53 protein-coding genes and 1 pseudogene (2 of these 54 running past the window's edge) are annotated in these 56,805 nt (G+C 60.0%); 30 read left to right on the top strand and 24 right to left on the bottom strand.

Features of this window, described 5'->3' with window-relative positions:
* Positions 1-369, top strand: partial view of an SDR family NAD(P)-dependent oxidoreductase gene (locus GGD50_RS14780; RefSeq protein WP_183938099.1) — the end only. The gene continues 387 nt to the left of window position 1, outside the view; the window shows 369 of its 756 coding nt (coding positions 388-756); the start codon falls outside the window, past its left edge; its stop codon occupies positions 367-369.
* 77 nt (positions 370-446) lie between these two features.
* Here GGD50_RS14780 and GGD50_RS14775 read toward each other — a convergent pair whose 3' ends face one another.
* The 4 genes from GGD50_RS14775 to GGD50_RS14760 all read right to left on the bottom strand — a co-directional run bounded on the left by GGD50_RS14775 (position 447) and on the right by GGD50_RS14760 (position 3,749).
* Entirely contained in the window at positions 447-1,037 is a 591-nt protein-coding gene (locus GGD50_RS14775; protein ID WP_183938098.1) for an IMPACT family protein, read from the bottom strand.
* Between the two features lie 865 nt (positions 1,038-1,902).
* Positions 1,903-2,367 (bottom strand): nuclear transport factor 2 family protein, encoded by a 465-nt coding sequence (locus GGD50_RS14770; protein WP_183938097.1) that lies wholly within the window; start codon positions 2,365-2,367, stop codon positions 1,903-1,905.
* 220 nt (positions 2,368-2,587) lie between these two features.
* Entirely contained in the window at positions 2,588-3,058 is a 471-nt protein-coding gene (gene cynS, locus GGD50_RS14765; RefSeq protein WP_183938096.1) for a cyanase, read from the bottom strand.
* Positions 3,059-3,089: 31 nt separating this feature from the next.
* A complete protein-coding gene (locus GGD50_RS14760) occupies positions 3,090-3,749 on the bottom strand; it encodes a carbonic anhydrase (protein ID WP_183938095.1) in 660 nt (219 codons plus the stop codon).
* Between the two features lie 111 nt (positions 3,750-3,860).
* Here GGD50_RS14760 and cynR point away from each other — a divergent pair, with 111 nt between their 5' ends.
* Positions 3,861-4,757 (top strand): transcriptional regulator CynR, encoded by an 897-nt coding sequence (gene cynR, locus GGD50_RS14755; protein ID WP_183938094.1) that lies wholly within the window; start codon positions 3,861-3,863, stop codon positions 4,755-4,757.
* 232 nt (positions 4,758-4,989) lie between these two features.
* On the opposite strand, the gene GGD50_RS14750 is transcribed toward cynR, so the two are convergent.
* The gene (locus GGD50_RS14750) at positions 4,990-5,628 is read right to left on the bottom strand and encodes a hypothetical protein (RefSeq protein WP_183938301.1); all 639 of its coding nucleotides are present in this window, start codon (positions 5,626-5,628) and stop codon (positions 4,990-4,992) included.
* 84 nt (positions 5,629-5,712) lie between these two features.
* Here GGD50_RS14750 and GGD50_RS14745 point away from each other — a divergent pair, with 84 nt between their 5' ends.
* From GGD50_RS14745 to GGD50_RS14715, 7 genes and pseudogenes are all read left to right on the top strand, one after another.
* Positions 5,713-5,925 (top strand): hypothetical protein, encoded by a 213-nt coding sequence (locus GGD50_RS14745; protein WP_183938093.1) that lies wholly within the window; start codon positions 5,713-5,715, stop codon positions 5,923-5,925.
* The gene (locus tag GGD50_RS14740) at positions 5,922-6,137 is read left to right on the top strand and encodes a hypothetical protein (RefSeq protein WP_183938092.1); all 216 of its coding nucleotides are present in this window, start codon (positions 5,922-5,924) and stop codon (positions 6,135-6,137) included. Before GGD50_RS14745 ends, GGD50_RS14740 begins: the two co-directional genes overlap by 4 nt.
* 218 nt (positions 6,138-6,355) lie before the next feature.
* Positions 6,356-6,754, top strand: a complete 399-nt coding sequence (locus tag GGD50_RS14735; protein ID WP_183938091.1) for a hypothetical protein — start codon at positions 6,356-6,358, stop codon at positions 6,752-6,754.
* 3 nt (positions 6,755-6,757) lie between these two features.
* A complete protein-coding gene (locus GGD50_RS14730; protein ID WP_183938090.1) occupies positions 6,758-7,180 on the top strand; it encodes a hypothetical protein in 423 nt (140 codons plus the stop codon).
* A gap of 147 nt (positions 7,181-7,327) precedes the next feature.
* Positions 7,328-7,816, top strand: coding sequence for a ribonuclease H family protein (locus GGD50_RS14725; protein WP_183938089.1), 489 nt, complete (start codon positions 7,328-7,330; stop codon positions 7,814-7,816).
* Between the two features lie 318 nt (positions 7,817-8,134).
* A complete protein-coding gene (locus tag GGD50_RS14720) occupies positions 8,135-8,278 on the top strand; it encodes a hypothetical protein (RefSeq protein ID WP_183938313.1) in 144 nt (47 codons plus the stop codon).
* Positions 8,263-8,394: pseudogene (locus GGD50_RS14715) on the top strand (ABC transporter substrate-binding protein); the annotation flags it as partial. The gene GGD50_RS14720 and the pseudogene GGD50_RS14715, both read left to right, overlap by 16 nt.
* A 369-nt stretch (positions 8,395-8,763) precedes the next feature.
* Here GGD50_RS14715 and GGD50_RS14710 read toward each other — a convergent pair.
* Entirely contained in the window at positions 8,764-10,539 is a 1,776-nt protein-coding gene (locus tag GGD50_RS14710; RefSeq protein WP_246451202.1) for an adenylate/guanylate cyclase domain-containing protein, read from the bottom strand.
* A 282-nt stretch (positions 10,540-10,821) separates the two neighbouring features.
* Between GGD50_RS14710 and GGD50_RS14705 the strand changes: the two genes are divergently transcribed.
* Positions 10,822-11,730: an acetamidase/formamidase family protein gene (locus GGD50_RS14705; protein WP_183938088.1), complete on the top strand. Its 909-nt coding sequence runs from the start codon at positions 10,822-10,824 to the stop codon at positions 11,728-11,730.
* Positions 11,731-11,763: 33 nt separating this feature from the next.
* On the opposite strand, the gene GGD50_RS14700 is transcribed toward GGD50_RS14705, so the two are convergent.
* From GGD50_RS14700 to GGD50_RS14690, 3 genes are all read right to left on the bottom strand, one after another.
* The gene (locus tag GGD50_RS14700; RefSeq protein WP_183938087.1) at positions 11,764-13,506 is read right to left on the bottom strand and encodes a cation:proton antiporter domain-containing protein; all 1,743 of its coding nucleotides are present in this window, start codon (positions 13,504-13,506) and stop codon (positions 11,764-11,766) included.
* Positions 13,507-13,700: 194 nt separating this feature from the next.
* Positions 13,701-14,747 (bottom strand): NAD(P)-dependent alcohol dehydrogenase, encoded by a 1,047-nt coding sequence (locus GGD50_RS14695; RefSeq protein ID WP_183938086.1) that lies wholly within the window; start codon positions 14,745-14,747, stop codon positions 13,701-13,703.
* 443 nt (positions 14,748-15,190) lie between these two features.
* On the bottom strand, positions 15,191-16,654 hold the full coding sequence (locus tag GGD50_RS14690) for an MFS transporter (protein WP_210318847.1): 1,464 nt from the start codon (positions 16,652-16,654) through the stop codon (positions 15,191-15,193).
* A gap of 451 nt (positions 16,655-17,105) precedes the next feature.
* Between GGD50_RS14690 and GGD50_RS14685 the strand changes: the two genes are divergently transcribed.
* Complete coding sequence (locus GGD50_RS14685; RefSeq protein WP_183938085.1) at positions 17,106-17,903, top strand: FadR/GntR family transcriptional regulator; 798 nt, start codon at positions 17,106-17,108, stop codon at positions 17,901-17,903.
* 19 nt (positions 17,904-17,922) lie between these two features.
* Here GGD50_RS14685 and GGD50_RS14680 read toward each other — a convergent pair whose 3' ends face one another.
* Positions 17,923-19,419: an MDR family MFS transporter gene (locus GGD50_RS14680; RefSeq protein ID WP_183938084.1), complete on the bottom strand. Its 1,497-nt coding sequence runs from the start codon at positions 19,417-19,419 to the stop codon at positions 17,923-17,925.
* A gap of 361 nt (positions 19,420-19,780) precedes the next feature.
* Between GGD50_RS14680 and GGD50_RS14675 the strand changes: the two genes are divergently transcribed.
* From GGD50_RS14675 to GGD50_RS14660, 4 genes are all read left to right on the top strand, one after another.
* Positions 19,781-20,914, top strand: coding sequence for an ROK family transcriptional regulator (locus tag GGD50_RS14675; RefSeq protein WP_183938083.1), 1,134 nt, complete (start codon positions 19,781-19,783; stop codon positions 20,912-20,914).
* 8 nt (positions 20,915-20,922) lie between these two features.
* On the top strand, positions 20,923-22,368 hold the full coding sequence (locus GGD50_RS14670; RefSeq protein WP_183938082.1) for a M81 family metallopeptidase: 1,446 nt from the start codon (positions 20,923-20,925) through the stop codon (positions 22,366-22,368).
* Positions 22,369-22,466: 98 nt separating this feature from the next.
* Positions 22,467-23,018, top strand: coding sequence for a glutathione peroxidase (locus tag GGD50_RS14665; protein WP_183938081.1), 552 nt, complete (start codon positions 22,467-22,469; stop codon positions 23,016-23,018).
* A 182-nt stretch (positions 23,019-23,200) separates the two neighbouring features.
* The gene (locus GGD50_RS14660) at positions 23,201-24,262 is read left to right on the top strand and encodes a class I SAM-dependent methyltransferase (protein ID WP_183938080.1); all 1,062 of its coding nucleotides are present in this window, start codon (positions 23,201-23,203) and stop codon (positions 24,260-24,262) included.
* Positions 24,263-24,305: 43 nt separating this feature from the next.
* Here GGD50_RS14660 and GGD50_RS14655 read toward each other — a convergent pair whose 3' ends face one another.
* From GGD50_RS14655 to GGD50_RS14625, 7 genes are all read right to left on the bottom strand, one after another.
* Positions 24,306-25,391 (bottom strand): ABC transporter ATP-binding protein, encoded by a 1,086-nt coding sequence (locus GGD50_RS14655; protein ID WP_183938079.1) that lies wholly within the window; start codon positions 25,389-25,391, stop codon positions 24,306-24,308.
* Between the two features lie 3 nt (positions 25,392-25,394).
* Complete coding sequence (locus GGD50_RS14650) at positions 25,395-26,303, bottom strand: carbohydrate ABC transporter permease (RefSeq protein ID WP_183938078.1); 909 nt, start codon at positions 26,301-26,303, stop codon at positions 25,395-25,397.
* Positions 26,303-27,241: a carbohydrate ABC transporter permease gene (locus GGD50_RS14645; RefSeq protein WP_183938077.1), complete on the bottom strand. Its 939-nt coding sequence runs from the start codon at positions 27,239-27,241 to the stop codon at positions 26,303-26,305. The genes GGD50_RS14650 and GGD50_RS14645 overlap by 1 nt, the downstream gene beginning before the upstream one ends.
* Positions 27,242-27,314: 73 nt before the next feature.
* Entirely contained in the window at positions 27,315-28,562 is a 1,248-nt protein-coding gene (locus tag GGD50_RS14640; RefSeq protein WP_183938076.1) for an ABC transporter substrate-binding protein, read from the bottom strand.
* A 214-nt stretch (positions 28,563-28,776) separates the two neighbouring features.
* Complete coding sequence (locus GGD50_RS14635) at positions 28,777-29,898, bottom strand: Gfo/Idh/MocA family protein (RefSeq protein WP_183938075.1); 1,122 nt, start codon at positions 29,896-29,898, stop codon at positions 28,777-28,779.
* Between the two features lie 11 nt (positions 29,899-29,909).
* Positions 29,910-30,839, bottom strand: a complete 930-nt coding sequence (locus GGD50_RS14630) for a TIM barrel protein (RefSeq protein ID WP_183938074.1) — start codon at positions 30,837-30,839, stop codon at positions 29,910-29,912.
* Positions 30,840-31,084: 245 nt separating this feature from the next.
* Positions 31,085-32,146 (bottom strand): LacI family transcriptional regulator, encoded by a 1,062-nt coding sequence (locus tag GGD50_RS14625; protein ID WP_183938073.1) that lies wholly within the window; start codon positions 32,144-32,146, stop codon positions 31,085-31,087.
* 207 nt (positions 32,147-32,353) lie between these two features.
* On the opposite strand from GGD50_RS14625, the gene GGD50_RS14620 reads away from it, so the two are divergent.
* Positions 32,354-33,547, top strand: a complete 1,194-nt coding sequence (locus GGD50_RS14620) for a Gfo/Idh/MocA family protein (protein WP_183938072.1) — start codon at positions 32,354-32,356, stop codon at positions 33,545-33,547.
* Between the two features lie 472 nt (positions 33,548-34,019).
* Here GGD50_RS14620 and GGD50_RS14615 read toward each other — a convergent pair whose 3' ends face one another.
* The 3 genes from GGD50_RS14615 to GGD50_RS14605 all read right to left on the bottom strand — a co-directional run bounded on the left by GGD50_RS14615 (position 34,020) and on the right by GGD50_RS14605 (position 37,783).
* Positions 34,020-34,811: an HpcH/HpaI aldolase family protein gene (locus tag GGD50_RS14615; RefSeq protein ID WP_183938071.1), complete on the bottom strand. Its 792-nt coding sequence runs from the start codon at positions 34,809-34,811 to the stop codon at positions 34,020-34,022.
* Between the two features lie 239 nt (positions 34,812-35,050).
* Complete coding sequence (locus tag GGD50_RS14610; protein ID WP_183938070.1) at positions 35,051-36,634, bottom strand: DHA2 family efflux MFS transporter permease subunit; 1,584 nt, start codon at positions 36,632-36,634, stop codon at positions 35,051-35,053.
* 27 nt (positions 36,635-36,661) lie between these two features.
* Positions 36,662-37,783: an HlyD family secretion protein gene (locus tag GGD50_RS14605; RefSeq protein WP_183938298.1), complete on the bottom strand. Its 1,122-nt coding sequence runs from the start codon at positions 37,781-37,783 to the stop codon at positions 36,662-36,664.
* Between the two features lie 201 nt (positions 37,784-37,984).
* Here GGD50_RS14605 and GGD50_RS14600 point away from each other — a divergent pair, with 201 nt between their 5' ends.
* The 4 genes from GGD50_RS14600 (at position 37,985) to GGD50_RS14585 (ending at position 41,142) form a co-directional block, all read left to right on the top strand.
* Entirely contained in the window at positions 37,985-38,632 is a 648-nt protein-coding gene (locus GGD50_RS14600; protein WP_183938069.1) for a TetR/AcrR family transcriptional regulator, read from the top strand.
* Between the two features lie 78 nt (positions 38,633-38,710).
* Positions 38,711-40,300, top strand: coding sequence for a gamma-glutamyltransferase (ggt, locus tag GGD50_RS14595; RefSeq protein WP_183938068.1), 1,590 nt, complete (start codon positions 38,711-38,713; stop codon positions 40,298-40,300).
* A 150-nt stretch (positions 40,301-40,450) separates the two neighbouring features.
* Positions 40,451-40,696, top strand: coding sequence for a type II toxin-antitoxin system Phd/YefM family antitoxin (locus GGD50_RS14590; RefSeq protein WP_183938067.1), 246 nt, complete (start codon positions 40,451-40,453; stop codon positions 40,694-40,696).
* Positions 40,696-41,142 carry a type II toxin-antitoxin system VapC family toxin gene (locus GGD50_RS14585; RefSeq protein WP_183938066.1) on the top strand — a complete coding sequence of 149 codons (447 nt, stop codon included), beginning with the start codon at positions 40,696-40,698 and terminating at the stop codon, positions 41,140-41,142. The genes GGD50_RS14590 and GGD50_RS14585 overlap by 1 nt, the downstream gene beginning before the upstream one ends.
* A 4-nt stretch (positions 41,143-41,146) precedes the next feature.
* Here GGD50_RS14585 and rhaI read toward each other — a convergent pair whose 3' ends face one another.
* Together rhaI and GGD50_RS14575 are read right to left on the bottom strand one after the other, a co-directional pair.
* Positions 41,147-42,439: an L-rhamnose catabolism isomerase gene (rhaI, locus tag GGD50_RS14580; protein WP_183938065.1), complete on the bottom strand. Its 1,293-nt coding sequence runs from the start codon at positions 42,437-42,439 to the stop codon at positions 41,147-41,149.
* A 237-nt stretch (positions 42,440-42,676) separates the two neighbouring features.
* Positions 42,677-44,773, bottom strand: coding sequence for a bifunctional rhamnulose-1-phosphate aldolase/short-chain dehydrogenase (locus GGD50_RS14575; protein ID WP_183938064.1), 2,097 nt, complete (start codon positions 44,771-44,773; stop codon positions 42,677-42,679).
* 205 nt (positions 44,774-44,978) lie between these two features.
* Here GGD50_RS14575 and GGD50_RS14570 point away from each other — a divergent pair, with 205 nt between their 5' ends.
* The 7 genes from GGD50_RS14570 to GGD50_RS14540 all read left to right on the top strand — a co-directional run bounded on the left by GGD50_RS14570 (position 44,979) and on the right by GGD50_RS14540 (position 52,176).
* Positions 44,979-45,791, top strand: a complete 813-nt coding sequence (locus GGD50_RS14570) for a DeoR/GlpR family DNA-binding transcription regulator (RefSeq protein ID WP_183938063.1) — start codon at positions 44,979-44,981, stop codon at positions 45,789-45,791.
* Positions 45,792-45,845: 54 nt separating this feature from the next.
* On the top strand, positions 45,846-46,841 hold the full coding sequence (rhaS, locus tag GGD50_RS14565) for a rhamnose ABC transporter substrate-binding protein (protein WP_183938062.1): 996 nt from the start codon (positions 45,846-45,848) through the stop codon (positions 46,839-46,841).
* A gap of 72 nt (positions 46,842-46,913) precedes the next feature.
* Positions 46,914-48,449, top strand: coding sequence for a sugar ABC transporter ATP-binding protein (locus GGD50_RS14560; protein ID WP_183938061.1), 1,536 nt, complete (start codon positions 46,914-46,916; stop codon positions 48,447-48,449).
* A gap of 10 nt (positions 48,450-48,459) precedes the next feature.
* On the top strand, positions 48,460-49,464 hold the full coding sequence (locus GGD50_RS14555) for an ABC transporter permease (protein ID WP_183938060.1): 1,005 nt from the start codon (positions 48,460-48,462) through the stop codon (positions 49,462-49,464).
* Positions 49,461-50,474, top strand: a complete 1,014-nt coding sequence (locus GGD50_RS14550; RefSeq protein WP_183938059.1) for an ABC transporter permease — start codon at positions 49,461-49,463, stop codon at positions 50,472-50,474. The genes GGD50_RS14555 and GGD50_RS14550 overlap by 4 nt, the downstream gene beginning before the upstream one ends.
* A complete protein-coding gene (gene rhaM / locus GGD50_RS14545) occupies positions 50,471-50,797 on the top strand; it encodes an L-rhamnose mutarotase (protein WP_183938058.1) in 327 nt (108 codons plus the stop codon). The genes GGD50_RS14550 and rhaM overlap by 4 nt, the downstream gene beginning before the upstream one ends.
* The gene (locus GGD50_RS14540; protein WP_183938057.1) at positions 50,794-52,176 is read left to right on the top strand and encodes an FGGY-family carbohydrate kinase; all 1,383 of its coding nucleotides are present in this window, start codon (positions 50,794-50,796) and stop codon (positions 52,174-52,176) included. Before rhaM ends, GGD50_RS14540 begins: the two co-directional genes overlap by 4 nt.
* Positions 52,177-52,203: 27 nt before the next feature.
* Here GGD50_RS14540 and GGD50_RS14535 read toward each other — a convergent pair whose 3' ends face one another.
* Entirely contained in the window at positions 52,204-53,130 is a 927-nt protein-coding gene (locus tag GGD50_RS14535; RefSeq protein ID WP_183938056.1) for a LysR family transcriptional regulator, read from the bottom strand.
* 122 nt (positions 53,131-53,252) lie between these two features.
* Between GGD50_RS14535 and GGD50_RS14530 the strand changes: the two genes are divergently transcribed.
* The 3 genes from GGD50_RS14530 to GGD50_RS14520 all read left to right on the top strand — a co-directional run bounded on the left by GGD50_RS14530 (position 53,253) and on the right by GGD50_RS14520 (position 56,283).
* Positions 53,253-53,870 carry a glutathione S-transferase family protein gene (locus tag GGD50_RS14530; protein WP_183938297.1) on the top strand — a complete coding sequence of 206 codons (618 nt, stop codon included), beginning with the start codon at positions 53,253-53,255 and terminating at the stop codon, positions 53,868-53,870.
* 21 nt (positions 53,871-53,891) lie between these two features.
* Entirely contained in the window at positions 53,892-54,908 is a 1,017-nt protein-coding gene (locus GGD50_RS14525; protein ID WP_183938055.1) for a pyridoxamine 5'-phosphate oxidase family protein, read from the top strand.
* A 268-nt stretch (positions 54,909-55,176) separates the two neighbouring features.
* Positions 55,177-56,283 carry a branched-chain amino acid ABC transporter substrate-binding protein gene (locus GGD50_RS14520; protein ID WP_183938054.1) on the top strand — a complete coding sequence of 369 codons (1,107 nt, stop codon included), beginning with the start codon at positions 55,177-55,179 and terminating at the stop codon, positions 56,281-56,283.
* An 86-nt stretch (positions 56,284-56,369) separates the two neighbouring features.
* Here GGD50_RS14520 and GGD50_RS14515 read toward each other — a convergent pair whose 3' ends face one another.
* Positions 56,370-56,805: the 3' portion of a sugar phosphate isomerase/epimerase family protein gene (locus GGD50_RS14515; protein ID WP_183938053.1), read on the bottom strand. 389 nt of this gene lie beyond the right edge of the window; 436 of the gene's 825 nt are visible here — the last part of the coding sequence; its start codon lies off the right edge, out of view; its stop codon occupies positions 56,370-56,372.

Here is a 56,805-nt window from a genome sequence, read left to right as displayed (position 1 = left end):
GCCATGCTGTCGGGCGGCGGCGGCGCTATCGTCAACGTATCTTCCATTCTCGGTTCGGTTGCATTGCCCTTTGCATCGGCATACACGGCAGCCAAACATGGCGTTGTCGGACTGACGAAGGCTGCCGCAATCGAATATGCAAGAATGGGCATCCGAATCAATGCTGTCGGCCCTGGTTGGATCCAAACACCGCTTTTGTCAGAGCATTTGGAAGCAACGAGCAGCCGACGTATGGAAGCACTCCAGCCCATGGGCAGGCGCGGAAACCCTGAGGAAGTGGCAGCTCTCGTATGTTTTCTTCTGTCCGAACAGGCAAGCTTCATCACCGGGAGCTGCCATCTGGTGGACGGAGCTTACACAGCCCACTGAACAACACGGTCCCGCATAAGGTTAAAGCTGCATAAGGTGGAATCGGCACGCGCTTTCCTGGCCGGATTGGTGCCGGATCAATCATTCGTGCGAAGCGCCGAACGCCCATTGGTAAGGTCATTTATGAGTTGTGCGACGGTTTGGACAGCCTTTTGAGGCAACTGGATCGTCGCATCGCAGCCGTCGTCGCTGAAGTCTTGTTCGACAATACGAACCTGATCGAGGGAGGCGAGGCGTGCCTTGACCAGGGCCAAATCGCCAAACTGAATTTTCACCTGTGCGGCGATCATTGGAGTGAAAGCAGTTAACCTCGCTGCTCTCAGGCAGGCTGCGGCGGTACCGCCATATGCTCGCACGAGACCTCCCGTTCCGAGCAGTACGCCGCCGAACCACCTTGAAACGACCACAAGCACACAATCGACGGATTGGCCGTCGATTGCCGCCAATATCGGCTTCCCGGCCGTGCCGCTCGGCTCACCATCGTCCGAGAAACGATAGACTTGTCCGATGCGCCAAGCCCAACAATTGTGATTGGCGCCTGTCGCTGTAGCGATGATTTGAAGAGCGAGCTTCGCCGTCTCCTCACTATCGACAGGAATTGCAACCGCGCGAAACGTGCTCTTCTTGATGACCTGTTCGAAACTGCACTGTTCTTCAAGGCGAAACATCTTGATCCCACGCGATATAAGGTGCCGCGTTCGCTGCAAATCGCAGGAACCATGTGCAGCAACCGTAGTTTCTCCATAAATGATGGAGCCGAAAATGTATCGCGATTTAAACGGGTTCTATGAAAGAGGAGGGAGCCCTCGGGAGCCCCAGAAGAGGCCTCCGCGATTGACTGCAGGTCAGCAGAAATTGCTGATGTGGGCGCTTGGAATTGAGCTCCTGCTCCTATTCCTAGCACCAATTGGCGGCGTCTCTATTGTCAGCGCGTTACTGTACATCGCACGATAATGGTTGGCGCCAGGTCGCGCGCCCGGAGCCGATGGCTAGAAAGGGGCACGCTCGTCGTTCCCACCCGGCCCATGGCAGCGGGCTATCATGCTATCGCAGAGGGTCACCACCACTTTCAGCGCCGACTCACCTTTCCGATATGCTCCCAGCGAGGCAGCACCCGCATTGGCAAAAAAAGACTTCACCACCATCCACAATCGACCCCACGATCGTCCTATGAGGCTCAACCGCTGCTTTGGCAACATCGTAGTCATCGGAGGGCTCGGCGTACGAAGCCTGACTGGAAGACGTGACCAGCGGATCACGGGTCTCGCATTCCGGGAGGCACGATTCAAAAGTGTGCGTCGCAGTGTGCCGTTTCGAGGTTGCCTTTGGTCGGCTATACGGATCCGACAGCATTCCGCAAGGTCTTTGGCCGGTTGACGGGCGCGAGGCCAAACGTCTATCGCGGCGATGCGCGACTGTGACCGCAGCGGAATGTCATGCCCTGTGGTCATCGACGGGGGGCCAGCTTTCCTAACGACAGATCGCGCCAGTGCGGGCGGGCACTGACGCGATAGATCAGAACGGGTGTAGCGCTTAGAAGCCGAAATCGCTCAGCGACGGATAATCGTCCGGCCGCCGGCCGAGCGGCCAATGGAATTTGCGGTCCGGCTCAGCGATTGGCATCTCGTTGATGCTGGCGTGGCGATGCGACATCAGTCCGTCTTCGGCAAAAAGCCAGTTTTCGTTGCCGTAGGCGCGAAACCACTGCCCACCGTCGTCGCAATATTCGTAGGCATAGCGCACGGCGATGCGATTGTCCGTAAAGGCCCACAATTCCTTGATGAGCCGATATTCGTGTTCCTTGTTCCACTTGCGGGTCAGGAAGGCCTGAGCTTCTTCCCGATTGGTGGCGAATTCGACGCGGTTACGCCAGCGCGTATCGAGCGTGTAGGCCAGAGCGACCTTCGCCGCATCGCGCGTGTTCCAGCCATCTTCGGCCAAGCGGACCTTTTCGATGGCAGTCTCGCGGGTGAACGGGGGGAGAGGGGGACGTGTCATGGCTTTTCCTTTCGTGATTTGAGTGGTTTCGGCAAGCGCTGAGCCCGCAAGGGCCACAGCGGGGAGGGCGGCAATGAAAGTGCGGCGGTTCATACGAGTCTGCCTGTCAAACAATCGATCCGTACCGATTGGTACAGAAGGGGTGGGTTGGGGCGTATGGCTTCGAGAATTTGAAGGGTAGCCCAGACGCTCTAAGGCGCCGGGCTGCCTCATAGCGCGGTCAAAACGGCTTGGTCGGAAGGTACTTGCCGTCCAGCGTGATCACAGCGCGCGAACCGCCTTCCGGATCTTCAACCTTCTCGATGTTCAGCTTGAAGTTGATGGCGCTGATGATGCCATCGCCGAATTTTTCGTGGACCAGGGCCTTCAGCGTGGTCCCATAGACCTGCACGATTTCGTAGAAGCGGTAGATGGTCGGATCGGTCGGCAGACCGTTCCCGATGCTGCCGCGGACCGGAACTGTCTGCAGCAGGGCGATGGCGTCGTCGTCAAGGTCGAGTTTCTTGCCCACGGCTTTGGCGGCGTCCGCCGGAAGCGGGTGCTGGCCGAGCAGGGCGGCGGTGACGAAGGCCTCCGACAGACCGGTGCCCTTAGTGATCTGGGCGTAGGTCAGGTCTTTCTTGAGCTTTGATGCGAGGATGACTTCCGTCAGGTCCTGGCGAGTGGTCTCTGTGGCTTGTGACTGTAGCATTGGTATTCTCTCCTTGGTTGGGATGCAGGGTTCAGGCAACGCGCCTGGCTTGGTATTTGATGGCCTGGACGTCGGGATTGTCCGCAAGGGGAACGAAGGCGCCCCTGCTGCCATCGAAAGCTTCGATAAGGCCGCTCGCGATGTCGTAAATCCAGCCGTGCAGAGTCACGCGTCCCTCTTCGAGGGCCAACCGCACCGACGGGTGGGTCTGGATATTGGCGAGCTGCGCGATGACGTTCTCGCGCACCATAGATGCGACCTTGGAAGGCTGGTCCTGGTGCTGACGGGCTTCGTTCACGACCCGAGCGGAGTCTGCATAGCGCAACCAACTGGCCACGGCGGGCATGTGGTCGAGGCACTTGCACGTCGCGATGGCGGTCATCGCGCCGCAGTCGGAGTGGCCGCAGATCACGATGTCGGAGACCTGCAACGCCGCGACGGCGTATTCGACCGAGGCGGAAATGCCACCCGGCTCGGGGCCGTAGGACGGGACGATGTTGCCTGCGTTTCGGATGACGAAGAGGTCGCCCGGCTCGCGCTGGGTAACCAGTTCAGGCACCAGGCGGCTGTCCGAGCAGGAAATGAACAGAGCCCGCGGGTTCTGCTGATTTGCCAGATCCTTGAACAGCTTAACCCGTTCAGGAAAGGCCTCCCTCTGGAACTTCAGAAATCCGTCAATAATGTCTTTCATCGCTGCAATCTCCGTTTCTCGATCTGTTGAGATGAAGGCTAGGGAAGGCGTGGCATAATGTAAAAGTCTCGTTTATTATGAGGTGGATTAGATAATCTTATAGGTTTTGACATGCTCGCCCGACAGGTTCGTTATTTTCTCGCAGTGGCGGAGCATCAGAGCTTCACACGGGCCGCAGACGCCCTGCACGTCTCCCAGCCGGCGCTTTCGCAGCAAGTCAGGTTGATGGAGGAAAGCCTCGGCGTGCAATTGTTCGACCGATCGGGGCGTACGACCCGATTGACGGATTCCGGGGAGGTCTATCTGCAATACGTGCGCCGCGCATCGCAGGAGTTCCGGGAAGCCAAGCGCGCCATCCACGATGTGAACGACCTCAGCCGTGGTGCGCTGCGCGTTGCAGTGACACCGACCTTCACGACCTACCTGGTCGGACCCCTCGTTGAGGCGTTCTACAGTCGCTATCCGAATATCTCCCTCAACGTGCGGGAGATTTCCCAGGAGCATATGGAGGAATTGCTTCTCGCTGATGAGATCGATGTCGGGATCGCGTTTTCCGGCACCCTGACACCAGACCTCGATCTGTACCCCCTGTTGGTGGAAACCCTCGCGCTGGTCGTCAGAACCGGGCATCCTCTGGCAGGTGAAATGTCGATAGGGCTTGAGGCCCTGAGCACCGAGTCATTGGTGCTACTCAGCGCGGAGTTCGCCACGCGCGAACAGATCGATCGCTTCTGCCGTCAGCACAGCATTCAGCCGCATGTGCGGATAGAGGCCAACTCCATCAGCGCGGTGATTGAAATCGTCCGTAGGACGCGGCTCTCGACACTCCTGCCTGCAAAGATCGCGTTCGCACATCAGGATCTGGTCGCTATTGCACTCGATCCGGTGCGCTTGCAGCGCACGGCCGTTCTGATGCAGCGTAAAGATGCATACAGAAGCGCGGCGGCGCGGGTCTTTATCGAGCTTGCGAAGGAGGTAGCTTCTGAATTAGGCGGATCATTGATTTGATCTACTTATGCGGAATTGGGTAGCCACTGCACTACAGGCCAAAGCCAGTGCCGCAGCCGCGCGAACGCAGGTCGCAGCGGATCCCACCGGGCCATCGTCGACCAAGAGAACCCCAAGCTATCGGACGTAAGTGATGCGTCTCTAGCTGGCGTATCGGATCCGAATATGACTTTGTTGGCAAGACTGCGCTGATCGGGGGCGTGCCGCGGCAATCCGGAGAGAGACGCCAATCCTACCGAAGGAGGCCGTCGCGCCCGAACTCGTCCCATCCACTTAACCTGGTCGCGGCTTCCTCCGCGCGTTCAGTTTGTTCGGCTTTTTCCTTTTTCTTCAGCGAACGCGTCAGCTTCGCCTGATACGCGGCCCGCCTGCGATTTTCCGCTTTCGCCGCAGCGTCTTCCTCCCTCCATTCATCCACGGCGCCGCGATCGAGCAGATCCTCAACAACTCGGGGGTCGAATACGTGAAAGGTAATTCTCCTTGCGCGCCCTTGCAACCTGACCGTTCGCGTTCCGGCGCTGGGCAGGCGACCGTCGTCAAGCCAGCGCTTCCGCTCCGATGCGGTGATCGTCAGAATATCCTCGATCTCACGAGGAATGATCGGAAGGTCTGCGATGTCGTCGAGCGCACTGGAAACGGCCAATGCCGCTGCTCTGAATGCTGTCTTCGAAGTCTCTGGCATGACGAGGATGAGCCCGCCTGCCTGCATATCCAGCGACTTCCGGACCGGAGATGGTAGCCGGGAACGGATTTCCTGCAGGATTCCCTTCACTCTGACACCGGATCCGAGGGTCGCAACCACGGGAAGCGGCCACTCCCTGATCAGTTCGGGATCGTCGCTTTCCGTCTTTTTCGTCTTCATCTTAGGCATGTCGCAGCAGATGGTGTCGAAGGGGCCGAGCGTCAACGGAACTCCGGGTGATTTCCCACGTTCTCGCAGCGAGGAGGAACCCAGATGTCTGTGCCAAACGAGCCCATTGTGCCGCCGCCATCACCGCCGCCCGTCGACACGCCTCCGCGCGATCCCGACCGCGCACCCGGCGAGGAACCGCTTCCCGATCCCGAACCCGACCAGGGCGCCTCTCCAAGCGTGCGTGCTTCTGTCCATTGCCCGACCTGGGGCCTTCTTTGTCGGGGTGTTCGTCTTCAGCAGGAGGAGAGGCATTGACCACCAATTGGCGCGACGACTTGCGGCTTAAACTCGAAGATTTCGTCGACACGTTCGTAATCAATGGCGCCAAACAGGTCGACGTCTACAACGCTATTCAGAAGGAACTCGACTTCCTTAGAGCCGCGTACGACCGCGACCCTGATCCCACCGACGATCCCGGCGACGTGGTCGAGGAACCTTCAAACGACTGGCCCGCTTCCCAAGGCTGACCACGCCTTGGTTGCATAGGGTCAGCGCGCGTAGGCCCGGAGCTGTCGGTTTAGCGCAGGGGCCTGCGGGCGCGGTAGCGATTGGCGATGTTCACGGCAGGGCCGATTTGGTCGAGCAAACTCGTCGAGACTGACGGCCACCCCTCCTGTGTGGCCATCTTTCTTGACGAACGTGGCCACGCATCCCATGATCCTATTCAGCGAATGGAGATGAAGACATGGACGCGAGGATACTCAAGAAGGTGCAGGTGGCCCGCAACGCCAACAGGCAGGACATCACCGACGGCCTCGTGGAGACGATCATCCAGATCGGAGGCGATCCGCTGACCGTCAGGAAGGCGATGGACGAGCTGAGTGCGGTGCTTGGAAGGGCCCGCAGCGGCATTCCTCAGGTCATCGGCAACATGAAGAAGGCCGACGACATGGCGGTCGTGATCTCCGTCAAGGATCTCGCCGAACTCGTCACCGCCGCGCGGCAGCAGGAAACCTTCGGAGAAGCGCTCGACGCCATCGGTTTCAAGCCGTACTCCAGCGGCCGCATCATCGTCGGTCAGGGCCGCAAGCGCGAGCGCCTGCAGCGCAGCGACAATGCGTCTGGCGCGAAGATGGCCCTCTGACGCATGTTCTTGCTCTCAACGCAGGCGCTGATGGACATCATCTGCGAAAACCCGGACGTGACCGGATGGATCCGCCCGGTTCCGGCGCAGAACATTCATGCAAGCGTTGTTTCGGTCGCCCATGTCCAGGCTGAGATCCTCGCGACCCCGCTTGAAGAAGGTCGGGAGGTGATGGATCTGGCGCTCAGAGCGTTTGTGTCCTTCGCACGCAGGAACAATGCTCTCGAGCTCTTCGATGAAGGGGCGGGGGCCGTCTTCTCCCGGATCGCCCCGCGCGATCTCCAGGTCGATGGCGACGAGGATCTGGGCGACATGTCCCGCATGGTCGTGGCCACGGCCATCGACCGCAATCTCGTCCTGATCGAAGGATCGCAGCCCTATCATGGGCAGATCGACGGTCTCCGTGTCGAGGATCCATATCGATGAAGGCAGTAAGGCGATACCGCCGAACCGGAGGCGTATCTCCCGGCGTAGCGCCGTTCCAGATCCTGTCATTTTCGGGCGGAGGCTATCGGGCACTGTTTTCCCCTATCATCCTCGAGGATCTCTCCCTTTCGATACCATGGCCTCCGAATGACTGACGCGCTCCACACCTACACCGACGGCTCCTTCGATGCCGCCTCCCGCTCCGGAGGATGGGCTTTCGTTGTTTATGAACGTGACCGCCAGTTATATGCGGATTACGGCAACGGGATTGGCACATCGAACAACACATTCGAGGTCCTCGCCGTTCTGAACGCGATGGCCTGGATCGCCGCCGAGGCTCCGGCACGGTCGGTCACGCTCTGGACGGACGCTGTCCACGTCATCGAAGGCTGCTGTCGATGGAGGGCCATTTGGCGCACCAACGGCTGGAAGCGGATCACTCCGAACCCGCACGCGCGACGACGACCGATCAACGACATGGAGATCTGGCAACAACTCGACCGCCTTCTGGATCAGCGTCCGAATGTAGTCGTGAAATGGTGCAAAGGACATTCTGGGGCTGGCGGCAACGAACTTGCCGACACCCTGGCGCGCAACACCGCGCTCGGCGGTTATCGCAATCGATTTCAAGCTTAGAAAGGAGAAAAAGCAGGAAATCGACCACGAGATCCGCGAACGTCGCCAGGAACTCTATGCCCAGGAGAAACTGGACCGCTCGGATTGGAACGAGCTGTCCCAGGAGGAGAGAGAGGCGCACGAAATGACCTTTTACACAGTTTCCACACCAATGCCTAAAACGTCATTACACGGCAAAAAGCAACAGAACGAAAACCGCTCTGCTGTTCCATAATACATATTATCTGACTTTGGACTGTAGCCGCAAAGTTAGAATGTCCTGTTTCTGCAAAGTTGGAATGTCACACTCCCCGCGTTTGATGGCGTGGGAGATTGCGGATGGGACTGATTGCGATGAGCGAACGTGACCTGCAGCGGATTGAGGTTTTGTCGAAGGTGATCGACGGGCGGATGACCTTGGTCACGGCGGCGCATGTTCTTGACCTGAGCACGCGCCAGGTGCGGCGTTGTTGGCCTGGATGACTGACAATCAGGCGACCGGTGTAGATGGTGCCAAGCACTTCCTGAAGGAAAACGGGGACGTCTGGACCAAGTGGGTCTCGCCCGACGCTGCCAAGAAGATCAAGGCGTCGCTTTGACATTACCCCGCGGCATGGAGGATTGGCTACCCCGATCCTTCCAATAGCCGCACGCTCCCCTCCCGAGCGACAACGGCCGCGTCCTGATCGACGCGGCCGTTTGTATTCCTCCGCGGGTCTTCGCCGGCTGGCTACTTCGCTTCAAAACCCCTGTCGCGTGCCCGCTGGCGCATCTGCTGGCGCCTTGTTGCCCTGAGCGCGCTCTTCATGAACACCGTGTCATCCAACATCTCGGGCGAAACCCGGGAGGTTTTTTGTGTCTCGATGCGCCGATCGCCCGACTGCCATCGTGACCGAGATGATCGTTGGAAGGCAGCGCTCTCATCAAACCGCCGAACCCGAACTTTTCCTCGAGGCACACATCGATGCCTATTTTTCAATACGCCAAGATCCGTCCCAATCTTCGGATGGCGGGTTTGCCTTCAAATTTTCGATACGAGCAAGCAGAGCCAAGGAAGGTCCGTCATCGGGTACGACCTCTAGCGACGCCTTGAATGCGCGGAGTGCATCGTCCCATCGACGTTCGTGGTATGCTGCGAGTCCTTCCCGATATAGGTCTCGTGATGCCAACCGTTCTGGCGTCAGTTCGCCATTGCGTCCGAGCACTTCAAAAACGACCTCAGCACGGGTTTGGCCCGCGACGATGATCCGATCGACTTCCCTGAACTCGAGTGCGCTGCCCGCTGCGGCGATTGTTCTCTCGCTGACCAGATTGCGTGTGCCGTAAACCTTATTGGCGCCTTCCAAGCGCGAGGCGAGATTCACGACATCGCCCATCACCGTATAACTCATCATGATGTCGGAGCCGATGCTTCCGACCAATGCTTCACCCGTCGCGACGCCAATCCGCAAATCGCATTTCTCCATCGGCGTGCCGCGCACACCCAGCAGATCGGGAATTTCGCGACGCAACGTCTCGATGCGTTCAACCATTTCCAGCACAGCCAGACAGGCAAATCGCGCGTGATCGGCCTCGTCGACGAACGGAGGACCCCAATAGGCCATGATGCCATCGCCGACATATTTGTCGATGATCCCGCGGTTGGTCCGGATAGGTTCGGACATAAGCGAAAAGTAGCGGTTCATGATGCGGACCAAACCCTGGGGCACCAGGCCTTCGCTCAGGCTCGTAAATCCCCTGAGATCGCAGAACAGCACCGTCATGAACCTGCGCTGACCTTCGGCTGCCGTCAGGTTCGGGCGATCGATAAGACCTTCCACGACGCGGGGATCAATGTATTTGCCAAAAGTTTCCCTGACGCGCTGGTTGTCGCGCAACTGCACGACCATGCGGTTGAACGCGGCGGCCAGTTCTCCAATTTCGTCGCGCGTCGTGATATCGATGGATTGATCGAGATGGCCGGCCTCGACCGCCCGCGTACCCTCCAGCAGTTGTCGGACCGAGCGAATGATGCCGCCGCTTACAAGGTTGGCGAAAATCAACCCGAGGACTGCGGCAAGCAACGTCGCGATCGCAGAGATGAGCACCGCTTGGGACTGCTGTCCTCTAATCGTCGTGATGGCGCCATGGCTCACTTTCTGCATCTCGTCCCGAAGATCGTCGATCCTTTGATCGAGCTCATCACGGAGCGCGTCGACACGCGGAAGGCGGTCTATCGCAGCCGCAAGGTCCCGAGCTTCGAGGGATGAAATCAGTTCCCCACTTTCCTGACGCAGAAGACGGCGACCGTCGCTCAGCAGACTGCCGATCTGGCTCTCGATGCGTGCCAGCGCCGCGTCGTCAGAAGGTGTATTGGTATCTGCAATGATCGCGTTGATGAGGTCACGCGCAGCCTGCGCCTCACGGTCGATTTCGTCATTTTTGGCATCGTAGAGTTGCTTGCGAGCCGTATAGCCCGCCTCATCGGGCGGATCCTGCATCTTTGCGATCACCATGCGGCGCAGCGCGAGTGCTCTTTCAACAGACAGAACATGGATCCGCCTCAAATGCTCGTTGGCCGGATCATACCTTGCCGTCAGCTCATCGAGCAGATGGCCAAGCCGCCCAACCATCACCATCGACAGCACGGAAGTTGCCATCATAAGGATGATCAAGCCGGCAGCAATCGAGACGATCCGCCTCCTGATCGACTGCTTGATCATCGAGCCGGAAAGTTTCCTTAAGTTCTGGAAGAGTGAGAACATTTGATATGTCTTTTCCCCCTCATACGCGCACTCTATCCCGCCTCGATTGTCGTAGCATAAAGCTGCCTATGGTTGAAGACGAACCTCGAAAGCTACCAAGCGCCGGCTTTATTTTGGGCTGTACTTTTTTGGGTCATGAGGACGAGAGAGATCTCGTCCGGCCTGCTGGCCGGCGGCAAGTTCGCGGTGACAAATTGCGTGCTTTCGCCATTCTGCTCTTTCCGTCATGGCCGAAGCCGGCATAGGCTGGGCGGACCAAATTTCAGACAAGGCTGACGCTCCATGGCAACGCACCGCTTTACCCCAACGGCCTATCACAATGTTATGGGCTCTCTTCCTCCGGCTTTACACATCGCCGATGGCGATACGGTCGTCACCGAAACGCTCGATGCCGCCGGCTATGACAGGGAAGGCATCCAGCGAGCCTCAGGCCCGAATCCGATGAACGGCCCGATTTTTGTCGAGGGCGCGGAACGGGGCGATTCACTGAAGGTCGAAATCCTCGGCATGGTTCCGACGCGCGACACGGGCTTTACCCGAAGTGTCGTTGCCGGCAATGTCGTCGAGCCGGAAGACGTGCGGACCCTGCCGCCAAGCAACAAGGTCATCTGGCAGATCGATCGCGAGGCATCGACCGCCCGGCTTGCCGAGCCGGTCGCGGGCCTTGAGTCTTTCGTGCTGCCGCTGTCGCCGATGATCGGCTGCTTCGGCGTCGCCCCCTCCCTCGGCCAGGCCATATCCACCGCCACCTGCGGCGAATTCGGCGGCAATATGGATTACCGGCTGCTCGGACCCGGCACCACGATCTGGTTCCCGGTCTCGGCCCCGGGCGCCCTCCTCTTCCTTGGCGATTGCCATGCCGTGCAGGGCGACGGCGAAATCGTTGGGACCGGCATCGAGACCACCTTCGAGGTAACGGTGCGGCTCAGCGTCGAAAAGAAGAAGATCATCTGGCCGCGCGGCGAAACGGCGGAGGATATTTTCACTGTTGGTAATGCCCGGCCGCTCGACCAGGCGCTACAGCATGCGACCAGCGAAATGCTCCGCTGGCTGACCTCCGACTACGGCCTCGACAAGACCGCCGCCAGTCATCTGCTTGGCCAAGTCGTGCGTTATGACGTCGGCAATGTGTTCGATCCCGCCTATACGATGGCCTGCCGCGTCGCGAAAGCCTGGCTGCCGCGGCGATAACGCCGAAGCCCGCTTTTCAACCGCCGAAAGGGATCAACTCGCGTCGAGTGATTGGTCCCGCCTTTGGCGGGATACGTTCATCTCCTGCCGCTCCTGCGCCATGCTGCTGACCGCGGCGCGTAGAGTAGGATGGCGGGACATGAAGAGATTGAAGTCGCGGCGCTCCAGAACCAGGAACTGACAGAAATCGACAGCCACCACGTCGGCGGTGCGGCGCGCGCCCGTCAACACGGCTATTTCGCCGAAGAAAGCGCCGGCGCCGAGCGGAATCTCGTCGTCTTCAAGCTGCACCTCGACAGCACCGGATGCGATGAAATACATGCTGTCGCCCCGGTCGCCGGTGCGGATGACGCGATCGCCCGGCGATGCCGATCTTGGCCGGAAGAGCAGCAGAAGTTCCTCTTGGGCGCTCTCATCGAGCTCGGCAAACATCGGAAACGTGTCGATCAATTGCTCGATCTCCAGGTGATGCTGACGGTCCCTCTCCTCGCGCTGCAGGCTGATGACAGCCAGGTCGCGGCAAAGGCGATCGTGCTTGGCCGCACCATAGCCGGCCATGCGCACCGGCCACCGTGAAAAGGCCAATTTCTCCAACCGCTCGACGCCGATAAAAACCAGCGGGTTGACTGTGATCGACAAAATGGCGCCGGCAAGGATCAGATCCTGCCCTTCACGCGGCAAGAGGCCCAGCGAGACACCGAGGCCGGCCAGGATGAAGGAAAACTCGCCGATCTGCGCAAGTCCCGCGGCGACGGCAAAACCCATCCTGGCGGGATAACGCAGAAGCAGCACGACGCAGAACGCGATCAGCGCCTTGCCAAGAATGATGAGCGCAAGCACCCCGAAGACCATCAGCGGTTTATGTATCAGCACCGACGGATCGAAGAGCATGCCGACGGAAACGAAGAACAAGACCGAAAAGGCATTCTGCAACGGCAGGGAATCGGCCGCAGCCCGATGGCTGAGATGGGACTCGCTCATGATCAGGCCGGCGAAGAAGGCGCCGAGCGCGAAGGAAACGCCGAATATCTCCGCTGCGCCGAAGGCGATGCCGAGCGCGATGGCCAGAACGGAAAGGGTAAAAAGCTCGCGTGAGCCCGTCCGGGCGACGGAGGTCAGCAGCCAGGGCACGACCTTCGGGCCGATAAAGATGGCGACGGCGGCAAAAGCGGCCACCTTGACGAGTGTAATGGCGATGGTCAGCCCGATCAGCCCGCTGCTCGCGTGGGTGCCCACACCGTCATGGCCGCCGAGAACGCCGGCAAAGGCCGGCAACAACACGAGCGCCAGCACCATCGCCAAATCCTCGACGATCAGCCAGCCGACAGCGACGCGGCCATTGGCGGAGCTGACCAGATTGCGTTCTTCCAACGCCTTCAGCAGTACCACGGTACTGGCAACCGCAAGGCTCAAGCCAAAGACCAGGCCCGCCCCGATGCTCCAACCCCATAGCGAGGTCAGGGCAACTCCCAAAAGGGTCGCGATGGCGATTTGCCCGATGGCGCCGGGAATCGCGACTCCGCGCACCGCAAGCAGATCAGCCGCCGAAAAATGCAGACCGACGCCGAACATGAGGAGAATGACGCCAATCTCGGCAAGCTGTGACGCGAGCGCGGTATCGGCGACAAAACCCGGCGTCGACGAGCCGATCATGACACCGGCAACGAGGTATCCGACCAGCGGCGGCAGATGCAGCCTGTCGGCGAGATAGCCGAAAATGGCCGCAAACACGAAACCGGCGGCAATCAGTGCTATCAATGCGACGTCGTGCGGCACGGCGGCCCTTCCCGTTTTCCGGCGTTACCGCCTCGTTCCCTCAGATCGATACTAAGCTACCATTGCTTTTGCGGGAACGTCTACCGATCCGGATGCGATCCCGAAAGGCGGACTGTGTTTTCAGACAAAAGCATCCGACGTTAGAAAAGCAACCTGCCGCGCCATTTACCAGGCGCGGCGGCGAAAGCAGGTGCTTACTGATCCAGGACGATCTGCAGCTTGACGTCGCTCGGTCGTGCTTCCACGGCCCGGTCGAAGGCTTCGATCGACTGCTCGAATTTGAAGGTTTCGGAGATCAGTGGCTTCAGATCGACACGGCCGGACGCGATCAGCGCGATGGAGCGCTCATATTGATGCGCGTAACGGAAGACGGTCTCGATGCGGATTTCCTTGGTCGATGCCGTCGAGACATCGAAACCAACAGGCGCCACCGGCAGGCCGACGGCGACGATGACCCCGCCGGGACGCGGCAGTTCCATCACCGTTTCCCAGGCCTTCGACGAGCCGGAGCATTCGAACACAACATCGGCGCCCCAGCCATCCGTCAGATGCCTGACCTCTTCGATCAGGTTCTTCTCGCGGATATTGACCGGGATCACGCCCTGATACTGAGCGGCGATATCGAGCTTCGGCTGGGCAAGGTCGGCAACGATGGCGCGGGCGCAGCCGCCTGCAAGGGCGGCAATGGCAACCATGGTGCCGATCGGGCCGGCGCCAAGCACGACGGCGGTATCGCCCGGCGTGATCTTCGCCTTCGTGGCAGCCTGCATGCCGACCGCAAAAGGCTCGACCATCGCGCCTTCGGCAAAGCTGACATTGTCCGGCAGCTTGAAGGTGTAATTGGCCGGATGCACGACGAAGGGCGTCAGCACGCCATGGATCGGCGGCGTCGCCCAGAAAGTCACGGCAGGATCGATATTGTACATGCCAAGGCGGCTGGCCTTGGAATTGGGGTCGGGAATACCGGGTTCCATGCACACGCGATCGCCGACCTTCAAATGTGTGACACCGGCACCGACTTCCACGACCGTGCCGGCCGCCTCATGGCCGAGCACCATCGGCGCATTCACGATAAAGGGGCCGATGCGCCCGTGCGTATAATAATGCACATCCGAGCCACAGACGCCGACCGTATGAATCTTGATCTTCACTTCCCCCTGCCCGACCTCTTGCGGCAGGTCGATATCGCGTAGCGCCAGCTCATGCTGACGCTCCAGTACCAGGGCACGCACCTTGCTCATCACGTCTTTCCTCTATTCGGACAGAAAATTCCCGCCCCGCACAGCCGCAGGGACACCCTCACCCGTTATATAGCCATGCCCTCCGTCGCAAAACGATGTTTCTACAAAACAAGGAGCAGACCGCTCCACACAGCGCGAACTCCTCACCAATCCAATGCATTAGCTAGCACTTGTTAAAGGTCATTCTATTATGAGTATTGACTAGAGTTTGATTTTATTGCCTTTTAGCACCCACGGAACGGGAGGACGTGTAAATGGTATATGACTGGACCGGTCAGCGCACGCGCCGCTTGAAGATGTTGCGTGCCGCAAGCATAGCAGTGTTTCTTCTCCTTTTGATCGCAGTGCCTGCCGTACTCTTGCGCTATAACCTTATCCACTATCCTTATTGAGCCGCCGAGCGGCGATGCATTCCACCTGCCCTCTTCTGCCAAGGCGACTGTTCAGGCCGCCTTTTTCGTGTCCGGCTTCGGCTTGCGCGAGACATTGTCGCCGGCCTTCGCATCGAGTGGCAGGCAGTCGAGAACGGCAAGCAGCGCGATAATACCGAGCATCACGAAAGCCAGGCGAAACTCGATCGCGGTGATGCCGTCTATGCTGAGCGGCGCGCTGACGGCTTGGCCGATGCGGATGCCGATGGCACCGACTGCGATCCCCATCCCCATGGTCACCTGAAAGGCCGTGCTGAACAGCGTATTCGCGCCTGTCATCTGCTGCGGTGGGATATCGGCAAAGGCGATGGTGTTCAGCGCTGTGAAATGCATCGAGCGGCACATGCCGCCGATGAACAGCACCGGGATGATGAACCAGAGCGGCGTATCGGCCGAAAATAGCGCACAGGCGGCGATCAAAATAGCATTGAGGATGCCGTTGACCACCAGCACAGGCTTGAAACCGAAGCGCCTGAGGATCGGCGTCGTGCCCGGCTTCATTGCCAGATTGCCGGCAAAGACCGCCAGAGTCAGCATGCCGGCATGAAAGGCGCTGAGCCCGAAGCCGACCTGGAACATCAGTGGCAGCAGGAAAGGCACGGCACCGATGGCAATGCGAAACAGCGAGCCGCCCGAGATGGTGATGGCGAAAGTCTGTTGTTTCAGCCCCACGAGATCGATCAGCGGATGATCGGTTCGCAGAAAATGGAAGGTGGCGCCCGCAAGCAACACGCCACCGACGGCAACATAACCCCAGGCTTCCAGCCAAACCGGATCGGGACGGCCGATCAGCTCCAGACCATACATGAGGCTTGCGAGCCCGAAGCCGCTGATGACGAAACCCGTCCAATCGAAGGGAGGCCGGGCGGCAGCCTTGGTTTCCGGGATCAGCATGAGGGCAAAGATGAACGCCACGATGCCGAGCGGCAGATTGAGGAAGAAGATCCAGCGCCAGCTCGCATGATCGGTGATGAAACCGCCGAGCGGCGGCCCCAGAATGGGTGCTACGAGCGCCGGCCAAGTGATGGTCGCGATTGCCGAGATCAACCGATCCTTCGGCGTATTGTTGAGAACCAGGAGGCGGCCGACCGGCACCATCATTGCCCCGCCGATGCCTTGCAGGATGCGCATGGCGACAAAGGAGCCGACACCATCGGCAAAGCCGCAGAGAACGGAAGCCAACGTGAAGATGACGACAGCGGTGGTGAAGACCAGGCGGGCGCCGAACCGGTCACTGATCCAACCGCTGATCGGAATGAAGACGCCGAGCGTCAGCAGATAGGCGCTCATGCCGATGTTGAGATCAACAGGACGGGCGCCGAAGGAAACGGCCATCTGTGGCAAGGCGGTGGCGATGACGGTGCCGTCCAGGTTTTCCATGAAAAAAGCGCCAGCCACGAGCAGCGCAATCTGCAACGGCCGCGAGCTGGAAGCCTGCGCCCCCTGCCCTCGTTTGCGCGCGGAAATATCAGTCATTCACAAATTGCTCCGAATCCGCCTTTCAATCCACGCCATCTAAACGGTTCGGAACCATTTCCGATAGACGGAAATCGTCCTACCATTCGAGGAAGTGATCACGTTTCGCTTAATGACCCGATCAGAACTTGATCTGGATCTGCTGCCCGGCAGTTCGACACTGGCACAGGCGGTCAGCCCGAGCAAAGCTTCCCACTCTATCCAGAGCCTGATTTCAGTTCGTTTTTACCGAACAAACCGCTCGATTTGGCTCTAGTAGGCATGCGCACGCAAGACATGGTAGAGTCATCCGGTCGAGATATGGCGCGATAAGAACGACTGAATCGACATCGACCAATTATGGACCCGCTACGAGCAAACCAAGAATATCAGCATGAAGTCTTCAAGAGCCCGTCATAAGCTGAAGATTTCACTCGTATCGGCCCCTCAACAGGAATGAGAGTCCCGGATAATGAAATATGGCATTGGCGCAACGACTGCCTCTCGGCTGAGCCCGGAAACGAAACTGATCGTGACGCAGTCGCCATTCGATGCCTATGTGCGCAAATACGGTACGATCCCGCGGCGGGGCGTCTTCGGCTATTTCGTGCATGAACTCGGCCGCCGCATCGTTGGCGGCAATTATCCCGTCGGCTCGACACTTCCGAACGAACCGGACCTGGTGGAACAGTTCGGCATCAGCCGCACCGTGATCCGCGAGGCGATGAAATGCCTGGCCGGCAAGGGATTGGTGGAGATCAAGACCCGCGTCGGCACGCGCGTCAAGGAACGCTCCAACTGGCATCATCTCGATACCGACGTCATGGTCTGGCACTACGAGACCGGCCCTTCGGTGGAGATCATGCGCTCGATCAAGGATCTCCGGCGGGTGGTGGAGCCGGAAGCGACGGCGCGAGCCGCCGTGCGCGGTACCGACGAGGATCTCGCCGCCATCGCCTCGGCCTATGACGACATGGTTTCCACCATCGGCGACGTCAACACCAATGCCGATGCCGACCTGCGCTTTCATACCGCGATCTTCGCCGCCACCCGCAACATGGTCTATGCGCAGCTCATCGATCTGATCGCCGTCGCAATCTACGCCAACCGCGCTCTCGAGAGCCATGACGAAGTGGCGGAAGGCCAGAAGCGCTCCCTGCCCTATCATAAGGACGTCCTAGACGCGATCGTCGCCCGCGATCCCGATGCGGCGCTCAAAGCGTCGCACCGCCTGCTTGACGCCTGGCGCATCGATCGCTACGATTTCTGAGGCAGCAGGACGACAGGAGCTAGTGTGTCGCCGCCTCCTGCGCATCCGTTTTCGGTAGTTGCCTGCGCCCGGCATCGTGGGCCACGGGAATGAGCCAGGTGGTCGCAAATGTCAGGATCGCGACCACGACGACGCCCCAGAAGCTCCAGTGCAGAGCTGCATCGAAGACGCCACGGATGGCCGGGTCGCTGGCAAGATCGGAAAGTCCCGTCGGCTGGTTCAGCACGTCATGCAGCTTGGCGGCCAGATCGCCGCTGCCGAAATGGAGGATACCGATATTCAGCACGGCGCCCAGGGCGGTCGCGCCGAGCGTATTGCCGAGACTGCGCGAAAAGATGATCGACGCCGTGGCGCTGCCGCGCATCGACCATTCCACGCTTTCCTGCACGAGCACGATGCTGGTGAGGCTGATAAGCCCCATGCCGAAACCCATTAGGAAAGAGCCGATGCCGGCCAGAACCGGGCTGCTCTCCGGCGTCAGGAATAAAAGGAAGGCCGAGCCGAAGGGGAACATGAAGCTGCCGACGCGCAGCGTTCTGCGAATACCGAAAGTGCGGAAGAACCGGCTCGACAGCATCACCGCCAACGGCCAGCCGACGATCAGCATCGTCAGCGTGAAACCGGCCACCAACGGCGAGCGGCCGAGCACGCCTTGTACGTAGATTGGCAGGATGGTCGTCAGCCCGATCAGCGCCATGCCGGCCAGAAGTGTGGCCGCATTGCTGGTTGCCACCAGCCGCCGGCCCCAGAGTTCGATCGAGATGATCGGCTCCGGCGCACGTCGCTCTTGCAGGAGGAAGAGTACGCCGGTGACGACGAAGACGATTGCGAGCGGGCCGAGGATGCCGAAGCCTGAGTTGGTTTCGGTGAGGATCACCAGCAATGAGATGATCGATATCGAAAACAGGATCGTACCGAGATAGTCGATCTTCGCCTCGCGCGGCGTGATCTGCTCATGCAAGAAGAGCGTGAAGCCGATGATGGTCAGCACGCCGAACGGCAGATTGATCCAGAAGATCCAGGCCCAGGAGACGTTGTCGACGATGATGCCGCCGGCAAGCGGGCCGATAACGGCCGACACCGCCCAGACGCTGGCGAGCACGCCTTGCACCTTGGCGCGCTCCTCCAGCTTGTAGAGATCGCCGACCACGGTCATCGTTACCGGCTGAATGGCACCGGCACCGAGGCCCTGTAGCAGCCGAAAGGCGATCAGCGAGGTCATCGACCAGGCAAAGCCCGCCAGCGCCGAACCGACGAGGAAGATCAGAATGCCGCCGATCAGGATCGGTTTGCGGCCGAAGATGTCCGACAGTTTGCCGTAGATCACGGTCGTTGTGGACTGTGCCAGGAGGAATGCGGAGAAAACCCAGCTATAGTAGGTGAAACCGCCGAGTTGGCCGACGATGCGTGGCATGGCGGTGGCAACGATCGTCGCCTCGACCGCCACCATGAAGGTCGCGAGCATGATCGAGACGATGACCAACGGACGTCTTGAGCGATCGGCCGTACTGGACATGACATTCCTTTCTGACTGTTCCGCCTGGCAGCAAACGCGCGCGGGCCGTCGAGACGGCCATGGGCGAACGATAAATTTTGGGATCAACGTCGAAGGATCAAACAACTACAGGGGCGTTGGCCTGCTGAATCATTATAGTAAGCATTGCATACTTATGCCAGCATGTGTCAACCGTTTAACAAGAGCATGCCTCGTTCCCGATTGCCCCGGTTTGCAAGGCACCGTGCCGTTCCGCCATTGCGCTCTGCCATATCCGCCAATGGACTTAGGTCATTTTTCTAATTTACTGCAGTTGATTTGTTTATTCACTAAACTTATCGTCAAGAAAAAATAAGAAGCAAATACCCAGGCGGAACATCAATTGCTCAGCTCTTCGCAGCGACAGCTTCTGCGCGTTATCAGCGAATCCGGCCCGCTTAGCCGGACGGTTCTTGCTGAATCGATGGGGCTCAGCAAGGCGGCGATGAGCGGTATCGCCCGCGACCTTATCACGCTTGGCATCTTGCACGAAACCGAAATGGTCTATGGCCAGGGCCGGCCGTCGATATTGCTTGATCTACATCCTGAAGGGGCCTTCTTTGTCGGCATCTCATTGCTTGAAGATCCGGCGCCAATGGTGCTCAGTGATCTCAACGGCAAGATCATCGCCCGCGAGAACATGCCGCTGTCCCGCGATCCGGATGTCATAGCGAGCCTGATTGCAGAGGCGCTTCCTAAACTGCTTGCCGGGCGGCTGGAAGCGGCGAAGAAATTGTCCGGCTTAGGCGTAGCGCTCTCCGGTTTCGTCGACGAGAAGCAGGCAAATTGCGTGCAATCCACCCTGCTCGGCTGGCAGGACATGCCGCTTGCCAAGATCATTCGACAAAAGACCGGCATCGAGACCTTCATCGAGAATGATGCCAAGGCAGTAGCCGTCAGCGAAAAGCTGTTCGGCATCGCCCGCGACATCCGGAATTTCAGCGTCGTCTCCTTTGGCGACGGTATTGGCTGCGCCCATTTCATCCGCGGCAAGCTCTATCGCGGCAATCACGGCGGCGCCGGCGAAATTGCCCATTGCACCATCGAACCCAACGGCTCGCCCTGCCGCTGCGGCAAGCGCGGCTGCCTCGATACCATCGCCTCGATAAAGGCGATCAAGGAAATGTCCAAGGCCGGAGGGCTTTCCTGCACCTCCCTCTCCGAGCTGGAGGAAGAGGCATCCGTCGGCAACGCTGTCGCGATCCGTATCCTGCATCGGGCCGGCGGCGCCCTTGGCCTGGCGATCGCTCATCTCATCCAGTTCAACGATCCCGGCATGATCCTGATCACCCATGTCGAAGGTAGTTTCGACGGATTGTTCGGGACCGTCGTGCAGCAGGCGATCGAAGCCAACGTATTGCCACGCTATGCCGGCCAGACGCCGATCCGCACGCAACGCGTCGACGGCGACATCTGGGCTCGGGGTGCGGCCAGCATTGCCGCCCATAATTTCCTGATTGGTCCCAATCCGAATTGAGGTTTTCCATGCGCATCGCCGTCGGTGGCATTCACATCGAATGCAGCACGTACAATCCGGTCCTGAACGAAGAAAAGGATTTCCGCGTCGTACGTGGCGAGGAGCTGACGGCCGCACCCTATTTCGCGTTCCTCAAAGACTATGATGCCGAATTCCTGCCGACGATCCACGCTCGGGCCATCGCCGGCGGCCCGGTCGCCCGCCACACCTATGAAGCCTTCAAGGCGGAGTTCCTGGAACGGCTGAAGCCGCTACTGCCGCTCGATGGTCTCTATCTCGCCATGCACGGGGCGATGTATGTGGAGGGCATGGAGGACGCGGAGGGCGATTGGATCAATGCGGCCCGCAAGCTTGTCGGAGACGACTGCATACTTTCGGCGAGCTACGATCTGCATGGCAATGTCACCCAGCGCATCATCGATGCTCTGGACATGTATTCCACCTATCGCACCGCGCCGCACATCGACGTCGAGGAAACGATGCGCCGCGCGGTGACGATGCTTACCCACAGCCTGAAGACCGGCGTGAAGCCGATCCTGCTCTGGGCGCCGATCCCCGTCGTGCTGCCCGGCGAGCGCACCAGCACGGTCGACGAGCCCGCAAAGAGCCTTTACGACCTGCTGCCCGGCATCGATGCCATCGAGGGCGCGTGGGATGCCTCGCTGATGGTCGGCTATGTCTGGGCCGACGAGCCGCGCGCGACGGCGGCCGCAATCATGACCGGCACGGACCGCGCCGTTCTCGAACGCGAGGCAAAACGCCTGGCGCAGGCCTATTGGGATGTTCGTGAGGATTTCGTCTTCGGCTGTGAGACCGGCTCGATCGAGGAGTGCGTCGCCAAGGCGATCGCCAGCCCGACGGCGCCGGTTGTGTTAGCGGAATCCGGCGACAACCCGACCGGCGGTGGCGTCGGCGACCGCGCCGATGTGCTGGCGGAACTGATTGCCCGCGGCGCCACCGGCGTTATTTTCGCCGGCATCGCCGATAAGGCAGCAACCGAAGCCTGCTATGCAGCCGGCGTCGGCGCCAGACCCGACCTTAACGTCGGCGCATCACTGGACGCCAAAGGCAGTAAACCCGTGACCGCTGCCTTCACCGTCAAGTTCCTGTTGCAGACCGACGACGTCACGGACAAACAGGCGGTCGTCTCAATTGGTGGCATCGATCTCGTGCTGTCGGCAAAACGCCGCCCCTATCACAACATCGCCGATTTCACGCGTCTCGGCCTCGATCCGCATCGTGCCAAGATCATCGTCGTGAAGTCCGGCTATCTTTCTCCGGAACTTGCTCCGATCGCCAATCCGAACCTGATGGCACTCTCGCCTGGGGTCGTCGACCAGTTCGTCGAGCGCCTGCCGCGTCTGCGCAAACTGAAGCTGACCTATCCCTTCGACAAGGATTTTGCCTTCACGCCCGAGGTAGCGATTTCAGCCCGTTCGGCACGCCGCCGCTGATTGTCGCGAAGCCGCGTCACGCAATCGTGCGGTTGACTTCAACCGCTTCGCACGTTGATATCAGCGACCTGTTTTCAAGATGATTTGGAGTGATTGTGATGACTGACACCGTGCTCGATATTCCCGTAAAGCGGATCGATGGCAGCGAGACGACACTTGCCGATTTTCGCGGCAAGGTCATCATGGTCGTCAACGTCGCCTCCAAATGCGGCCTGACGGTGCAATATGAAGGGCTGGAAAAGCTCTACGAAGACAAGCGCGACGACGGTCTCGTCATTGCCGGCTTTCCTGCCAATGATTTCAAGGGCCAGGAGCCGGGCACGAATGACGAAATCCTGAACTTCTGCACGTTGACCTATGACGTGCAGTTCCCGATGTTCTCCAAGATTGCGGTGACCGGCGAAGAGCGGCATCCGCTCTACAACAGCCTGATCGCCTCCGGCGTCGAGACGACCGGTGACGGGCCGATGCGGGAACGCCTGGCAAAACACGGCCTCGAAACCGGACAGGGTGGCGGCATCGTCTGGAACTTCGAAAAATTCCTGATCGGCCGGGATGGCAAGGTTGCCGCCCGCTTCGCACCTGACGTTACGGCAGACGATCCGCGCTTGCTCTCGGTTCTGGAAAAAGAGCTCGCCCGCGTCGGCTGAGGCGTGACATAGATTCTAGAAAATACAGCTTTATCTCAATAGGTTACGCTTTCTTCCGGGCGCAGCATGAAGCATGCTTAGCCCGGTCGTATCATTGCCTCCCCCTACGGCCGGGAGTATCTTCCGGCTTTCGAATATATCGGAACGGAACGCTGCATCGGTTCCGATGGGAGGAGGATGTCATGCGCGAACCTGATATGCAAAAACTCGACGCCCTTGTTGGACGCCTTGTCGGCGACGTCGGCGCGGCGGTCTCGGGTGTGTTGGTGACGCTCGGAGACCATTTGGGTCTGTTCAAGGCCATGGCGGACGGGACGCCGATGACGTCGACGGAACTGGCCGACAAGGTTGGCGTAAAAGAGCGTTATGTGCGCGAATGGCTGTCGGCACAGGCCGCGGCCGAATACGTCAGCTATGACGACAAGACCGAACGCTTCTACCTGACGCCCGAGCAGGCCATGGTATTTGCCGAAGAAAACAGCCCCGCCTTCTTCAACGGTGCCTTCGATGTCGTGCAATCCATGTGGATGGACGAGCCGAAAATTGCCAATGCTTTCAAGACAGGAGGCGGGCTGGGCTGGCATGAACACAGCGCCTGCCTGTTCCGCGGCACAGAACGTTTCTTCCGCCCTGGTTATAACAGCCATCTCATTTCGGAATGGATACCAGCGCTGGAGGGCATGCATGAAAAGCTTCAAGCCGGTGCGGCTGTTGCCGACGTCGGTTGCGGTCATGGCGCCTCGACCATCCTGATGGCTCAGGCCTATCCAAACTCGACCTTCTTCGGCTTCGACTACCACCTCCCCTCCATTGAGCGGGCGAAAGCTGCGGCGCAGGAGGCAGGCGTTGCCGGCCGCATCACCTTCGAGCAGGCGTCAGCCAAGGATTTCCCGGCTGCCGGCTATGATCTCGTGGCGATGTTCGATTGCCTGCACGACATGGGCGATCCCGTCGGCGCCGGCAAGCATGTCAGGGAAAGTCTTGCCGACGACGGCACCTGGATGATCGTCGAGCCTTTTGCGCATGATTGCCTGAAGGACAATCTCAATCCGGTCGGCCGTGTCTTCTACGGCGCCTCGACGATGATCTGCACACCGGCTTCATTGTCGCAGGAAGTCGGGCTGGGTTTGGGGGCGCAAGCCGGCGAGTTGAAGCTGCGCAAAGTTGCCATGGATGCGGGCTATTCGCATTTCCGCAAGGCGACCGAAACGCCGTTCAACATGGTCTTCGAAGTCAAGGCATGAAGACCGCGCTGCGCCTTCATCGAACGCGCGGCGCGGTTTGATCTCATAGACGCTGACCATCCTCGCCAAACAGGGACGCGAGCGCCGGCTGGAAGTAGACCGGCTGCTCGCTCTCCAGCGCGACCTCCTCATCGGCATCGATGCGTACCGACATGGTTTCCTTGCCGATCTGACCCCAGACCAGATTGTCCGAGCCCATGGGTTCGACGATGCTGAAGGTTGCCGGCAAGCTGGACATGCGACCGTTAGCAGCGGTGAATTGAATCTGTTCCGGCCGCACACCGAGCGTTGCGGGCCGGCCGTCGCCCGGGGTGCCCGAGAATTCATAGCCATTCAGGTCGATCTTGCGTCCATCGGGCAATATGAACGCGGGTGTCCCGCCATTACTCGCCACCAGCCCCGACAGGAAGTTCATGGACGGCGAGCCGACGAAACCGGCGACAAAACGGTTGACCGGGCGACGATAGATTTCCTTCGGCGCGGCAAACTGCTGGATAACGCCGCCGCTCATGACAGCGATGCGATCGGCGAGCGTCAGCGCTTCGATCTGGTCGTGTGTGACGTAGATCATGGTCGAGCCGAGCCCAGCATGCAGACGCTTCAGCTCGACACGCAGCTCGGTGCGGAGTTTGGCGTCGAGGTTGGAGAGCGGTTCATCGAACAGGAAAACATCGACATCGCGCACCAGGGCGCGGCCGATGGCGACGCGCTGGCGTTGGCCGCCCGAAAGTTCGCCCGGCCGTCGTTTGCGCAGCGGATCGATCTGCAGGATCTGCACGGCGCGATTAACGCGCTCGGCGATCTCGTCCTTGGGCATGCCGGCGATGCGCAACCCGAAGGAAAGATTCCCCTCGACCGTCATCGTCGGATAGAGCGCATAGGACTGGAACACCATGCCGATGCCGCGGTCCTTTGGCTCCTCCCAGGTGACGTTCCGGTCGCCAATCCAGACCTGGCCGCCGCTGATGTCGGTAAGACCGGCGATAGCGTTGAGCAACGTAGACTTGCCGCAGCCGGACGGCCCGAGGAGAACGATGAACTCGCCCGACTGGATTTCAAGATTCAACGATTTCAGAACGCTGACGCTGCCGAAATCGATTGCAAGTTCGCGAATGGAAACATTGGCCATGGATTATCCCTTGACTGCGCCGGCGGTAATGCCGCGCACGAACCAGCGACCCGAACCGAAATAGACGATCAGCGGAACCAGGGCCGTAAGGATGGTTGCCGCCATGTTGACGTTGTAGAGCTTCTCGCCTTGGGTGGAGTTGACGATGTTGTTGAGCTGAACCGTCATCGGGAAGTTTTCCCGCCCGGCGAAGACCACGCCGAAGAGGAAGTCGTTCCAGATGCCGGTCACCTGCAGGATGGCCGCCACCACCAGGATCGGGATCGACATGGGGATCATCAGCCGGAAGAAGATCTGCCACAATCCGGCGCCGTCGACGCGTGCTGCCTTGAACAACTCCATCGGCAGGCTGGAATAATAATTGCGGAACAGCAGCGTCAGCACCGGCAGGCCGAAGACCGTGTGGGTGATGATGATGCAGGGCAGCGTCGAATAGATACCGACGCCGCGGTAGATGAGCACCAGCGGATAGATGAACACCTGATAGGGAATGAAGGCGCCGAGCAGCAGGACGGCGAAGAGAACATTGGCCCCCTTCACCCGCCAGAAGGACAGCGCATAGCCGGTCAGCGACGAGATGAAAATGGAGAGTATCATGCTCGGGATCAGGATCTTCACCGAATTCCAGAAACCGACGCTGATGCCGCCGCATTCGAGACCGGTGCAAGCCGTGCTCCACGCCTGCACCCAGGCTTCGCCTGTCCAGACCTGCGGAAAGGCGAAGATATTGCCTTGGCGGATTTCCGGCATGGATTTCAGGGAGGTGACGATCATCACATAAAGCGGCAGCAGGAAGAACAGAGCCGCGATGACGAGGAAAGCGTAAAGGCCGATGCGCGCCGGAGATAGATGCTGCGGCTTACGCCCGGTCGGCCCACCCGCAGCGACTGCGACGGAAGAAGGCATTGTCATCAGTTCCCCCTCGGTTTTTCACGGAAATATTCGTAGTAGAGCCACGGCGTGACCAGGATGACCACGGTGATGAACATCACGGTCGAGGCCCCGGTCGCGAGACCGATATTGCCGCGGCCGAAGAGGTAATCCATGATGAATTTTCCCGGCACCTCGGTCGATATCCCAGGCCCGCCGCCGGTGGTCGCCAGCACCAGCTCGTAGACCCTGACCACGGCGATCGCCAGAAGCACGCTGGCGGTGATGATGGTCGGCCTCAGGATCGGAATGACGATGTGGAGATAGACGCGCCATGCCGGCACGCCGTCGATGCGTGTTGCCTTCCAGAGCTCGCGATCGACGCCGCGCAATCCCGCCAGCATGATCGCCATCACCAGTCCGGACGACTGCCAAATGCCGGCAAGCACGATGACGTAGAGCGCGAGATCGCTTTGGACGATCCAGTCGAAACGAATCCAGGTGAACCCGATGCTGTCGGCGACCTTCTGCAGGCCGAGCGTCGGGTTCATGATCCACTGCCAGACAAGCCCGGTAACGATGAAGGACATTGCGAAGGGATAGAGAAAGATCGTTCGGAACGTATTTTCGAACCGGACTTTCTGATCGAGCGCGACGGCCAGAAGAAAGCCAAGGATCAGGCAGCCGGCGATGAAGAGTACGCCGAAGACGACAACGTTCTGCAGGGATAGCAGCCAGCGCGCCGTCGTGAACAGTCGTTCGTACTGCTTGGTGCCGACAAAGATGTTGACCGGCAGCACCTTGCTGTCGGTGAACGATATCCAGATGTTCCAGACAACCGTCACGACATAGGCGAGCAGGACGATGATAAAGGCTGGAAACAGGGCAACATAGGCGGAAAGATGCCGCTTCTTCCTAGTGGCAGTCGTCCCGGCGCCGGCCCCAGCAATGGCTCCGGCAGCAGTTTCGGGGGTACTCATGGCGTCAGCTCCTCCTCATTCATGGAAACCGGCGGCAGGTAGGCCCTGCCGCCGCATGGATGTCGGATGAGGCTTACTTCGCCTGCTCGATGACCTGTGCGAACTGGGTTGCGAACTGGTCGGCTGTCATGCTCGGGGTCGTCCAATACTGGGCAACGAGGTCCTGTTCGGTCTGAACGATGTCCTGAGCCGTGAGCACGTCCGGCGCAAGGATCTGACGGGTCGGATCCTTGAGCGCGGTCAGGCCCTTCTGGGCGCAGGCGTCAAGCTTCGACGTATCAACGTCGAGGCGGACCGGCACGGAGCCCTTCTTGGAATTGAAGGCGAGCTGGCCTTCCTTGGACATGATGACCGTTGCCAGCAGCGTCTGTGCATCGGTCGCCGTCTTGTCCTTCAGGACCGGGAAGACGAAGATATCGCCGCCCATCATGAAGTTGGATTCACCCGGTCCGAGGATGCAGCCGAAATCCTTGTCGGCGACCATGTTGGCATGGATGAATTCACCCTTCGCCCAGTCGCCCATGAACTGGATGCCGGCCTTGCCGTCGATCAGCATGCCGGTCGCCACGTTCCAGTCGCGGTTCGGGCTGCCCGGGTCCTGATAGTTGCGCAGCTTGGCGAAGACTTCCGCTACGTGCTTGAACTTGTCGGACTTGACGGCGTCGGTATCGAGATCCTTCCAGACCTTGCTGTAAAGCTCCTTACCGCCCTCCCCGAGCAGGATGGAGTTGAACATCGACTGAAGCTGCCAGGGCTGACCGCCGACGGCGACAGGGATCAGGCCAGCGGCTTTGATCTTGTCGAGAGCGGCAAACATCTCATCCCAGGTTTTCGGCTCTTCGGTCACACCGGCTTTCTGGAAGACGGCCTTGGAATAGAAGATCCAGTTCTGGCCATGGTCGTTGATCGGTGCGCCGTAAATATGACCTTGATACTGGATAGCATTGTAGAAGGCCGGCGTCAGTGCCGATTTCCAGTCCTGTTCCTTGGCGAGATCGTCGAGCGTACGCAGCAGGCCCTGCTGAGCCAGATCGTTCATTTGCGTGCCGGTGTTGAACTGCATAGCTGTCGGCGGGTTGCCGCCGATGATGCGATTGATGCCGATCGGACGTGCGGTCGAGCCGGACCCTGCGATCGCGGTGTCCACCCATTGGCCACCGGCGGCGTTGAATGCATTGGCCAGTTCGCGCACGGCGGCAGCTTCGCCACCGGACGTCCACCAGTGCAGGACCTCGGCTCTCTTCCCCTCAGCCTGAGCGCCGGTAACGCCGACTGCGATCAGCGCCGTGGCGCCAACCAATGCCATTAACAATCCACGCATATGCTCCTCCTCTTTTGATGGCGTTCTTCTGAACACCTGTATTTCAGCCGCCGCCGTCCGAAGACATCGGCTGCCGAATGCTGTCGTCCTCCAAGATTGCGCCGCCGGGCCTCCATTCCCTGCGGCGAACGGGCAATGCTTCCTCGACATCGCCCCTTCGTCAAGCATGCAGTCTGGAAGGACTGCCAATTCTCCTAACTCTCTATAACGCAGCCTATGCGAAACGTCCCTCATTAATTGTGCGCGGGATCGGATCTGGCCGGCCACAACTGCTGCGAATTGCAACCGCCTTGCGCGACTGTGCCGAACGTTCGAAGGCCATCATCACCTCCAGCGCGTGGAAGGCGAGCTCCGAGGATACGCGATGCTGGCGCCCTGCGCGAAGGGAATCTACCATTTCGGCCGCGCCCAAACCACGCAGGCCCAGATGGCCCGGCACACCTTCCGTGTAGGGATGATCGACCGGGATTTCTTCCCAATCCTCACCGCCATCGCGGAATATTTCAACTTTGCCGGCAAAGTTGTTCGGGTCCGGTGTTACCATGCTTCCTTCGGAGCCGTAAATCTCGATCTGATTGTGCTTATGCTTGATGACATCGAAGCTCGTGGCAATGGTGATCGTCGCACCGTTGTGAAACTCCATAACGCCAGTCAGATGCGTCGGCACCATCACCTTGATCGTCTCACCTCGGCGCGGATCGGTCTTCACCGTGCGTTCGATGCGGGTGATCTTGGCGGTGCCGAAGACTTCGCGCACCGGACCAAGCAACGCGATGAGATTGGTGACGTAATAGGGACCAACATCGAGCATGGGGCCGCCGCCACGGCCATAAAAGAAGGCCGGGTTCGGATGCCAGTGCTCGTGGCCGGGGAGAAGCAACATGGCCGTGGCCGACACCGCCTTGCCGATACGGCCTTCATCATATAGCCGGCGCGCCAATTGATGCCCGCCGCCGAGGAACGTGTCGGGCGCGCAGCCGAGACGCAGGTCGCCGGCACGAGCGACCGACATCAGGTCTTCGGCCTCCGCCATGCTGATGCCAAGCGGCTTTTCCGAATAGACATGCTTGCCGGCGAGAAGCGCCTTCTTGCTGATCGAATAATGCGAAACCGGTGTCGTCAAGTTGATGATCAAACCGATTTCCGGGTCGGCAAGCATGGTATCCAGCGAGACGACCGCGATGCCGAATTGGGCGGCGAGCTTTTTTGCCGGCTCCTCATAGAGGTCATAGATCGACTTGACGCGGATGAAATCGAACATGTGCAGGGTAGCGACATAGGTGGCGCTGATATTGCCGGCGCCGACGATGCCGACTTTCATGGGTGCGGTGCTCATGAATATGGCCTCTAAGAGATGATGATGTTGAGTTCAGCAGCGGCGTCGCGCAGATAGCTCATGCCACGCCGCATCTCCTGATCGAATTCGGGCGTCGCCTCGCGGAAGTGCGTCCAGTGCGACGCGCCGGGCGCATCCTCCAGCTCCAGCGTGATCGGGCCGGAATAGCCGATCGCCCGCAGAGCGGAGAAGATCGCCTTCCAGTCGATCTTGCCGCGGCCCGGACGCCAGTGGGCATTGGTATGGCCTTCATTGTCGGAGAAATGCGTGTTGAAGATGCGGTCGCCAAGCGCCAGCACGACATAATGCGGCATGTCGCCGGCCGGGAAGAGATGGCTGGGGTCGAAGTTCAGGCCCAGGTTCGAAGCACCGGTGCGCTCGATCAGCCGGAGCATGCCCTGGCCGGAGCTGACCCAGCGATAGGGATGGGGCTCGATGGCGACGCGCAACCCGGCCGAGCCCGCAATTTCGCATGCCTTGGCGAAACCATCGACGACGACGTTATATTCCGCCGACCAGTTCCATTGCGGCTCGACGGCGGCCGTCCACTCCTGCGAGATCGGCCGCTGCAGGATCGGCTTGACGTCGGATTGGAATGGATAGGGCGTCATGCTGGTCATGATCGGCGCGCCGATCTCGACCGCGACATCGATGCCGCGCTTGTAGCCGTCGAGATCGACGGTGGAGAAGGCGGCGCCCGTCTGACGGCTAAAGGGCAGATTGAAGAAGAAATTGGTGAGCGCCAGTCCCTCGCCCTCAGCAATCTCCTTCAGACCGCGGATCGTCGCCGGGCTATAATAGTCCAACATATCGACCGACCAGGCGGTGAGCTCGAAACCCTTGCAGCCGCTCCGCGCAAGCCGCCTCAGCGGCGCCTCATAAGGCGGGTTCCAGTTGAACGTCCAGATTGGAGATCCGAAGAAAAGCGAGCCTGTGCCCACGGCATCCTCCCATGGTATGCGGTCGCCTGCGAGATACGAGGCTCCGTTCTCTGCTGACATTGCCTGCCGCACAGAGCCTCAAACCCCTCCGATCGGCAATACGTAACGTTACGAATGATAGATAAGCGCAATCCTGTCAAGCAGCCACTTTCAAGGCATTACCTTGGGATTTTGCGGCATTATCTGAAATAATAACGTTACGAATAGCTTCGACGGATAACTTGACGTTGCGAAGCGAATTGAAATTACGAAGAGAGCGCCTGACTGTCGTGATCTACGAATTCGGCACGGACGAGTTCGCGCAGGTCGCTAGGATCGTCGCCGCCAATCGCGCGGAGCAAGAGGGAGGCCAGGCGCTCCCCGATGATATAATTGGAATAAAAAAAGGCACTGAGCGGCGGATTGAAGAAATCGTGCAATCGCGTACCGCCATAGGTGACCAATCCGAAATCCTTGCCCGTATGCCGGCCGGCCTTGCGCAGCCCGGCGAGGAAACCGAGAGCGGCTTCTTCACTGGCGACGAAGGCGCCGGTCGCCTCCGGATGCCAGGCGGCGATATTTTTGGCCAGCTCCTCGCCGCTGTCCGGCGTCGTTGCGGCAAAATGGATGAGTTCATCAGGAACGGGGAGATTGCGCGACGTAAACGTTTTGCTCCAGCCTTTGACGAATTGCAGGCTGTAGGTGAACTGGCTGGACGGCGCGATCAAGAGGGGCCGGCGATGGCCGGCATCAAGAAGCAACCGCGCCGCTTCCGCACCGATCGTCTCATGATCGAGGTCGACGCTAGGGTGGACGCTTAGGAGCTCGGTGCGCCCAAAGGTGACGAAGGGCGTGCTGACCTCCAGCAAATATTTGACGCGGTCGTCCTGCGGTCTCGTATGGGTGATGATGATGCCGTCGACGGAGCCCTCTTCGACGAGATCGCGAACCGTCGCCAAAGGGTCATCCGCCTGTAGCTGCGGCACCACGGTGGTCCGGTAGCCGCAGCTCTTCATATGGCGCGACACGCCTTCCACAAGCGATGCGACGACGATGTTCATCTCGCCTTCGCGCTCAAAAGGCAGCACGATGCCGATCGCATGGGTCTTGCCGGTCCGAAGATTGAGGCCGCCGAGATTTGGGCGATAGCCGAGTTCGCCGGCGACCCGTTTCACCAGCTCGATCGTTTCGCGACTGACTTCAGGGCCTTCCTTCAAGGCGCGGCTGACCGTGGTGATCGACAGGCCAAGTGCGGTTGCGACCGTGCGCAACGTCACCCGCTGACCTGCATCACGCCGCAAGCCACGCCCTATCGCCGATCCCTGCATGCTGGACAAATCCCTTCGCTTTATATCGTCCGCGCGACAATGCCCGCTGCCGAATGCGCGTGCAAGCACTCTTGGGTCGTCGGTTAGGCACTAATCTCAATGCATTTCCTTTGCGCGCCATATGCGAAATGTCGAGCGTGGCGCTGTGCTGGTGTTAGGATCGCGCTATTTCATTTCTCTCATCGGTCAGTACGAAAGGCGGGTTACATGTCGCAGGCTGTGGTTTTCAAACTTCTCGGCAGGCGAGTGCGGCTCGGCCTGATCGGCGGCGCACAGGGCTCGCTTATTGGTCCGGTACATCGCACGGCCGCCCGCCTCGACGATTGCTTCGATCTCGTTGCCGGCGTCTTTTCCTCCGATCCGGAGCGGTCGCTCAACTCCGCCCATGCCTTCGGCATCAAGCGCGGTTATGTAGACGTCGCAAGCATGATCGAAGCCGAAACCGTGCGGGCCGACGGCATCGACGCCGTCGCCATCATGACGCCGAACGACAGCCATTATGAATACGCTGCGGCCGCGCTCGACGCCGGTCTTGACGTCATCTGCGACAAGCCGCTGACCAACGACTACGACAGCGCGCTGGCGCTCGCCCGCAAGGCGCATGACCGCGGCCGTATCCTGTCGCTCACCCATAACTACTCCGGCTATCCCATGGTGCGCGAGGCGCGCGCCACCGTCACCAGTGGCGAAATCGGCGCTCTCCGTCTCGTCAATGTCCGCTACGTGCAAGGCTCGCTTAGCCGACCCGTCGAGGCCGAGCCGGATAAGATGGCGCCACGCACCAAATGGCGGCTCGATGCGGCCAAAGGCGGCAAGAGCCATGTGCTTGGTGATATCGGCGTGCATGCGCATCAATTGATGAGCTTTGTTTGCGGGCGCCGCATTGCCGCTGTTCTTGCGGATGTCGGCCCATCGCTGCCCGGCCGCATGGCACATGACACCGCGCAAGTGATCCTGAAGTTCGATGACGGCACGCGGGGCCAGATGCTGGTGAGCAAGGTGGCAACCGGCGCGCAGAATGTCGTCAGCATCGAGGCTTATGGCGAAGACGGCGGCATCTCCTGGAACCAGGCCGAGGCCAACGATCTGCGTGTCATGCGGCTGAACCGCGCCGACGAGCTACGCACACGCGGCCTGCCGAGCCTGCACCCGCACGCCCAGCGAGGCACCCGCCTCCCCACCGGCCATCCTGAAGCCTTCTTCGAAGCCTTCGCCAATATCTACACAGATTTCGCCGAGCTGGTAGCCGCCCGCATTGCCGGCGCCGAGCCCGATCCGCTGGCCCACCTAACGCCCAATGCCTGGACCGGCGTCGACGGTCTGGCCTTCATCGATGCTTGCCTGGAGTCGACGGCGACAGGAACCTGGGCTGAAGTGGTCTACGAGCACGATCGGTTCTGATTTCCGGACAGCAAGTCTGGGCGTCAAATTTCTTCGTCAGCTCGGCACACCGCAGATTTCGATACGCATCCATATCACCTCTCGCAACCGCACAAGAATCGGACTAGATATATCCGCATAGGTTGTATATTGGCGGCTTTCATGGATAAGTATACGAAGACGATTTTGCCTGTAATAGCGACTGCGCTGGTAGCCATCGCGTTGCAGAATTTTATTACGCCTGCCCAAGCCGTCGGAAAGGGCTGCGGCTTCAACATGTATAATCCGTGCTATGTCAAAACCGCCCCTTAAGGGGCGCCGGCATCGGAAATCTCGGCCAGTCTTTTCCGTCTGGCGTCTTCCTCAGTACCAGGAAAGAGAGTCGGCACCTACAGTGCATTGAAGCCAAGACCGGCAGCCCATTCGCGTAGGTCGTGCAGTGCCCGACCGCAAATGAGGCTGCGCCTGATTTGGCTTCAATTCCGTCGATATGTCAGGAAGCAGCAACCTTCCGGGCGGCTGCGATTGCGGTGCGAGCACCGGCGCGGAGCTGAGCTGTTTCGGCGCCGGCAATGACGAGATCCAGGCCGAGCTTCAGGAATTGACCGGCGCGTTCGCCGTCAGTGCCGAAAGCGCAGATCAACTTGCCATGGGCGCGGCAACGCGCCACGGCATGTGCCAATGTCTGATCGATCGCAGCGCTGTCGGGCGCGAGACGCGCACCATTCGAGAGCGCGATGGAGAGATCGGATGGGCCGATGAAAATGCCGTCAATGCCGTCAACCGCGAGGATTTCGTCGATGGCATCGAGCGCGGCCCGGGTCTCGACCATGGCGATGGTGACGGTCAGTCCATTGGCACCCTGCAGATACTCGTCAGCGGCGATGCCGAAATGATTGAGCGCGAGCGACGGCCCCCAACTGCGTTCACCGAGCGGCGGATATTTCGTTGCTTTCACCAAAGCGCGGGCGTCATCGGCAGAATTGATCATTGGCGCAATGATGGCGGAGGCCCCGGCATCGAGCAGCCGCGAAGCCGACGCGAAATCGCCGACGGGGATGCGCGCGATGGCCGGCTTGCCGGCGAGGCGCACCTGCGAAATGCCGTTCGCCGCAGAGGCCATGTCCCACATGCCATGCTGCATATCGAGGACGATCGCGTCGAAAGCCTCCTGCGACAGGTGATTCACCAGAAGCGGATCGGGCGTGCCGATCCAGGCTGAGATCATGCCTCCATTTTCCCGGCGCTTCAGGCGGCCCGCGAAACCGTCGATATCAGTGGTCATAGTGATTTTCCTCGATTGCCAAGCCCGCCAAGGGGAGGCCGAATTGCTTCATGCCGCCGAAGGGGCGACGGCCCTGGAAATAAGATTTTCGTCGCTGCCGACAATAGCGAATTCCAGCGCCTCGGCTACCCGAAAGATACGGCCGATGGGTATCGGCTATCCGACGACGGCGACCGCGACAAGCTGAGGGAGCTTGCCGCGGTCCAACTCAAGCCTTCGAAGGAAGGATAGATGCAGTATCAATGAGCCCCTGCCCCGCCGCCGGCCTGCGGCTTGCGGGCAAAAAGGGTAGCGATCGCCGCGGTCGCCAGCAGGATGCCGATGACAGCGAAGGTGTCGCTGAAGCCCATGATCAGGGCCTGCCGCTTGATGACGCTGCCAAGAGCGACCGTTGCCTTCTGCGCGGCAAGTGCGTGATCCGAGACGCCATGCGCCAGGAAATAGTTGGTCGTCTGCGTCAACCGCTCCCTCACCTCGTCGCGTGCCAGCGTCACCGACTGGCCGATGATATTGGAGTGGAACTGCTCGCGCTTGGTGAGCACGGTGCCGAGCGTCGCCGTGCCGACTGCACCGCCGAGATTTCGCAGCATGTTGGTCAGGCCGGACGCGGCGGCGGCATCGGCGGGTGCGATACCGGCCGTGGTGATGGCGGTGATCGGGGTGATGACCATGGCCTGGCCGATGGCGCGCACGATATTCGGAATCCAGAACTGATCACCGGCGGTGTCGGCAGACAGCGTCACGTTCATGAAGCAGCTTATGGCAAAGATGCCGATACCAAGGAAGCCGATATAACGGACGTCAAAACGCTTCATCATCATCGGAACCAGCGGAATGAGGATGAGTTGCGGCAGGCCGGTCCAGGCCAGCACGTTGCCGATCTGCTCGGCATTGTAGCGCTGCACCTGGCCGAGATATTGCGGCAGGATATAGACCGAGCCGAAGAGCGCGAAACCGACCAGCACGTTGACGAGAACGCCGATGCCGAAATTGCGTTGCTTCAAAAGCCGCAGTTTCACCAGCGGGCTTTCAACGGTTAGCTCTATCCATATGAAGGCGCTCAGCGAAACGACGGCGATAGCGCTGAGTTTCAAGATGAAGGGCGAGGAGAACCAGTCATCCTTATTGCCCTCCTCGAGCACGGTCTGAAGCGCTGAAAGCCCGATTGCCATCGTCACAATACCGGCCCAATCGCCCTCCTTCAGGAGGCCAAGACGCATCGGCCCCTTCTCGAGCGTCAGTGCAAGCGCGATCGCCATGATGGCGCTCGGCAGGGCATTGATGAAGAAGATCGTCTGCCAGCCGTAATTCTCGGTCAGATAGCCGCCGATGGTGGGGCCGATGGCAGGGGCGACCGTGACCGAAAGCGCGAAGATCGCAAGCCCGGTCGGCTGCTGCACTTTGGGCAGCTTGGTGAGGATCATCGTGAAGGCCATCGGGATGAGCACGCCGCCGGCAAAGCCCTGCAGCCCGCGCAGCACGATCATTGTCCCGAGGTCATGCGCAAAGGCACAGGCAATCGAGAACAGCGGAAAGAGGATCGAATTTGCCAGTATGTAGCGGCGGAACGAGAAGACGTTGCTGAAAAAAGCCGTCAATGGAATGACGACGATTTCACCGATCAGATAGGACGTCGATATCCAGGCGCCGTTGTCAACGCCCGTGCCGATACCGCCCTCGATATCGAGAAGCGAGGCATTGGTGATCTGGATGTTGAGGATCGCCATGAAGGCGCCGATCATGCCGGCGAGTACGGCGATCCATTCCCTGGTGCTGGCCTTCGCGCTTGGCTGCGGGATGGCGCTGGTTGTGATGGTGGACATGGCTCAATACTCCTCATCCTTCACCGCTCACGCGCCGTGGCTCTCATTGGCCGTCTTGATGTCGATGCTCGGCTGCACCGACATGCCGGGACGCAGATCGCCTGATGTGGCGGTGTCGCCATCAAGGACGATCTTGACCGGGATGCGCTGTACGACCTTGGTGAAATTGCCGGTGGCATTATCCGGCGGCAGCAGCGCGAATTCCTGGCCGCTTGCAGGCGCCAGGCTATCGACATGGCCGTGATAGACGCGACCGGGGAACATATCGACTTCGATGTCGACCGGCTGGCCAGCATGGACATGGGTCAACTGCGTCTCTTTATAGTTCGCGACGATATAGGCGGCCGACGTCGGCACCACCGACATCAACTGCGTGCCTGCCTGCACATACTGGCCGACGCGGAGCGTGCGGTTGCCGATGACACCATCGAGCGGCGCGACGATCGCCGTGTAGGACAGATTGAGCTCCGCCTGGCTCTGGACGGCCTGGTCGTGAGCGAGCGTCGCCCTGGCCTGCGCCAGTTGCGCCTTCAACAGATCGACCTGCTTGATCGTCCCGGCGAGCGAAGCGGTATCGCGGTCGATCGCCGCGCGGGTGGCAGCGATCTGCGAAGCGGCCTGCTGTGCGGTCTGCACAGGCGCATAGCCGTTGACTGAGAGGCTTGCATAGCGCTTGTCATTCTGCTCGGCGAAGGTCTCATTGGCCTTGTCGACATCGACGGTCGCCCGGGCGGCCGCGATTAACGATTGCTGCATGTCGATAGAGGCCTGTTTGGCCTCGACATCGGCCTCGGCGGCGGCAACGTCGGCCTTGGCTTGATCGAGCGCCGTCTTGAAGTCGCGGTCGTCGACGCGGGCAAGCACCTGCCCTGCCCTGACCGTCTGATTGTCGTTGACGACGACATCGGTGATATAGCCGGAAATCTTCGGTGCGATGGCGCTGTTGTCGGCCTGAACATAGGCATCGTCGGTCGATACCTGGAAGCGGCCAACCGTCCAGTAGTTATGACCGTAGTAGGCAGCCGCAGCGATGACGGCGAGCGCCGAGGCACCGAGCAGAAACGACTTGCCCCGCTTCTTCGCCGCCGGCTTTTCCTCGGCGGCAATACGTAGCAATTCGACCGATACATCCGGCTTGCCGGCGTCCATGGTCGGTGCCTCGGCGACCGGCGCCTGCTTGCTGGCATTCAATACATGAACCTTATTTTCCACTGTCGTCTCTCCTGATGGCCGATTGTCTTGGTAGGGCGGAAGGCCCGCTAAAAATTCTTGGCCGCGCATTTAGGAAACGTGTTGTTTTCCAAAATATGCACTGTAGAATGGAAGTCAACAGGATTTTGGAAAATTACCATGGTCGAAAATCAATTAATTGAGAAGCGCGCACGCGGCCGACCGCAACTTCGCTGCGACGACGATACGAAAAGTCTGATCATCGAGGCTGCCGACACTCAATTTCGGGAAAGCGGCTATGCGGCCGCGAGCGTCAATGCGATCGCCCAATCCGCTGGTGTCTCGACCAAGACGCTCTATCGGCTGTTTCCGACCAAGGCGGACCTGTTCTCAAGCATTGTCTCCGACCGCATAAGCCGGTTTTTCCTGGCGCTGGACCAATCGACACTGGCGACGATGGATTTGCGGCAGGGCTTGGAGCGGCTGCTGACAGCCTATGGCATGCTGGCGATGTCGGATGACACCGTCGACATCATGCGTCTCGTCATCGCCGAATCGGACCGCTTTCCGGAAATCGCCACGTCCTTCTACGAGACGGCGATCGTCGGCTCGAACGCCATCATGGAAAAATGGCTGACGACGCAATGCGAGCGTGGGCTCATCCGTCTGGAAGACCCACATATGGCCTCCGGCATGCTGCGCGGAATGATGATCATGGAGCCGCAGCGCGCCGCCATCCTGCGCCAGCTCCAACCGCCGAACATCGCGGAGATCAGCCGCCGGGCGCGAATCTGCGCCGAGGTCTTCCTGAAAGGCTGCCAGGTTTGATTGGCATCAATCGTGGCACAGATCGAACGCGTCTCCAGGCGGTACACAGCAATTTGGCAATAGAGGACGTTGAAAGACATGCAGCAGCGCGATTTTTTCAAGCCGGGCCGTTCGGTCGCAGTTTCCGACAGAGGCATGGCGGCGACCTCGCATCCGCGGGCGACGCTCGCGGCTGTCGATATCCTGCGGGCCGGCGGCAGCGCGGTCGATGCGGCCGTAGCGGCGGTGGCGCTGCAGTCGGTCGTCGATCCGCATATGACGGGTATCGGCGGCGACTGCTTCGCTCTCTATAGCCCGGCTGGCGGCACGCCGATCGCGCTTAACGGCTCCGGCCGCGCTCCGCAAAAGGCGAAGCTCGATTACTTCCTTGAGAAGGGCTTTACCGCTATTCCTGACGATAGTCCGCATGCCGTCACCATTCCGGGCGCAGTCGATGCCTGGTGCCGGCTGATCGGCTCCTATGGCCGCTTCGATATGGGCCGTGTGCTTGCACCGGCAATCGCAGCCGCCGAAGACGGCTATTGCGTTACGCCGCGCGTCGAACTCGACTGGAGCCGCTATAGCGACCGGGTCGCAAAGTACCCGGCTTCCGCCGCCTATTTCCTGCCGCATGGCCGCGCGCCGCGCATCGGCGAACGCGTAGCTAACCCTGCCCTAGCCGCCACGCTGAAAGCCATCGTCAAGGACGGCCGCGATGCCTTCTATCGCGGCAAGGTCGCCGAAGAGATTACGCAGCTTCTACAATCGCTTGGCGGATTGCATGAAGAAAGTGATTTCGCTGACTACAAGGCGTTTGAGACCGTGCCGATCTCCGGCAAATACCGCGGCCGCGATCTATTGGAGTGCCCGCCGAATGGCCAGGGCCTCGCCGCGCTGCTGATCACTCGCATTCTCGACGGTTTCGACCTTCGCGACCCCAAGCTCACCGAAGCAGATCGCATCCACCTGCTCGCCGAAGCAACCAAGGCCGGTTATGCCAAGCGCGATCAGCTTATCAGCGATCCGGACCACCTGACATTCAGCATCGACGAACTATTGTCCGATCGATCGATTGCCGCCATGCGCTCGCAAATCAGCCTCGAACGCGCCGCTGACGTCTCGATCTGGGATGGGCCGACGCACAAGGACACGGTTTATGTCTCCGTCGTCGATCGTGATGGCAATGCGATTTCGCTGATCAATTCGATCTTCTTCGCTTTCGGCAGCGGCATCTATGCGCCGCATGCCGGCGTGCTGCTGCAGAACCGTGGTGCGGGTTTCGTGGTCAAGGAAGGCCACCCGAACGCCATCGGCCCGGGCAAGCTGCCTTTCCACACCATCATCCCGGCCATGCTGATGGAAAACGGCAAGACGCGCATGAGCTTCGGCGTCATGGGCGGGCAATACCAAGCTGCCGGCCACGCCCATATGCTGAGCCAGATGCTTGACCGCGATCTCGATCCGCAACAGGCAAGCGATCAACCCCGCACCTTCTGCTACGACGGCAAGCTCTCGCTCGAACCGACGATTTCGGAAGACATCAAGCGGGACCTTGAGCGCCGCGGCCATGTCACCGAATGGGCAGATGCGCCGATCGGCGGCGCACAGGCGATTTGGATCGATCACGAGCGCGGCGTCCTGCTCGGCGCCTCCGACCACCGCAAGGACGGCATCGCGCTGGGGTATTGAGTTCAGCATTGTAAAGTAAAGGCAATTGCTCAACGCCCCGCAGCATCCGAGGCGCGGGATTGCTGCGTGCGTAATGGAGATCCAGCGACGCATTGACGAAACTTTCAGTCACCCCTACTATAGGACTATAGTAGTCATATAGGTGACCCCATGAAGGAAATTCAGCTCAAGGATGCGAAGGCAACGCTTTCCGCCGTTGTAGATGAAGCTCTCAACGGCAATGCAGCTATCATTACTCGCCATGGCGAACGGACCGCTGTCATCATTTCTTATGACGAATATCAAAAATTGAAGCAGGTTCCGTCATTTGGTTGGTTGCTTACCAATGCACCGCTTGAAGATGACGACCTGCCAGCGCGCAAACCGGGCCGACTGCTACGCGATGATGATATCTAATGTATCTTCTGGATACGAATATCATCTCGGCTACATCGCCACTGCGCGCGCAAGATCTGCTATCGCAGGCGGTTCGGGCATGGATTGCAGCCCATGCCCATCAGTTTTATGTCTCCACCGTGACTGTTGCCGAAATAGAAACCGGGATTGCGAAAGCCCATCGGACAGGCGCCTCCAAGAAAGCTGAGTTGCTTGGCGAGTGGCTTGAACTCACTCTCCATCTTTATGGCGACCGCATCCTGCCGCTCGATATCGCAACTGCCCGCATCGCGGGGCGACTATTCGACCAAGCGGTCGGGCGGGGTGGAGATCCAGGTTTCGAAGATGCTGCGATTGCCGCAACGGCGCTGCGATACGATTACACGGTCCTCACCCGAAACCTAAGGCATTTCCGGCTGATGGATGCGCGTTCGCTCGATCCGTTCGCGAATCCACCGGAACTATAGCTCCTCAGATAATTCCGCCACTGCCTGCTGCCGAGGCAGGACGCTCGCCGGCAACTTGTCTGCGGTAGCCGCTTGCCCGATAAGCTGCCACCGGATCGATGGCCCCGCCGGTGCTGCGGCGGGCTTCCGCGAGTATGGGTTCGACGTCGGCGCGGTAGGCACGCTTCAGGGTTTCGGAGGCCATCAGGGCGTCGTTGGAGTCTTGGTAGTCCGCCAGCGCCTTGCGGTCGACGATCAATGCCTGCGCATAGGCGCGGCGGATTTCGTTAGCACTGGAAATCAGGCTTTCGATCGGGTCGGTGACATTGTGCGACTGGTCGATCATGTGGGCCGGATGGAAGCCTTTTACGCCGCGATGCTCTGCCTCAACCAATTCGTTGAAGACGAGGAACAGGCGATAGGGCTCGATCGCGCCGGCATCGAGATCGTCGTCGCCATATTTCGAATCGTTGAAATGGAAGCCGCCGAGCTTGCCGAACTGGATGAGGCGGGCGACGATCATCTCGATATTGGTGTTCGGCGCATGGTGGCCGAGATCGACGAGGCAGAAGGCCTTTGGCCCGAGGGTTTGGGCGATCAGGTAGTTCGTTCCCCAATCCTGCACGACGGTCGAATAGAAGGCCGGCTCGTACATCTTGTGCTCGGAAAATAGCCGCCAGTCATCCGGCAAGGCCTTGTAGATTTCCGCCATAGCGGCAAGGTAACGCTCGAATGCCTTGGTGAAATTGCTCTGACCGGGAAAGTTGGAACCGTCGCCGATCCAGACCGTGAGCGCCTTCGAACCGATCGCCTTGCCGATCTCGATGCATTCCAGATTGTGCTCGACAGCCTGGGCGCGGGTTGCGGCGTCAACATGGCTGAGCGAGCCGTACTTATAGGAATGCGCCTGGCCGGGAGCGTCGGAGAAGGTGTTGGAATTCATGGCATCGAAACCGAGGCCGAGCGCATCGCCCTTAGCCTTCAATTCCTTTGCGTCGGCCTTGTCCCAAGGAATATGCAGCGAAACGGTCGGTGTCGCCCGCGTCAACTGATGAATGACGGCGCAATCGTCGAGCTTGTCGAAAATGCCGCGTGGCTCGCCGGTGCCCGGAAAGCGGGCAAAGCGCGTACCGCCGGTGCCGACACCCCACGAGGGCACGGCGACGAAGAATTCGGAGACCTTTTTCGTCACCGCCTCGATATCGACGCCCCGGCGCGCAAGTGTCGCGCCGAGCGCCTCATAATCGGATTTCAGCGCATCGGCGCGCTTGTCGTTTTCCGCAGCGACCAGATCCGGCGCAATTCTAAACTCGGCCATTCTTTCCTCCCAGGTATGTCATTCGAAATATTACGGTGCGATCACCCTGCAAGCCATCACCCGCCCTCGCCCTTCGAGGGCCCTATGGGGCCACCTCAGGGCGAGAGCTGATCTTTCCGTCAGTTGGCGCAATCGCTCCTCCATCCTCATGGTGAGGCGCGCTGCCGCAGGAGCGAAGCGAGTGCGGCGGGGCCTCGAACCACGGGGGTGGCCCCGAGGCTGCCACTTCCTTACCAACTAGCGTGTAAAGCTCTGCGCGTTTCCGGCATCAACATTGATGATGTTGCCGGTCGACTTGGCGGAGAGGTCGGAAGCGAGGAAATAGATAGCCTCGGCAATATCTTCCGGGAAAACGTTGAGCTTCAACATCGAACGCTTGCGGTAATGTTCCTCCAGCTCGTCCACCTCGATCTTCGACGAGGCGGCGCGCTGTTCTCGCCATTCGCCATTCCAGATCTTGGAACCGCGCAGGACGGCGTCGGGATTGACCGTGTTGACGCGAACGCCCGCATCCGCGCCCTCGAGTGCCAGGCAACGCGCCAGATGGATTTCGGCGGCCTTGGCCGTGCAATAGGCGGCTGCATTCGGCGACGAGGCAAGTCCGTTCTTGGAAGCGACGAAGACGATGTTGCCGCCGAGATTCTGACGGCGGAAAAGCCGGAAGGCTTCGCGCGAGACGAGGAAATAGCCGGTAGCGAGAATATCGATATTGCGATTCCACATCGAAAGCTCCGTGCTTTCGATCGGCGCGGAAGAGGCAATGCCGGCGTTGGACACGAGGATGTCGATGCCGCCGAATTCGACGCAGGCTTCCGCGAAGGAGGAGATCACGCCGTCTTCCTTGGTCACGTCAAGTTTAACGCTGCGCACCGAGTCCGCACCGAATTTCTTGGCAAAATCTTCTTGCGTGTTCTCTAGTGCTGCCTGGTCGATGTCGGCCAGCACCACGCAGGCGCCCTCGCTCACCAGACGCGCCGCCGTGGCGCGACCGATGCCGCCGGCGCCGCCCGTGACGAAAGCAACGCGGCCGGCAAGGCTCTTTGGCTTCGGCATGCGCTGCAGCTTCGCCTCTTCCAGCAGCCAATATTCGATGTCGAAGGCTTCCTGTTCCGGCAGGCCCTGATATTCGGACACAGTCGAGGCGCCGCGCATGACGTTGATGGCATTGACGTAGAACTCGCCGGCAATACGCGCCGTCGCCTTGTCGCGGGCAAAGGAGAGCAGGCCCACGCCGGGAACCAGGAAGATCACCGGATTCGGATCGCGCATAGCCGGCGAATTGTCGTGCTTGCAGTCGTTGTAATAACGGGCGTAGTCGGCGCGGTAGTCTTTCAGCGCCTGGTCGAGACCGGCGATGACGGCATCGACGTCGGGCTTAGCCGGATCGAAATCGACGATCAGCGGCCGGATCTTGGTGCGCAGGAAATGGTCCGGGCAACTCGTGCCGAGCGCGCCGAGCGGACGGAGGTCGTTGGAATTGACGAATTCGAGCACGGCATCCTGATCATCGAAATGACCAAGCTTGCGCTCGGCCTTGCCGATGCGGCCGCGGATTTCCGGCATCAGCTTGGCAGCAATCGCGCGGCGTTCTGCCTGCGGCAGGCTCTGGACCGACGCTCCACCGAAGATGGTTTTACCTTCAGTCTTCGCCGCAAACCATTGAATTGCCTTGTTGATGATCGCAAGCGTCAGTTCGTAGCAGCTCTTTGCGTCATTGGCCCAGGTGAAGAGGCCATGGCTTTCGAGAACAACGCCCTTGGCATTCGGATGCGCCTTGACGAAGGCTTCGAGATCGAGGCCAAGCTGAAAACCGGGGCGCCGCCAGGGCAGCCAGCCGATGTCGTCACCGAAGATTTCGCGGGTCAGCTCGCGGGAATTCTTCGAAGCCGCGATCGCGATGATCGCGTCGGGATGCATGTGGTCGACATGGGTAAAGGGCACGAAGCCGTGCAACGGCGTGTCGATGGAAGCGGCGCGGGCATTGAGGTTGAAGGTGCAATGCGGCAGGAAGCCGACCATGCGGTCCTCGTCTGCAACGCCCTTGTAGATACTCTTCAGGCTTTCGAGCTTTTCCTGATAAAGCGTGGCGAAACCGTCGAGCTTGATGGTGCCGACATCGCCGCCGGAGCCCTTGACCCACAGCACTTTAACCTTTTCGCCGCTCAGCGGATCGGTTTCCATGACCTTGGCCGATGTGTTGCCGCCACCGTAATTGGTGATACGCTTGTCAGCACCGAGCAGATTCGACCGGTAGAGAAGCTTGCCCGGCTCATCGAGGCCGGCCGCATATGCATCATCCCAACGGTTTTCCAGAAGCTGAACGCCAGCCGCCATGTCATCCTCCCATAAGATCATGTCTTGCGGACGGTCCGAAACATGCTCAAACCGCCCTTGTTAATCACGATATCGCTCACGCATAGTCGCTTTGTCAATCGAAAACGATCAAATTTGATAATGCTGCGATGCAATATGAAAGTTTTTGAGCGTTTATGATTGACACTTTGTCACATTTGCGAAATAACCCGAGAAGGAGGAGCCGATGCACGAACGTGAACGCCATCGCATTATTTTGAGCGCCGTACAGGAAAAGCCTGTGGTGACAATTCAGGATATTTCCGAATTGACCGAGGCCTCCGAAGCGACGATCCGCCGTGATATCGCGGCCCTGCATGTGCAGGGAAAGATCCGGCGTGTACGTGGCGGCGCGGAATCGATCCACCCTCCGCAGCTCGGCAATTTGGCCGGACGTCCCTTCCGGGTTTCGGAAGGCGTCAATATCGATAAGAAACGAGCAATTGCGCGCAAGGCGGCCGAACTATGCGGCCCGGGCGACGCCATCATCATCAATGGCGGCACCACGACCTTCCAGCTCGTGCATTATATCTCGGCCTATCGGCTGCAGGTGATGACCAATTCCTTCGCCATTGCCGAGCATCTGGTCAAGCATTCCAAAAACACGGTGACGGTTCCGGGCGGCGCGATCTATCGCGAGCAGAGCCTGATCCTGTCGCCCTTCGACAACGACACGACCCGGAACTTCTACGCGCGGCGCATGTTCGTCGGCGCGCAAGGCGTCGGTCCGCTCGGCATCATGGAAGCCGATGCACTGGTAATCCAGAGCGAGCAGAAGCTGATGCGCCAGGCCGACGAATTGGTCGTGATGGTCGATTCCAGCAAGTTCCGTCAGCGCTCCAGCCTGATCCTCTGCCCGCTGGAGCAGGTGACGACCATCATCACCGATGACAGCGTTTCGGCGGAGACTGTACGCATGATCGAGGATGCCGGCGTGTCGCTGATTATCGCGAGCGTCACGGCGCAGGCCGAGAGGGAGGATTCCCCGTCCGTCGCATGAGATGCGCGGCTCAGGCGGGGTGAGCATAGACTATCAACTTTGGGAGGAAGAGACATGAATATTGCAAAGAAATTGGCGATCGGCGTTGCGCTGGCCGTCGCAATGATGGCCGGCACGGCAAGTGCGAAAGACATCAAGATCGGCCTCGTCGTGAAGTCGCTTGGCAACGGCTTCTTCGAAGCGGCCAACAAGGGCGCTCAGGAAGCCGCCAAGGAGCTTGGCGGCGTCCAGGTCATCTACACCGGTCCGACGCAGCCGACCGCCGAAGCCCAGATCGAAGTGATCAACTCGCTGATCGCACAGGGCGTCGACGCCATTGCTATCTCCGCCAACGACAAGGATGCTGTGGTACCTGCCTTGAAGAAGGCAGCGCAGCGCGGCATCAAGGTTATCTCCTGGGATTCCGGCGTGGCTCCGGCCGGCCGCATCCTGCAGCTCAATCCGTCTTCGAACGAGCTCATCGGCAAGATGTGCTTGACGCTCGCCAAGGATCATCTTGACGGCGGTAAGGGCAACTTCGCCATCCTGTCGGCGACTTCGACCGCCACGAACCAGAACATCTGGATCGGCGAGATGAAGAAGCAGCTCAAGGACTTCCCAGGCCTCAACCTGGTCACGACCGTCTATGGCGACGACCTTTCGGACAAGAGCTACCGCGAAGCCCAGGGCCTCCTGACCTCGCATCCGGAAGTCAAGGTTATCGTTGCTCCGACGACCGTCGGCGTGCTTGCCGCTTCGCAGGCCGTCAAGGATGCCGGCAAGATCGGCCAGGTCTATGTGACCGGTCTCGGCCTGCCGTCCGAAATGGCTGGCGCCATCAAGTCGGGCGCGACGAAGGAATTTGCAATCTGGAACCCGATCGACCTCGGCTATTCCGCAACGCAGATCTCCTACCGTCTCGTGAAGGGTGAAACCGACGGCAAGCCGGGTAGCGAAATCAATGCCGGCCGCATGGGCAAGATCAAGGTCGGAGACAATGGCGAAGCCGCCATGGCCGATCCCTTTGTCTACAATGCTTCGAACATCGATCAGTTCTCCAAGGTCTTCTGATCGACCGATCCATTCGCAGCTTTCCGGCGGCTTCGGCCGCCGGACTTGGTTAACTCATCCGGTGCATTGCTGATGACCACAGTCCTTCAACGACCCGCCACGGGCATGCCAAGCTTGGGCAATACCGCCATTCTGGAAATGCGCGGCATTTCGCAGATCTTTCCCGGCGTGAAGGCGCTCGACGGCGTCAGTATCTCGCTTTATCCCGGCAAGGTCACCGCCCTCATTGGTGAAAACGGCGCTGGCAAATCGACCCTCGTCAAGATTCTGACCGGCATCTATCGTCCGAACGAGGGCGAAATTCTCGTCGACGGCAAGCCGACCACGTTCCACAATGCCCAGGCCGCGATTGACGCCGGCGTCACCGCCATTCACCAGGAGACCGTGCTCTTCGACGAGCTGACGGTTGCCGAAAACATCTTTCTCGGCCATGCGCCGCGCACGAAATTCCGCACGATCGACTGGAAGACGATGAACAGCCGCTCAAGGCTGCTGCTGGAATCGCTGGAAAGCACCATCGATCCGTCGATCCGCCTGAAGGACCTCTCCATCGCGCAGCGCCATCTTGTGGCGATTGCCCGCGCGCTCTCGATCGATGCCCGCATCGTCATCATGGATGAGCCGACCGCCGCCTTGTCCCGCAAGGAAATCGATGACCTCTTTCGTATCGTCGAAGGTCTGAAGGCCAAGGGCAAGGCCATCTTGTTCATCAGCCACAAGTTCGACGAACTCTATGAAATCGCCGATAATTTCGTGGTCTTCCGCGATGGGCGCGCCGTTGGACACGGCCGTCTGAAGGAAACGCCGCAGGACGAGATCGTCCGCATGATGGTCGGCCGCGACGTCAAGGATGCCTTCCCGAAAGTGCCGGTCACGATCGGCAACGTCGTGCTCGAGGTCGAAAACTATTGCCACCGCACCGAATTCCGCGACATCTCCTTCAAGCTCCGGCGCGGCGAAATCCTTGGCGTCTATGGCCTGATCGGCGCCGGCCGTTCCGAACTTTGCCAATCGCTGTTCGGTATCACCAGGCCGCTCTCTGGCCGGCTGACGCTGAACGGCCAGGAGGTCCACATTCATTCGCCGCATGACGCGATCCGTGCCGGCATCGTCTATGTGCCGGAGGAGCGCGGTCGCCACGGGCTGGCGCTGCCAATGCCGATCTACCAGAACATGTCGCTGCCTTCACTGGGCCGGACTTCGCGCAAGGGCTTTCTCAAGGCAGCCGACGAATTCGCATTGGCCCGCAAATATGCCGAACGGCTGGATCTGCGCGCTGCCGCCCTTTCCGTGCCTGTCGGCACGCTGTCGGGTGGCAACCAGCAGAAGGTTGTGATCGGCAAATGGCTGGCGACGCAGCCGAAGATCATCATCCTCGACGAGCCGACCAAGGGTATCGATATCGGCTCCAAGGCAGCCGTCCACGGCTTCATCAGCGAGCTGGCTGCAGAGGGCCTCAGCATCATCATGATCTCCTCCGAACTGCCTGAAATTCTTGGCATGTCGGACCGGGTGCTGGTGATGAAGGAAGGACTTTCAGCGGGTCTCTTCGACCGTGAAGGCTTGACGCCGGAAACGCTGGTGCGCGCCGCCACGGGCAATGCATAGGGAGAGCCGGATGCTACGTATCCTCAAAAGACGCGAGACGCTGCTCTTCGTCATCATCGCCGTGATGATCGCCGGCTTCGCAACGCGTGCGGCCGGCTTTGCTGAGCCAGCCAATCTTGCCAATATCTTCAACGATACGTCGATCCTGATCATCCTGGCGCTGGCGCAGATGACGGTGATCTTGACGAAATCGATCGATCTTTCCGTCGCCGCCAATCTCGCCTTCACTGGCATGGCGATCGCCATGCTGAATGCCGCCTATCCCGATCTGCCGCTGATCGTGCTCGTCGTCACGGCTGTCGTCATGGGCGCGGTGCTCGGCGCCATCAACGGTTATCTCGTCTGGGCTCTGGAAATCCCACCAATCGTCGTTACTCTCGGTACGCTGACCATCTATCGCGGCATGGCCTTCGTCTTGTCCGGCGGTGCCTGGGTGAATGCACATCAGTTCACGCCGATCTTCCTCAATGTGCCGCGCACGCCGCTCCTCGGCCTGCCGGTGCTCTCCTGGATTGCCATCGCCATCGTGCTAATGATGTATTTCGTGCTGCGCTATACGCGGTTCGGCCGCTCCACCTATGCCAGCGGCGGCAATCCGGTTGCGGCGGTTTATGCCGGCATCGATGTCGGCTGGACGCGCTTCCTCGCCTTCGTGTTGTCGGGTGCCCTCGCCGGCCTCAGCAGCTATCTCTGGGTATCGCGCTATGCGGTCGCCTATGTCGACATCGCGAATGGTTTTGAACTCGACAGCGTCGCGGCTTGCGTCATCGGCGGCATTTCTATTGCCGGCGGTGTCGGCTCGGTCGCCGGCACCCTGCTCGGCGCGCTGTTTCTCGGCGTTATCAAGAATGCCCTGCCCGTCATCGGTATTTCGCCGTTCACGCAGATGGCGATCTCCGGCACCGTCATCATCCTCGCCGTCGCCTTCAACGCTCGGCGCGAGCGCAACCGCGGCCGCATCATCCTCAGGGATCAGGCGGCGAAGGAAACCTCGGGCAAGGAGGTCACTGCATGAGCACCGTATCCGAAACCGTGCCGGAAAAGCGCAGCATTCCAGACCGTCTCGGCACGCCGTTCAAGCGCGTCATGGCGAGCTGGGAAGTCCTGCTTCTCGCCGTAGCGATTGCCATTTTCATTTTTAATTCACTGGCTTCGCCTTATTTCCTCGACCCATATAACCTCTCGGACGCGACCTTCAATTTCACCGAAAAGGCGATGATCGCCTTTGCGATGGCGCTGCTGGTCATCGCCGGCGAAATCGATCTGTCCGTCGCCGCCATCATCGCGCTCGCCTCGACCGCCATGGGTGCCGCCGCGCAGGTGGGTGTCGATACGGTTGGGCTGGTGGCGATCGGGCTGGGTGTCGGGCTGGTCTGCGGCCTTTTCAACGGCTTCCTCGTCTCGGTGCTGAAACTGCCATCGATCGTCGTGACCATCGGCACGATGAGTCTGTTCCGCGGCATTTCCTATATCGTCCTCGGCGACCAGGCCTATGGCAACTATCCGGATAGTTTCGCCTATTTCGGCCAGGGCTATGTCTTCTGGGTCTTCTCTTTCGAATTCGTGCTCTTCGTCGTGCTGGCGATCGCCTTCGCCGTCCTGCTGCATGCGACGAATTTCGGCCGGCAGGTCTATACGATCGGCAACAATGACTTTGCGGCGCGTTTCTCCGGCATCCCGGTCGAACGGGTCAAATTCATCCTGTTCCTTCTGACAGGCGTCATGAGCGGCATCGCCGCCGTCTGCCTGACCTCGCGTCTCGGATCTACCCGTCCATCCATCGCGCTCGGCTGGGAGCTGGAAGTGGTGACCATGGTGGTGCTCGGCGGCGTGTCGATCCTCGGCGGCTCCGGCACGATCGGCGGCGTCGTCATTGCCGCCTTCGTCATGGGTCTGGTCACGTTCGGTCTTGGCCTTCTCAATGTGCCGGGCATCGTCATGTCGATCTTCATCGGCCTGCTCCTGATCATCACCATCGCGCTGCCGATCGTCGCACGGCGCATCAAAGCCATGAGCTCGAAATGACCGCTCCTCTCGAACGCCACGCCTTCAAGATGACGCTCAATCCCGGTAAGGAGGCCGAATACCGGAAGCGCCATGACGAGATATGGCCGGAACTGGTGGAGCTGCTGCATCAGGCCGGGGTCAGCGACTATTCCATCCATCTCGACCGCGAGACGAACACGCTGTTTGGTGTTCTGACGCGACCGAAGGATCACACGATGGCCAGCCTTCCCGACCATCCCGTCATGAAGAAATGGTGGGCGCATATGGCCGATATCATGGCAACCAATCCCGACAATTCGCCGGTTCAAAGCGATCTCGTCACGGTCTTCCATCTGCCATGACTATAGTGACGACCTATCGCCGCATCGCCGTCCTCGATATTGGCAAGACCAATGCCAAAGTCGTGGTGCTCGACGCACAGAGCGGCGCAGAGATTGCCGCCGTGCGGACGTCCAATACGACGCTGAAGACCGGCCCGTATCCTCACTACGATATCGAGCGGTTATGGGATTTCGCCATCGGCGCGCTGAAGGATTTTGCTGCCGCGCCCGGATTCGACGCCATATCGATTACCACCCATGGCGCCTCTGCGGTTCTTCTTGCTGAAGATGGCAGCCTCGCTTTGCCGGTGCTCGATTACGAGCATCGCTATCCCGAAGCCGTGCAGGAAGCCTATGAACGCCTGCGCCCGCCGTTCAGTGAGACCTTTTCACCGAGACTTTCCGGCGGCCTGAATGTCGGCGCGCAGATCCATTATCAGAAGAGCGTATTTCCCGGCGAATTCGCACGCGTCAGCACGATCCTGACCTATCCGCAATATTGGGCCCTGCGGCTGACCGGCGTTGCCGCCAACGAGGTGACCTCGCTTGGCTGCCACACCGATCTCTGGAACCCGACCACCGGCGCTTATTCCTCGCTGGTCGACACGCTCGGCATTCGTGCCTTGATGGCCCCTATCCACTCTGCCTTCGATGCGCTAGGCCCTCTGTTGCCAGCGATCGTAACGGAGATCAGTCTCGATAATCCCGTTCCCGTCTATTGCGGCATCCATGATTCCAACGCCTCGCTGCTGCCGCATCTGGTGGAGAATGAAGCGCCCTTCGCCGTCGTCTCGACCGGAACCTGGGTGATCAATTTCGCCGTCGGCGGCGACCTCAACCATCTCGACCCGGCGCGCGATGCGCTCGCCAATGTCGACGCCTATGGCCGCGCCGTGCCTTCGTCGCGTTTCATGGGCGGACGGGAGTTCGAAATCCTGGCGAGTGAAATCGGACCCATATCGCAAGAAACGACTGAGGAGACGCTGGCGGCCGTTATCGAAAAGGGCATTATGCTGCTGCCGAACGTGGTCGAAGGCTCAGGCCCCTTCCCCGGCAGGAAGATGCGCTGGATCGGGCAGGCAGACGCGAACCCTGCGGAACGCCTCGCCGCTGCCAGCCTCTATCTGGCACTCATGACGGATGCCTGCCTGGGCTTGATCGGCGCCAAAGGTCCGATTTTCGTCGAAGGCCCGTTCGCGCTCAATCGCGCCTATCTTGCCGCCCTGTCTTCGCTGACGGAATCTAACGTTGTCGCCCTGCCGGGCTCGACCGGAACCAGTCAAGGCGCCGCGCTGCTGACTGGAATTAGGCCGACGGCTGTAGCGGAAAGTCTACCCGTTCGCGTCTCCCTTCCCGCGCTGCAAGATTACCGGCAGGCCTGGCGGACCGCCCTGGAGTGATAGCCATCGCCCAGGCCGATCGCGGGATCAAACGCCTTTCAGGCCCAAGGCCGAACCGGCATGAAGGATCGGGGTTTGCCGCAATCGTTCCACGGCAAAATCGACGAAAGCGCGCGTCTTGGCGGAGACATGTCGGCCCTCGGGATGCATGACGTGAACCGGTAGCGGAGCTTCCTCGTAATCCTCCAAAATGACGCGCAGTTGGCCGTCGGCGACCGGCTCGACGATCTGGTAGGAAAGCGCGCGTACGAGGCCCCAGCCGCTGACCGCCGCCGAAATCGCGGCGGCGACCGTATTGCAGAACAGGCGCGGCTCGAAAACCGCAAGCGGCTTGGAATTCGCGCCGAAACGCCACTCCAGGGGCGTGGATGATCCCGTATTGGCGATGAGCGTATAGTGGGAAAGATCCGTTGGCGTTCGCGGCAGGCCATAGCGATCGAGATAGGCCGGCGCTGCGCAGACGACGCGACGCACAGTGCCAACCTTGATGGCATTGTAGCTGGAATCCGGCAGATGCCCGATGCGTATGGCGACGTCTATTCCCTCCTCCACTAGATTGACATTACGGTCGAACAGCAGCACTCGGCCGGTAACCGCCGGATGCAAGCCCAAAAACTCTGTCATGATCGGCATGACGTGATATTGCCCGAACAGCACCGGCGCGGTAACCGTCAGCATGCCGGATGGCGTTGCATAGGAGCCGCCGGCCGAAGCCTCCGCCTCTTCGATATCGCTGAGAATACGCCGGCAGTCCTCGACATAGTGGCGGCCCTGCGCGGTGAGTTTCACGGAGCGCGTCGAGCGTAAAAAGAGGCGTGCGCCAGTGACTTCCTCAAGGAAGGCCACGGCTCGGGTGACGGCTGGCGGGCTCATATGCAGGGCTCGCGCGGCATCGGCAAAACTGCCGGCATCGGCGACCTTCACCAGCACTTTCATGCATTGCAGTCTGTCCATGGGCACCTAAAAGGCAATTATTCCATATATCGGAATAGTATCTTGCCATCTATCGCACTTCCGTCTTCGGGCGGAAACAATCAATTTATGTCCAGCTCGATTTCTCTCTGGAGACCCTGATGATGAAACTCTATTTCCATCCCCTGTCCGGTCATGCCCATCGCGCCCGACTGTTCATCTCCCTCATCGGCCTCGATGCCGATATCGTCGAGGTTGACCTTGCCAAGAAAGAGCATAAGACCCCCCAGTTCCTGGCGCTCAATCCCTTCGGGCAGGTTCCCGTGCTGGATGATGGCGGCACGGTGATTGCCGATTCCACTGCGATCCTCGTCTATCTCGCCAAGACCTATGCGCCAAAGAGCTGGTTGCCCGAGGATGCGGTCGGCGCCGCAGCCGTACAGCGCTGGCTCTCGGTCACATCTGGCGAAATCGCTTACGGCCCCTGCGCCGCCCGCCTCATCACCGTCTTTGGCGCCAAATTCAACGCCGCGGAAGTCATTGCACGCGCCCATATCATCCTGGCGCGGATCGATGCAGAACTTGTCGGCCGCCAATGGATCGCTGCGGATCGCCCGACCATCGCCGATGTCTCACTCTACGGCTATATCGCCCGCGCCCCAGAGGGCAATGTCGACCGCTTCCAGTACCGCAACGTCACCGCATGGCTTGCCCGCATCGAGGCGCTTCCGGGCTTCCATCCCTTTCAGAAAACGCCGGTCGGACTTGCAGACGTGGCTTGAAGTCCTTCGAAAGGTCGTATCATGTTCATCGCCACTGACATCAAGAAAGTATCTGCCTGGCATGACGGGGAAATTGCGCTGCAGACGAAAGCCGGGGTAGCGGATCGCATGGCCGAGCTCGGCCAGCGCGTATTGCGCGACCACCTGATCGAGCAGCATCGTAACTTCTATCCGCAACTGCCTTTCATCGTCCTCGGCAGCGTCGATGCGGATGGTAATGCCTGGGCAACGCTGCGCGCCAACCGCCCTGGCTTTCTGCTCAGCCCCGATATCCATACGCTCAGAGTCGAACTCGGTCGCGACCCGGCCGATCCCGCTGACGCAGGTATGGAGGACGGCAAAGCCATCGCTTTGCTCGGCATCGAGCTTCACACCCGCCGCCGAAACCGCCTAAACGGCACGATCCGCCGACATTCGGACAAAGTGTTCGACGTTGCCGTCGACCAATCCTTCGGCAACTGTCCGAAATATATCCAATTGCGAGATTTCGAATTTACCCGCGATCCCGCAGCACCAGCGGATCGGCCGACGCAACCTCTTGCTGCGCTGGATGACCGGGCGCAGGCTGTCATCGCTGGTGCCGATACCTTCTTCGTTGCCTCCTATGTGGAGGACCGCGAAGACGGACGCAGACAGGTGGACGTGTCGCATCGTGGCGGCAGACCAGGTTTCGTCCGCGTTGGCGAAGACGGCGTGCTGACCATTCCGGATTTCGCCGGCAATCTGTTCTTCAATACGCTCGGCAACTTCGTCCTCAATCCGAAGACCGGGCTTGTCTTTGCTGATTTCGAGAGCGGCGCGCTACTGCAACTGACCGGCGATGCCGAAGTCATTCTGGAATCGCCAGAGATTGCGTCCTTCGACGGAGCAGAGCGGCTGTGGCGCTTCACGCCGCGCAAGATCATGCGCCGCCCCGGCGCGCTGCCGCTGCGCTGGAAATTCCGCGAGGATGGCTGGTCGCCCCATTTGCTGGCGACCGGACGCTGGGGCGATGTCAGCGGCGGCGTGGGCGAGGCCGGAAGCGATCATAACCCCTGAAATCTGCGGGGCGAGCGACGGGCGCAAATCTCCGAAAAATCGCCAAAATTGTCTCCACGACGGTTATTTTCTTGCGGAATCGCGGTAGTATTTCTACAGAAACTACCCTTATGAGCGCTTTTGAGGTCAAAAATGTCCGAAAGCGATCATCGGCCTCGATGTCACTTCCTGTCTCCATTTCAAGGCGCCTTACGGCAGTTCGCGCTTAACGACAGACCATTGCGGCGGGTTCAAAGGGCGCTGCCGCGCCCATCCAAGGAGAGAAAAAATGAGTCTGAAGACATTGACGGCTGTGACGTTCGTCGCCTCGCTGGCCTTCGCGCCGCTTGCGCATGCGGATATCGTGATCGGGCTGATCGCACCGCTAACCGGCCCCGTGGCCGCTTACGGCGATCAGGTCAAGAACGGCGCCCAGACCGCCATCGATGAGATCAACAAGAGCGGCGGTATTCTCGGTCAGAAAGTAGTCCTGAAGCTTGGCGATGATGCTGGCGATCCGAAGCAGGGCGTATCCGTCGCCAACGATTTCGTCGGCCAGAGCATTCGTTTCGTCGTTGGTCCGGTAACCTCGGGCGTTGCCATCCCGGTATCGGATGCGCTCGCCGAAAACGGCATCCTGATGGTCACGCCGACCGCGACTTCGCCGGATCTCACCAAGCGTGGCCTGACCAATATCCTGCGCACCTGCGGCCGTGACGACCAGCAGGCCGATGTCGCCGCGAAATACGTGCTGAAGAACTTCAAAGACAAGAAGATCGCCATTCTCAACGACAAGGCCGCCTACGGCAAAGGCCTGGCCGATGCTTTCAAGGCGACGCTCAATGCCGGCGGCGTCACTGAAGTGCTGAACGACTCCCTGACTCCTGGTGAAAAGGATTACAGCGCGCTGACGGCGAAGCTCAAGTCGGCCGGCGCCGATGTCGTCTATTTCGGCGGCTATCACCCGGAAGGCGGTCTTCTCGCTCGTCAGTTGCATGACATCTCTGTCAAGGCGCAGCTCATCGGCGGCGACGGCCTGTCGAACACCGAATATTGGGCAATCGGCAATGAAGCCGCCGCAGGCACGATCTTCACCAACGCCTCCGACGCTCTGAAGAACCCGGATTCCCAGACTGCCGCAGCCGCACTGAAGGAGCGCAACATCCCAGCTGAAGCCTTCACGCTGAATGCCTACGCTGCCGTGCAGGTTCTGAAGGCTGGCATTGAGAAGGCTGGCAGCGCCGACGACGCGCAAGCCGTCGCAACCGCACTGAAGAGCGGCGAGCCGATCCAAACCGCCATCGGCAAGGTCACCTACGGCGAAACCGGCGACCTCACCTCGCAGAGCTTCTCGCTCTACAAGTGGGATGCCGGCAAGATCGTCCCGGTCGAATAAGCCGCTTGGTTCACGTCTTCAAACTTCGCCGGGCCATTCGTGGCCCGGCATTTTTATGCCTAGCTTGATTGGCCCCATGATACCTATCAGCAAACAGTGTGGAAGCGCTCGACGCAGGTGGACAGCACCTCGTCACCGGGCCTTTTCCACCAATTCGCTTCTGAAAAGATCTCCACTTCCTGCGGACCGAGAAAGCCGGCCTTCTCGATCGCGGCGCGGATGCGCTTCAGATCGATGATGCCGTCGCCCATCATGCCGCGATCGAGCAGCAGGTCCTTGGTCGGCACCAGCCAATCGCAGATATGGTGGGCGAGGATCTGGCCATTGGCGCCGGCACGGGCGATCTGCTCGTAAAGCTTCGGGTCCCACCAGACATGATAGACATCGACGGCGACGCCGATACCCTCGCCTAGTAGATCGCAGATATCGAGCGCCTGTTCGAGCGTATTCACGCAGGCACGGTCGGCGGCATACATCGGGTGCAGCGGCTCGATCGCCAATGGGATGCCGGCGCTACGCGCA

Origin of the sequence: Martinezella paranaensis (genome assembly GCF_014200235.1) — a bacterium.
GTDB lineage: Bacteria > Pseudomonadota > Alphaproteobacteria > Rhizobiales > Rhizobiaceae > Rhizobium > Rhizobium paranaense.
This window is presented reverse-complemented; position numbering and strand designations above follow the sequence as displayed.

Excerpts from the sequence above, each read along its gene's own strand:
- GGD50_RS14775 (WP_183938098.1), bottom strand. The coding sequence starts at position 1,037 with ATGTTTCGCCTTGAAGAACAGTGCAGTTTCGAACAGGTCATCAAGAAG.
- GGD50_RS14770 (WP_183938097.1), bottom strand. The coding sequence starts at position 2,367 with ATGACACGTCCCCCTCTCCCCCCGTTCACCCGCGAGACTGCCATCGAA.
- cynS (WP_183938096.1), bottom strand. The coding sequence starts at position 3,058 with ATGCTACAGTCACAAGCCACAGAGACCACTCGCCAGGACCTGACGGAA.
- GGD50_RS14760 (WP_183938095.1), bottom strand. The coding sequence starts at position 3,749 with ATGAAAGACATTATTGACGGATTTCTGAAGTTCCAGAGGGAGGCCTTT.
- cynR (WP_183938094.1), top strand. The coding sequence starts at position 3,861 with ATGCTCGCCCGACAGGTTCGTTATTTTCTCGCAGTGGCGGAGCATCAG.
- GGD50_RS14750 (WP_183938301.1), bottom strand. The coding sequence starts at position 5,628 with ATGCCTAAGATGAAGACGAAAAAGACGGAAAGCGACGATCCCGAACTG.
- GGD50_RS14745 (WP_183938093.1), top strand. The coding sequence starts at position 5,713 with ATGTCTGTGCCAAACGAGCCCATTGTGCCGCCGCCATCACCGCCGCCC.
- GGD50_RS14735 (WP_183938091.1), top strand. The coding sequence starts at position 6,356 with ATGGACGCGAGGATACTCAAGAAGGTGCAGGTGGCCCGCAACGCCAAC.
- GGD50_RS14730 (WP_183938090.1), top strand. The coding sequence starts at position 6,758 with ATGTTCTTGCTCTCAACGCAGGCGCTGATGGACATCATCTGCGAAAAC.
- GGD50_RS14725 (WP_183938089.1), top strand. The coding sequence starts at position 7,328 with ATGACTGACGCGCTCCACACCTACACCGACGGCTCCTTCGATGCCGCC.
- GGD50_RS14720 (WP_183938313.1), top strand. The coding sequence starts at position 8,135 with ATGGGACTGATTGCGATGAGCGAACGTGACCTGCAGCGGATTGAGGTT.
- GGD50_RS14710 (WP_246451202.1), bottom strand. The coding sequence starts at position 10,539 with ATGTTCTCACTCTTCCAGAACTTAAGGAAACTTTCCGGCTCGATGATC.
- GGD50_RS14705 (WP_183938088.1), top strand. The coding sequence starts at position 10,822 with ATGGCAACGCACCGCTTTACCCCAACGGCCTATCACAATGTTATGGGC.
- GGD50_RS14695 (WP_183938086.1), bottom strand. The coding sequence starts at position 14,747 with ATGAGCAAGGTGCGTGCCCTGGTACTGGAGCGTCAGCATGAGCTGGCG.
- GGD50_RS14690 (WP_210318847.1), bottom strand. The coding sequence starts at position 16,654 with ATGACTGATATTTCCGCGCGCAAACGAGGGCAGGGGGCGCAGGCTTCC.
- GGD50_RS14685 (WP_183938085.1), top strand. The coding sequence starts at position 17,106 with ATGAAATATGGCATTGGCGCAACGACTGCCTCTCGGCTGAGCCCGGAA.
- GGD50_RS14680 (WP_183938084.1), bottom strand. The coding sequence starts at position 19,419 with ATGTCCAGTACGGCCGATCGCTCAAGACGTCCGTTGGTCATCGTCTCG.
- GGD50_RS14670 (WP_183938082.1), top strand. The coding sequence starts at position 20,923 with ATGCGCATCGCCGTCGGTGGCATTCACATCGAATGCAGCACGTACAAT.
- GGD50_RS14665 (WP_183938081.1), top strand. The coding sequence starts at position 22,467 with ATGACTGACACCGTGCTCGATATTCCCGTAAAGCGGATCGATGGCAGC.
- GGD50_RS14660 (WP_183938080.1), top strand. The coding sequence starts at position 23,201 with ATGCGCGAACCTGATATGCAAAAACTCGACGCCCTTGTTGGACGCCTT.
- GGD50_RS14655 (WP_183938079.1), bottom strand. The coding sequence starts at position 25,391 with ATGGCCAATGTTTCCATTCGCGAACTTGCAATCGATTTCGGCAGCGTC.
- GGD50_RS14650 (WP_183938078.1), bottom strand. The coding sequence starts at position 26,303 with ATGACAATGCCTTCTTCCGTCGCAGTCGCTGCGGGTGGGCCGACCGGG.
- GGD50_RS14645 (WP_183938077.1), bottom strand. The coding sequence starts at position 27,241 with ATGAGTACCCCCGAAACTGCTGCCGGAGCCATTGCTGGGGCCGGCGCC.
- GGD50_RS14640 (WP_183938076.1), bottom strand. The coding sequence starts at position 28,562 with ATGCGTGGATTGTTAATGGCATTGGTTGGCGCCACGGCGCTGATCGCA.
- GGD50_RS14635 (WP_183938075.1), bottom strand. The coding sequence starts at position 29,898 with ATGAGCACCGCACCCATGAAAGTCGGCATCGTCGGCGCCGGCAATATC.
- GGD50_RS14625 (WP_183938073.1), bottom strand. The coding sequence starts at position 32,146 with ATGCAGGGATCGGCGATAGGGCGTGGCTTGCGGCGTGATGCAGGTCAG.
- GGD50_RS14620 (WP_183938072.1), top strand. The coding sequence starts at position 32,354 with ATGTCGCAGGCTGTGGTTTTCAAACTTCTCGGCAGGCGAGTGCGGCTC.
- GGD50_RS14615 (WP_183938071.1), bottom strand. The coding sequence starts at position 34,811 with ATGACCACTGATATCGACGGTTTCGCGGGCCGCCTGAAGCGCCGGGAA.
- GGD50_RS14610 (WP_183938070.1), bottom strand. The coding sequence starts at position 36,634 with ATGTCCACCATCACAACCAGCGCCATCCCGCAGCCAAGCGCGAAGGCC.
- GGD50_RS14605 (WP_183938298.1), bottom strand. The coding sequence starts at position 37,783 with ATGGACGCCGGCAAGCCGGATGTATCGGTCGAATTGCTACGTATTGCC.
- GGD50_RS14600 (WP_183938069.1), top strand. The coding sequence starts at position 37,985 with ATGGTCGAAAATCAATTAATTGAGAAGCGCGCACGCGGCCGACCGCAA.
- ggt (WP_183938068.1), top strand. The coding sequence starts at position 38,711 with ATGCAGCAGCGCGATTTTTTCAAGCCGGGCCGTTCGGTCGCAGTTTCC.
- GGD50_RS14590 (WP_183938067.1), top strand. The coding sequence starts at position 40,451 with ATGAAGGAAATTCAGCTCAAGGATGCGAAGGCAACGCTTTCCGCCGTT.
- GGD50_RS14585 (WP_183938066.1), top strand. The coding sequence starts at position 40,696 with ATGTATCTTCTGGATACGAATATCATCTCGGCTACATCGCCACTGCGC.
- rhaI (WP_183938065.1), bottom strand. The coding sequence starts at position 42,439 with ATGGCCGAGTTTAGAATTGCGCCGGATCTGGTCGCTGCGGAAAACGAC.
- GGD50_RS14575 (WP_183938064.1), bottom strand. The coding sequence starts at position 44,773 with ATGGCGGCTGGCGTTCAGCTTCTGGAAAACCGTTGGGATGATGCATAT.
- GGD50_RS14570 (WP_183938063.1), top strand. The coding sequence starts at position 44,979 with ATGCACGAACGTGAACGCCATCGCATTATTTTGAGCGCCGTACAGGAA.
- rhaS (WP_183938062.1), top strand. The coding sequence starts at position 45,846 with ATGAATATTGCAAAGAAATTGGCGATCGGCGTTGCGCTGGCCGTCGCA.
- GGD50_RS14560 (WP_183938061.1), top strand. The coding sequence starts at position 46,914 with ATGACCACAGTCCTTCAACGACCCGCCACGGGCATGCCAAGCTTGGGC.
- GGD50_RS14555 (WP_183938060.1), top strand. The coding sequence starts at position 48,460 with ATGCTACGTATCCTCAAAAGACGCGAGACGCTGCTCTTCGTCATCATC.
- GGD50_RS14550 (WP_183938059.1), top strand. The coding sequence starts at position 49,461 with ATGAGCACCGTATCCGAAACCGTGCCGGAAAAGCGCAGCATTCCAGAC.
- rhaM (WP_183938058.1), top strand. The coding sequence starts at position 50,471 with ATGACCGCTCCTCTCGAACGCCACGCCTTCAAGATGACGCTCAATCCC.
- GGD50_RS14540 (WP_183938057.1), top strand. The coding sequence starts at position 50,794 with ATGACTATAGTGACGACCTATCGCCGCATCGCCGTCCTCGATATTGGC.
- GGD50_RS14535 (WP_183938056.1), bottom strand. The coding sequence starts at position 53,130 with ATGGACAGACTGCAATGCATGAAAGTGCTGGTGAAGGTCGCCGATGCC.
- GGD50_RS14530 (WP_183938297.1), top strand. The coding sequence starts at position 53,253 with ATGAAACTCTATTTCCATCCCCTGTCCGGTCATGCCCATCGCGCCCGA.
- GGD50_RS14525 (WP_183938055.1), top strand. The coding sequence starts at position 53,892 with ATGTTCATCGCCACTGACATCAAGAAAGTATCTGCCTGGCATGACGGG.
- GGD50_RS14520 (WP_183938054.1), top strand. The coding sequence starts at position 55,177 with ATGAGTCTGAAGACATTGACGGCTGTGACGTTCGTCGCCTCGCTGGCC.